Origin of the sequence: Paraburkholderia sp. DHOC27 (assembly GCF_003429005.1) — a bacterium.
Taxonomy (GTDB): Bacteria; Pseudomonadota; Gammaproteobacteria; order Burkholderiales; family Burkholderiaceae; genus Paraburkholderia.
In genome coordinates, this window is the sequence record NZ_QVQV01000003.1 from 572,358 (window position 1) to 629,846 (window position 57,489).

General features: G+C 60.3%; 54 protein-coding genes (2 of these 54 running past the window's edge). 27 read left to right on the plus strand and 27 right to left on the minus strand.

Features of this window, described 5'->3' with window-relative positions; genetic code table 11:
- The 3 genes from D0B32_RS14610 to D0B32_RS14625 all read left to right on the plus strand — a co-directional run.
- A protein-coding gene (locus tag D0B32_RS14610; protein ID WP_117334662.1) for a helix-turn-helix domain-containing protein crosses the window boundary here: on the plus strand, window positions 1-213 show its 3' portion. The gene continues 135 nt to the left of window position 1, outside the view; the window shows 213 of its 348 coding nt (coding positions 136-348); its start codon lies beyond the left edge, outside the window; it ends in the stop codon at window positions 211-213.
- 209 nt (window positions 214-422) lie between these two features.
- Window positions 423-1,613, plus strand: coding sequence for an SH3 domain-containing protein (locus tag D0B32_RS14615; protein WP_117334663.1), 1,191 nt, complete (start codon window positions 423-425; stop codon window positions 1,611-1,613).
- A gap of 930 nt (window positions 1,614-2,543) precedes the next feature.
- A complete protein-coding gene (locus D0B32_RS14625; RefSeq protein WP_117334665.1) occupies window positions 2,544-3,698 on the plus strand; it encodes a hypothetical protein in 1,155 nt (384 codons plus the stop codon).
- Between the two features lie 423 nt (window positions 3,699-4,121).
- Here the strand turns inward: D0B32_RS14625 and D0B32_RS14630 are convergent, their stop codons facing one another.
- The 8 genes from D0B32_RS14630 to D0B32_RS14660 form a co-directional block, all read right to left on the minus strand.
- Entirely contained in the window at window positions 4,122-4,412 is a 291-nt protein-coding gene (locus D0B32_RS14630; protein WP_117334666.1) for a hypothetical protein, read from the minus strand.
- Window positions 4,409-4,792 carry a hypothetical protein gene (locus D0B32_RS14635; protein WP_117334667.1) on the minus strand — a complete coding sequence of 128 codons (384 nt, stop codon included), beginning with the start codon at window positions 4,790-4,792 and terminating at the stop codon, window positions 4,409-4,411. Before D0B32_RS14635 ends, D0B32_RS14630 begins: the two co-directional genes overlap by 4 nt.
- Window positions 4,793-4,899: 107 nt before the next feature.
- On the minus strand, window positions 4,900-5,187 hold the full coding sequence (locus D0B32_RS14640) for a hypothetical protein (RefSeq protein WP_147329528.1): 288 nt from the start codon (window positions 5,185-5,187) through the stop codon (window positions 4,900-4,902).
- A 72-nt stretch (window positions 5,188-5,259) separates the two neighbouring features.
- On the minus strand, window positions 5,260-6,231 hold the full coding sequence (locus tag D0B32_RS14645) for a hypothetical protein (protein WP_117334669.1): 972 nt from the start codon (window positions 6,229-6,231) through the stop codon (window positions 5,260-5,262).
- Window positions 6,232-6,406: 175 nt separating this feature from the next.
- Complete coding sequence (locus tag D0B32_RS14650) at window positions 6,407-7,369, minus strand: DUF932 domain-containing protein (protein WP_117334670.1); 963 nt, start codon at window positions 7,367-7,369, stop codon at window positions 6,407-6,409.
- A gap of 91 nt (window positions 7,370-7,460) precedes the next feature.
- Window positions 7,461-7,952: a hypothetical protein gene (locus tag D0B32_RS14655; RefSeq protein ID WP_117334671.1), complete on the minus strand. Its 492-nt coding sequence runs from the start codon at window positions 7,950-7,952 to the stop codon at window positions 7,461-7,463.
- Window positions 7,945-8,079 carry a hypothetical protein gene (locus D0B32_RS32925; protein ID WP_259295005.1) on the minus strand — a complete coding sequence of 45 codons (135 nt, stop codon included), beginning with the start codon at window positions 8,077-8,079 and terminating at the stop codon, window positions 7,945-7,947. Before D0B32_RS32925 ends, D0B32_RS14655 begins: the two co-directional genes overlap by 8 nt.
- 329 nt (window positions 8,080-8,408) lie before the next feature.
- A complete protein-coding gene (locus D0B32_RS14660; protein WP_117334672.1) occupies window positions 8,409-11,687 on the minus strand; it encodes a sacsin N-terminal ATP-binding-like domain-containing protein in 3,279 nt (1,092 codons plus the stop codon).
- A gap of 124 nt (window positions 11,688-11,811) precedes the next feature.
- On the opposite strand from D0B32_RS14660, the gene D0B32_RS14665 reads away from it, so the two are divergent.
- The 6 genes from D0B32_RS14665 to D0B32_RS14695 all read left to right on the plus strand — a co-directional run bounded on the left by D0B32_RS14665 (window position 11,812) and on the right by D0B32_RS14695 (window position 21,753).
- Complete coding sequence (locus tag D0B32_RS14665; protein WP_117334878.1) at window positions 11,812-12,024, plus strand: methylation-associated defense system helix-turn-helix domain-containing protein MAD1; 213 nt, start codon at window positions 11,812-11,814, stop codon at window positions 12,022-12,024.
- A complete protein-coding gene (locus D0B32_RS14670) occupies window positions 12,021-14,942 on the plus strand; it encodes an ATP-dependent DNA helicase (RefSeq protein ID WP_117334673.1) in 2,922 nt (973 codons plus the stop codon). The genes D0B32_RS14665 and D0B32_RS14670 overlap by 4 nt, the downstream gene beginning before the upstream one ends.
- The gene (locus D0B32_RS14675) at window positions 14,942-16,888 is read left to right on the plus strand and encodes a site-specific DNA-methyltransferase (protein WP_117334674.1); all 1,947 of its coding nucleotides are present in this window, start codon (window positions 14,942-14,944) and stop codon (window positions 16,886-16,888) included. Before D0B32_RS14670 ends, D0B32_RS14675 begins: the two co-directional genes overlap by 1 nt.
- Entirely contained in the window at window positions 16,881-19,562 is a 2,682-nt protein-coding gene (locus D0B32_RS14680) for a TnsA endonuclease N-terminal domain-containing protein (protein ID WP_117334675.1), read from the plus strand. Before D0B32_RS14675 ends, D0B32_RS14680 begins: the two co-directional genes overlap by 8 nt.
- Before the next feature lie 461 nt (window positions 19,563-20,023).
- Window positions 20,024-20,704, plus strand: coding sequence for a hypothetical protein (locus D0B32_RS14690; RefSeq protein ID WP_117334676.1), 681 nt, complete (start codon window positions 20,024-20,026; stop codon window positions 20,702-20,704).
- 887 nt (window positions 20,705-21,591) lie between these two features.
- A complete protein-coding gene (locus D0B32_RS14695) occupies window positions 21,592-21,753 on the plus strand; it encodes a type I toxin-antitoxin system SymE family toxin (protein ID WP_259295015.1) in 162 nt (53 codons plus the stop codon).
- 125 nt (window positions 21,754-21,878) lie between these two features.
- On the opposite strand, the gene gyrB is transcribed toward D0B32_RS14695, so the two are convergent.
- The 3 genes from gyrB to dnaA form a co-directional block, all read right to left on the minus strand.
- Window positions 21,879-24,350 (minus strand): DNA topoisomerase (ATP-hydrolyzing) subunit B, encoded by a 2,472-nt coding sequence (gyrB, locus tag D0B32_RS14700; protein WP_117334678.1) that lies wholly within the window; start codon window positions 24,348-24,350, stop codon window positions 21,879-21,881.
- 114 nt (window positions 24,351-24,464) lie between these two features.
- Complete coding sequence (dnaN, locus tag D0B32_RS14705) at window positions 24,465-25,568, minus strand: DNA polymerase III subunit beta (protein ID WP_117334679.1); 1,104 nt, start codon at window positions 25,566-25,568, stop codon at window positions 24,465-24,467.
- A 351-nt stretch (window positions 25,569-25,919) separates the two neighbouring features.
- The gene (gene dnaA, locus D0B32_RS14710) at window positions 25,920-27,536 is read right to left on the minus strand and encodes a chromosomal replication initiator protein DnaA (RefSeq protein WP_220444936.1); all 1,617 of its coding nucleotides are present in this window, start codon (window positions 27,534-27,536) and stop codon (window positions 25,920-25,922) included.
- A 380-nt stretch (window positions 27,537-27,916) separates the two neighbouring features.
- Between dnaA and rpmH the strand changes: the two genes are divergently transcribed.
- From rpmH to yidC, 4 genes are all read left to right on the plus strand, one after another.
- Complete coding sequence (rpmH, locus tag D0B32_RS14720; protein ID WP_004198824.1) at window positions 27,917-28,051, plus strand: 50S ribosomal protein L34; 135 nt, start codon at window positions 27,917-27,919, stop codon at window positions 28,049-28,051.
- A gap of 14 nt (window positions 28,052-28,065) precedes the next feature.
- Window positions 28,066-28,566 (plus strand): ribonuclease P protein component, encoded by a 501-nt coding sequence (gene rnpA / locus D0B32_RS14725; protein WP_117334680.1) that lies wholly within the window; start codon window positions 28,066-28,068, stop codon window positions 28,564-28,566.
- A gap of 97 nt (window positions 28,567-28,663) precedes the next feature.
- Entirely contained in the window at window positions 28,664-28,894 is a 231-nt protein-coding gene (gene yidD / locus D0B32_RS14730; protein ID WP_117334880.1) for a membrane protein insertion efficiency factor YidD, read from the plus strand.
- 30 nt (window positions 28,895-28,924) lie between these two features.
- Window positions 28,925-30,586 (plus strand): membrane protein insertase YidC, encoded by a 1,662-nt coding sequence (gene yidC / locus D0B32_RS14735; RefSeq protein WP_117334681.1) that lies wholly within the window; start codon window positions 28,925-28,927, stop codon window positions 30,584-30,586.
- 141 nt (window positions 30,587-30,727) lie between these two features.
- Here yidC and D0B32_RS14740 read toward each other — a convergent pair whose 3' ends face one another.
- A complete protein-coding gene (locus D0B32_RS14740) occupies window positions 30,728-31,132 on the minus strand; it encodes a helix-turn-helix transcriptional regulator (RefSeq protein WP_117334682.1) in 405 nt (134 codons plus the stop codon).
- Between the two features lie 350 nt (window positions 31,133-31,482).
- Between D0B32_RS14740 and mnmE the strand changes: the two genes are divergently transcribed.
- From mnmE to D0B32_RS32930, 3 genes are all read left to right on the plus strand, one after another.
- Window positions 31,483-32,883: a tRNA uridine-5-carboxymethylaminomethyl(34) synthesis GTPase MnmE gene (gene mnmE / locus D0B32_RS14745; RefSeq protein ID WP_117334881.1), complete on the plus strand. Its 1,401-nt coding sequence runs from the start codon at window positions 31,483-31,485 to the stop codon at window positions 32,881-32,883.
- A 167-nt stretch (window positions 32,884-33,050) separates the two neighbouring features.
- Window positions 33,051-34,253, plus strand: a complete 1,203-nt coding sequence (locus D0B32_RS14750; RefSeq protein ID WP_117334683.1) for a tyrosine-type recombinase/integrase — start codon at window positions 33,051-33,053, stop codon at window positions 34,251-34,253.
- Between the two features lie 671 nt (window positions 34,254-34,924).
- The gene (locus tag D0B32_RS32930) at window positions 34,925-35,050 is read left to right on the plus strand and encodes a hypothetical protein (protein ID WP_259295006.1); all 126 of its coding nucleotides are present in this window, start codon (window positions 34,925-34,927) and stop codon (window positions 35,048-35,050) included.
- Window positions 35,051-35,192: 142 nt separating this feature from the next.
- On the opposite strand, the gene D0B32_RS32550 is transcribed toward D0B32_RS32930, so the two are convergent.
- Window positions 35,193-35,351, minus strand: coding sequence for a hypothetical protein (locus tag D0B32_RS32550; RefSeq protein ID WP_181969807.1), 159 nt, complete (start codon window positions 35,349-35,351; stop codon window positions 35,193-35,195).
- A 396-nt stretch (window positions 35,352-35,747) separates the two neighbouring features.
- Between D0B32_RS32550 and D0B32_RS32555 the strand changes: the two genes are divergently transcribed.
- Complete coding sequence (locus tag D0B32_RS32555) at window positions 35,748-35,918, plus strand: hypothetical protein (protein WP_181969808.1); 171 nt, start codon at window positions 35,748-35,750, stop codon at window positions 35,916-35,918.
- Window positions 35,919-35,994: 76 nt separating this feature from the next.
- Here the strand turns inward: D0B32_RS32555 and D0B32_RS14760 are convergent, their stop codons facing one another.
- Window positions 35,995-36,195, minus strand: a complete 201-nt coding sequence (locus D0B32_RS14760; RefSeq protein WP_117334685.1) for a hypothetical protein — start codon at window positions 36,193-36,195, stop codon at window positions 35,995-35,997.
- A 173-nt stretch (window positions 36,196-36,368) separates the two neighbouring features.
- Here D0B32_RS14760 and D0B32_RS14765 point away from each other — a divergent pair, with 173 nt between their 5' ends.
- The gene (locus D0B32_RS14765; protein ID WP_117334686.1) at window positions 36,369-36,794 is read left to right on the plus strand and encodes an HIT family protein; all 426 of its coding nucleotides are present in this window, start codon (window positions 36,369-36,371) and stop codon (window positions 36,792-36,794) included.
- Window positions 36,795-36,842: 48 nt separating this feature from the next.
- On the opposite strand, the gene D0B32_RS14770 is transcribed toward D0B32_RS14765, so the two are convergent.
- A complete protein-coding gene (locus tag D0B32_RS14770) occupies window positions 36,843-37,007 on the minus strand; it encodes a hypothetical protein (protein ID WP_259295007.1) in 165 nt (54 codons plus the stop codon).
- Between the two features lie 372 nt (window positions 37,008-37,379).
- Window positions 37,380-38,015, minus strand: a complete 636-nt coding sequence (locus D0B32_RS14775; protein ID WP_117334688.1) for a LysE family translocator — start codon at window positions 38,013-38,015, stop codon at window positions 37,380-37,382.
- 495 nt (window positions 38,016-38,510) lie between these two features.
- Here D0B32_RS14775 and sap1 point away from each other — a divergent pair, with 495 nt between their 5' ends.
- From sap1 to D0B32_RS14790, 3 genes are all read left to right on the plus strand, one after another.
- Complete coding sequence (gene sap1, locus D0B32_RS14780) at window positions 38,511-38,852, plus strand: surface attachment protein Sap1 (protein ID WP_117334689.1); 342 nt, start codon at window positions 38,511-38,513, stop codon at window positions 38,850-38,852.
- Window positions 38,853-39,239: 387 nt separating this feature from the next.
- Window positions 39,240-40,217, plus strand: a complete 978-nt coding sequence (locus tag D0B32_RS14785; protein WP_117334690.1) for a LysR family transcriptional regulator — start codon at window positions 39,240-39,242, stop codon at window positions 40,215-40,217.
- Window positions 40,218-40,448: 231 nt separating this feature from the next.
- Complete coding sequence (locus D0B32_RS14790; RefSeq protein WP_117334882.1) at window positions 40,449-41,003, plus strand: YaeQ family protein; 555 nt, start codon at window positions 40,449-40,451, stop codon at window positions 41,001-41,003.
- Between the two features lie 79 nt (window positions 41,004-41,082).
- Here the strand turns inward: D0B32_RS14790 and D0B32_RS14795 are convergent, their stop codons facing one another.
- Window positions 41,083-41,508, minus strand: coding sequence for a VOC family protein (locus tag D0B32_RS14795; RefSeq protein WP_117334691.1), 426 nt, complete (start codon window positions 41,506-41,508; stop codon window positions 41,083-41,085).
- 479 nt (window positions 41,509-41,987) lie between these two features.
- On the opposite strand from D0B32_RS14795, the gene ada reads away from it, so the two are divergent.
- The 5 genes from ada to D0B32_RS14820 all read left to right on the plus strand — a co-directional run bounded on the left by ada (window position 41,988) and on the right by D0B32_RS14820 (window position 48,638).
- Entirely contained in the window at window positions 41,988-43,175 is a 1,188-nt protein-coding gene (ada, locus tag D0B32_RS14800) for a bifunctional DNA-binding transcriptional regulator/O6-methylguanine-DNA methyltransferase Ada (RefSeq protein ID WP_117334692.1), read from the plus strand.
- A gap of 329 nt (window positions 43,176-43,504) precedes the next feature.
- Window positions 43,505-45,121 (plus strand): glutamate--cysteine ligase, encoded by a 1,617-nt coding sequence (gshA, locus tag D0B32_RS14805; RefSeq protein ID WP_117334693.1) that lies wholly within the window; start codon window positions 43,505-43,507, stop codon window positions 45,119-45,121.
- 221 nt (window positions 45,122-45,342) lie between these two features.
- Window positions 45,343-45,849: a hypothetical protein gene (locus tag D0B32_RS14810; RefSeq protein WP_117334694.1), complete on the plus strand. Its 507-nt coding sequence runs from the start codon at window positions 45,343-45,345 to the stop codon at window positions 45,847-45,849.
- Between the two features lie 487 nt (window positions 45,850-46,336).
- Entirely contained in the window at window positions 46,337-46,750 is a 414-nt protein-coding gene (locus D0B32_RS14815) for a hypothetical protein (RefSeq protein WP_117334695.1), read from the plus strand.
- Between the two features lie 289 nt (window positions 46,751-47,039).
- On the plus strand, window positions 47,040-48,638 hold the full coding sequence (locus tag D0B32_RS14820) for an efflux transporter outer membrane subunit (RefSeq protein ID WP_117334696.1): 1,599 nt from the start codon (window positions 47,040-47,042) through the stop codon (window positions 48,636-48,638).
- Between the two features lie 101 nt (window positions 48,639-48,739).
- On the opposite strand, the gene D0B32_RS14825 is transcribed toward D0B32_RS14820, so the two are convergent.
- The 8 genes from D0B32_RS14825 to gspG all read right to left on the minus strand — a co-directional run bounded on the left by D0B32_RS14825 (window position 48,740) and on the right by gspG (window position 55,460).
- Complete coding sequence (locus D0B32_RS14825; protein WP_117334697.1) at window positions 48,740-49,519, minus strand: type II secretion system protein N; 780 nt, start codon at window positions 49,517-49,519, stop codon at window positions 48,740-48,742.
- 22 nt (window positions 49,520-49,541) lie between these two features.
- Window positions 49,542-50,045, minus strand: a complete 504-nt coding sequence (locus D0B32_RS14830; protein ID WP_117334698.1) for a type II secretion system protein M — start codon at window positions 50,043-50,045, stop codon at window positions 49,542-49,544.
- Window positions 50,042-51,433 (minus strand): type II secretion system protein GspL, encoded by a 1,392-nt coding sequence (gene gspL, locus D0B32_RS14835; protein ID WP_117334699.1) that lies wholly within the window; start codon window positions 51,431-51,433, stop codon window positions 50,042-50,044. Before gspL ends, D0B32_RS14830 begins: the two co-directional genes overlap by 4 nt.
- 28 nt (window positions 51,434-51,461) lie before the next feature.
- A complete protein-coding gene (gene gspK / locus D0B32_RS14840) occupies window positions 51,462-52,556 on the minus strand; it encodes a type II secretion system minor pseudopilin GspK (RefSeq protein ID WP_259295016.1) in 1,095 nt (364 codons plus the stop codon).
- Window positions 52,557-53,279: 723 nt separating this feature from the next.
- The gene (locus D0B32_RS14845) at window positions 53,280-53,957 is read right to left on the minus strand and encodes a type II secretion system protein J (RefSeq protein ID WP_117334700.1); all 678 of its coding nucleotides are present in this window, start codon (window positions 53,955-53,957) and stop codon (window positions 53,280-53,282) included.
- A complete protein-coding gene (gspI, locus tag D0B32_RS14850) occupies window positions 53,935-54,357 on the minus strand; it encodes a type II secretion system minor pseudopilin GspI (RefSeq protein ID WP_117334701.1) in 423 nt (140 codons plus the stop codon). Before gspI ends, D0B32_RS14845 begins: the two co-directional genes overlap by 23 nt.
- A gap of 1 nt (window position 54,358) precedes the next feature.
- The gene (locus D0B32_RS14855; protein ID WP_117334702.1) at window positions 54,359-54,907 is read right to left on the minus strand and encodes a GspH/FimT family pseudopilin; all 549 of its coding nucleotides are present in this window, start codon (window positions 54,905-54,907) and stop codon (window positions 54,359-54,361) included.
- An 88-nt stretch (window positions 54,908-54,995) separates the two neighbouring features.
- Window positions 54,996-55,460, minus strand: coding sequence for a type II secretion system major pseudopilin GspG (gspG, locus tag D0B32_RS14860; protein WP_117334703.1), 465 nt, complete (start codon window positions 55,458-55,460; stop codon window positions 54,996-54,998).
- A gap of 237 nt (window positions 55,461-55,697) precedes the next feature.
- On the opposite strand from gspG, the gene D0B32_RS14865 reads away from it, so the two are divergent.
- A complete protein-coding gene (locus D0B32_RS14865) occupies window positions 55,698-56,111 on the plus strand; it encodes a type II secretion system protein N (protein ID WP_117334704.1) in 414 nt (137 codons plus the stop codon).
- A gap of 44 nt (window positions 56,112-56,155) precedes the next feature.
- Here D0B32_RS14865 and gspF read toward each other — a convergent pair whose 3' ends face one another.
- Window positions 56,156-57,373, minus strand: a complete 1,218-nt coding sequence (gene gspF / locus D0B32_RS14870) for a type II secretion system inner membrane protein GspF (RefSeq protein ID WP_117334705.1) — start codon at window positions 57,371-57,373, stop codon at window positions 56,156-56,158.
- Window positions 57,374-57,377: 4 nt separating this feature from the next.
- On the minus strand, window positions 57,378-57,489 hold the 3' portion of the coding sequence (gene gspE / locus D0B32_RS14875) for a type II secretion system ATPase GspE (RefSeq protein WP_117334706.1). It continues 1,445 nt past the right edge of the window; only the last 112 of its 1,557 coding nucleotides appear in the window; its start codon lies beyond the right edge, outside the window; it ends in the stop codon at window positions 57,378-57,380.

A 57,489-nucleotide genomic window follows, 5' to 3' on the forward strand; every position in this document is an offset into this window, starting at 1 on the left:
GAGCGCGGCCTCGTGATGCCGACCGTTGCGCGGCTGGTGGAGCTAGCTGAAATCTTCGGCTGTGACGCGGCGGATCTGCTGACTGGAGCCAGCACGCGCAGTAGTGATCAGGGGAAGTACGTTGGCCAGCTCTTAATGAAGCTCAGCGGGAATGACCGAGCGATGGTCGTCGAGATTGTCGAGCGTCTGGCTGGTCGCCTTGCGCGCCGCTGAGAAAGGGAACCGGTTGCTGCCGCGGGTGCAGCCGATATCAGTGGGGAACATCAGGCAGAGGTCGACCAGAAGCGATCCCTCATCGTCATTGCCGGGTCCGTCAACAATTTGACATGTATGGACGGACAAGACTCTGAGGGTCCGACTTGGGCGGCTTTGGTGATATCGAGCACGGTAGAGGTTGCTGTCTAGCCGAGAGCGATGCGAACATGGACGACGAGAAATTACAAGAACTGTTGAATGGACTTCACGGAGACGCCGCTGAGACGCGGGCGCTGAGTGAGTTTGGCCAAGTGAAACTGGATCCGGCGCTAACACGGCCCTTTGGTGTTGTGGACGCGGCGTTAAGGCTTGAAACGCAGTGGGCGAAGCATCTCAAGCAGATCGACCCGATCGGACAAAACTCGGCACTGATGCGATCCTTCAAGGCGCTCGACGCGTTCAACTTCGACAGCGGCATTGGACGGCAGCTGAAAGTAATCCAGGATGGGATGCCCGCGTTCGCGCTCGACCAGGTGGCCAAGATTCCGGAATTCGAAAAGCTGACCCGATTGAACGAGCAATTCAAATGGCTCAGCGCAGTGAACGTAGACTCCGACGTTACGCGAACCTTCAGGCTACTCACATCTCAGCGCGATTCAAAGCTGATGAGGTCTCTCAATGCATTCAACACCGTTGTTCCTGACCCCGCCTTCACTCAGCTGTTCGATAACGTCAAGTTAGGAAAACTCGGTGACTTGGTAAAAACGTGGCAGTCGATCCCTCTCGCCGATGAGCTTAACGACATCGCGGCGATGAATTTCGACAACCTCGTGGATTCCATGTCTCACGTAGCCGAGACTAGCCGCTCCATCGCGGTGTCGGCGACGCCAGCAGAAATCGCTGACGTTCAAGCGTTTATCGATAGAGCTGTTGATCGGGTTGCTGAGCAACATGAAGCGCAGTTGACCGCTTTCGTGAAGGAAATAACAGCGCAGGTAGCGGCGCTGCAGGGGACGAGGCTGCATGCGATCATCACCACGTACCTCGCCCCGCTTCTGCTTGGGATAATTCTACTCATCCTCGCGCCAATCGCGGACTTCTACGAAAAGCGGGGACTCGAAAACATGCAGCACACGACGTCGCCGCGTGAAATCAAGCAAAACGTTCGCAAAAATGGCTTTATGTATGCAGCAGCCCGCAACGAGCTGCGCCCGTTCCGCTTCGTTTCGAAGGTGGGACTTGAAGCGCACACACATCCTTCGAGTAGGTCGCCTAAGCTAGGCAACCTTGCGCTCGGACAGGTAGTGGTGGTCTTGGAGAAGAGAAAAGCGTGGACATCCATCGCGTGGACCATCGATGAGGAGTCGCCGGCAGTCCACGGTTGGGTGTATTCACGCTATGTGACGAAGATAGTCTAGCGTTAAGCACTAGCGGATTCTGTCGATGCTGGGCGTGGCGGCAACCGGAGTCGCGGCGGCGTCCATTCCATCTCGGCCAATACCGGCCAAGAAGAGTCGCTTTCCACGGCGTTAAACGGGACATTCGAACGACGGTTCGTCGACAGAGGCGGCCATATGCCGTCCTCGGAGAGTTCAGGCGCATGTAGGTGATAGCGACATCGCGTCGCGTTATGGCCAACACGATTCCAACGATCTCCGCGTCTTGCGGACAACAGTTTGACGTTTCTTCTATTCGAGTGTCACCGCGCCAACGGCTAGAAACGATGAGTTGAACCCATGCAGCACCAAGCGTCCGGGGACTTGACATGTAGCCGAGCGATTCGATCCCAAAAGGCCACCTTATCATCGAGGGTGACGTCTGGTAGCCGCCGCGCTATTCTGCCCGTGCTCTTGATCGAGCATGAACTTGTCCACAGATCAGACAGACGGCGCATCTAGGTAAGCTAGGGATCTCGGATTGAGCGGACAAGCCTTTCACCTTCCGATCCAAAACGGCAGCGACGAGTGGAGAAAAAAATGTGGCTTGAAAATGTCGTAAGATATTTCGACTTACAGTCTGAGAATCGACGCGTCAGTGCAACCGGGCATAAAAGCAAGGACCACTTGCCCGTGCTCCCGCAGTATCTAGCCCTATGTCTGGGGGTGATGATTGAGCCGTATATCAACTCCTACGTGGCGACCGGAGCGTTCAACTGGGGCTGGTCCGCCGCGGCGACAAGGGCGGTATTCGCGTTGCTAATCGGTATCGTGATTCTTCCCGGTGTCTACAGGTCATCTTTTGACACGAAGCGGCCAAGCCTCATACAGCTTGCGGCGCTAGTGCCAATGGGCATGGGTTGGCAGACGCTTTTTGCAGCTGCTACGAAGCATGTTTCGTGAGAACTTACCATGCTGATTGACTACTTGCGTTACGTGGCTTTTGCGGGCAGGCTGCGCTCGTTCTTTACCGAGCGGTACCTCGAGTTCGTCGACGAGCCCAGCGATGTCACAGGCCAGCATCTTCGATTTTCCTTCGATACGAGTGAAAGGTCGCTGTGGCCCGAGTACACGCGCTACGATCATCAATATGTTGCTCTGGGCTTCGGTGTGAAGCAATACCCCGCACATGTGCAGCGATCCGGGTTCAAACTAGGGTCCCCGCCTCCGACTTTTCCATATACGGGCCAATCGCCGACCAAATGGGGGGTCGAAGTCCTCATCGATATTGTTCCCGATCGGTGGCGTGGCTATTCACAAAGGGAAGAGGTCAGCTACGAAGGGTTTCCCATAAGGTTCCGGCCGGCCGGATTTGCGCGTGGACAAGTTGGGTCGGGTGAGAAGCTATACACAGGAGCAAGCGACAAGTCCAAGTTCGGTACGCTATGTGGTTTCTTTTCGAGCGTCGAAAGCGGTTCATTCGGGCTTACTTGCGGACATGTGGCCGGGAACAAAAAAGTCTCCCTTCTTGCGGATAGGCGCCGCAAGTTCTGGAAGTTTGACCTTGGGTCGGCGATGGAGCCCATTGGCCACACTGCATATATCGCCGATCTGTCGGAATTCCGTACCGCAAGTGCTCGCCAGCCGAGGAGCCTTGTGACATCCCGACTCGACGCCGCTCTAATCGCTCTTGATCCTCAGATTAGCGCCGAAATCCGCACGCGTCGCGAAGCATCCGGCGCTATCGGTTTTCCCCCGTGCGTGTCCGTGCTTGAGATGCTGCAAGAGACTAAAGTCGGATTTCGAGGCGCAGGTCGCCCTTCACCTACAGCCGCGCGAATTTCAGGCGTCACTGTCTGGAAGTCGATTGATTTGTATGGTGACGGCGTGATGCATGAGATTGGCGATGTCCTGATGATCGGGCATCCCCGAAAAACGTACTTGTCGCGATCGGTCAGTCGGCCCGGCGATTCGGGTTCTGCCATTATGGGGTGGGAAAACGACGCGGATTGGTACGGTATGCTGCTTGGAGCAGACGAGGAAGCTACATACGCTTCATACGCAGAGCAGATATGGGATTGGGCAGCAATACAAATTTCCGATCAATATCTCGACTTCTACATCTGAAGTCAGGTGCTAGTGTTCTTGCCGCATTCGTGCTTCACTGCACTAGGCTTTCGAGTTATTTGGTTTGATTGTGCTGTTTCTGGCTCCGCACTATTTCACCACCCAGGGGATGACTGTTTGCCCTTCGGGGCCTGCCATCGCTACTACGTCTTGAAGGACATCGCAACTCCGCATCCGCTCAAAGTGATTGCTGAAATTCTTCGCCGCCGAGAAGTACATACTGGGAAAGCAAACTGTAACGGTGTCATCGATGCTCGTACAGGGACGTCGGATTTGGCCGAGAAATCGCCTGCGAGGTCGTCCGGCGGATGGCTGCTTTACGCCGGAATGCGCCGCGCGGGTTGTCAGATGGTGACCGGCAGAAACGGGTCGAACCCAGCCGAATGCGGCATGCTAGGTTCGCCCAAACACCCGGGTGTTCGATCAATACTCTTCCGGCAACAAAATCGTAGTCACGGAACGATCTGCTTCAGTAATGATCCAGACTTTGCTTCGTCCGTCCGGCAGGTTGTAGCTCGACAGCAACCGCTTGCCTGTCAGTAATGCCAACGCGTTCGCGGCAAGATCCTCTATGCTCAGATTACCCCAGTCACCGTGAATGTGCCGCGCGAGTAGCAGCACACCTTCGATGCCCGCTGCATCGAGCGCGGCCTGAGCGGCGGGGGTGATGACGGGCCGCCCCATCGGAAAACGCGGGCTATTCGAGTAGCTCATGCGCGGCCTTCCTGTGCGTAGTCGGCTTTTGGCCAGGCAGGATAGCGATGGTTCGCCGGTTGAGGCGGGCGCACGTCGCTACCAGGCACGATGTCATTGAGGCGTTCGAGGGTCGTGTTCGAGCGATCCCATTCCGTGATGACCATGATGCGCGTCTGATCCGGCAGGCGGTAGATCGAGATCAGCCGCAGGCCTGTCGAGATCGACACGTCGTTCTGTCGCTTGTCGTCCTCGGACACAACGCCCCAATCACCGGCAATGTGGCGGAGCACTACGCTAATGACGGGCACGCCATTCGTACGCAGTGTCGCGAGCGCTGCGTGCGAGACGAGCAGCTTGCCCGGATGGAACAAGGGTTTAAGGCGGGTAGGTTGGAACATCGAAGTCTCCTCAAAATGGACGAGCACGCCCCGCCGGTTCGAGCCGGACGCGTGCGGGAAATGAGAGGAAGCCCGGCGGCGTGCGCCGGGTCGAGCGGGCCTGGGAGTTACGGCCTGTGGTTGCTCGGCCTCAGCGGAACGCCGACACCGAAATGCCTGGGCACCATCTCCCCGTGCGCTCGGAGTGTCGGGAAGAGGCTGATGACACCGGGCATCGAGGCGAGGACGCGGACCAGCTCACGTTGGCGGTGCTGCTCGAAAGCCCAGGCGGCGGCGAAGCTGATGGCCGTGATACCGGCCACGACGCCGAGTCCCTTTGTCACGGGACAGAGGCGAGGCGGCAGATGGACGAATGTCGTTTCGTGCATGGATTGCTCCAGATAAAGGGCGAGCACGGGCCTCCGGATGAACCGGACGTTGTGATCGCGTGGTGATGTAAAAGAGATCGGGTGAAGGACGCGCCCGGTTTATGCCGTGAGGTCGGCGAGCTGCCGGCGCAATGCGGAAGCCTTGGCTTGGGAGCAACCGAGGTGCTGACGGATACCGGCGACGGTCGGTTTGATGGCCCCCGATTCGATGTCGCGCCGCAGCCTTGCGATGTCTGATTCGGGGAGCGGGCCGGTCGGCGTCACGACTGACGGAGCGGTTGACTGGACGGCTGCTGGCGCAGGCGACCGGGCGGGCGTCGTCACCGACGTCGTTCCGGCAGTCACGCCGTGCGCACCCCTATGCCGATCCGTAACGGATGACGTCTGGGCCTGAGGAATCAGCGCGACCCACCAGAGCAGACAGGCAACGCCTTCCAGAACAGCCGCGAACGCCAGTCCGGTGAACAGGTCGAGCCCGGCGTCTGCGATTCCGCAAAGCGACGCGAGTCGTGCTGTGACCGGATCGCCGCGCGCAGTCACGCGACGAGCGGCGTTACCGTCCTCGATGGCGTGATACCTGCGGACATCAGCCGCTTCGGCGTCGAGTGCATCGAGTCGGGCTGCGAGTGATGTTCTGCGCGTCTGCCATGCCGGGCAGTCACGAGTACAACGCCGTGCATCGGCCCGCGCCAGTTCCATCGCGAACGATGCCCGATCAGCCATCACGGTTGTCAGTTCCCGGTGAGTCGGGATTCTGGCGACCGGAACGGACGACACACGAAGTTCCCCTGCATGAAGCTGCGAGAGCAGAAAGAAGGTCGCATGCCCATACGACGCCGCTCCCATGCATCCAAGCCACAGCACTGCACCGACCACGCGCCCGGAGAGCGGGGCCGACCGGCACAGTGCGGGCAGCAGGTGCGCGCCAGTGACGAGCACTACGCCGATTGCCACCCACACCAACCGTTCGGCAAGCCATCCGCTGCGTTGCCAGCCAGCGATCACCGACATGCTGATGGCCGTTCCCGTCGCCATGATTGCAAGAAGCAGAGCAGGACGGACGCGAATCATGCCGCATTCCCACCGAGTAACGCGGCGCGCTGCTCGAGTTTCGTTTCCACGAGCCGCAGGGCCGGACGGTTTCTGCAGCCTCCAGCCGATTGAGCATGAGACATTGCTTCCTCCGAAAATGAAGAAGCCCGGCAGGGATCATCCCGGCCGGGCTGCTATGACGTTGAGAACATGGTCAGGCGATCAGTTTCATCGCTTCATCCCACGCCTTCTGTTTCAGTGTGGCACCTGTGCCAAACCAAGCGGCATCGCGCCGGTGATCCTCACTGCGTGCGCGGCGTTGATGATCTACGAACTCAGTTATCGAATTCACGAGACCCCAGGCCGCGGCGGATGCGGAGGGCAAAGTGGCCCCCAACCCCTTGCCGGCATAGAGGGACTGCACTACCTTGATTGCACGATCGTTCGTCGCCGGCATCGGCATGCTCGGTCCGCCGGTCGGGTAAGTGAGCACGCGCTGGAAGAACTTCTCGGCCACGCTATCGCTGACTTTGCGTTCGGCCAGCGCCTTCATGCGGACCATGAAGCCGTCCCATGAAGACAAGGAAATTCCTAGCTGACGCTTGACCGAATCAGAATCAAAGCGTGAGCGATGATTGATTTTGACTGCGCCAGAAGAATCACCAAGAGCGATCTGGAGAGTGTTGTTGCATACCACCCTGATCGATGTCGGGGTGGCCGTAGTCGCGAGCGTGCCGTCACAGGCCGTCGCCAGCAACAAGTAGCCGTTGACCGTGTCCTTGCCTTTGAGCGAAACAGACTGGCCGGTGCGCGCGAGCGCCCAGAGTTTCTTGCCATCTTTCAGCACGCCCGCCGTCTCCAGTTCGAAGCCGCCGACTTCGGTGAGGTCGCGATAAAACTCTAGGATTTCGCGAGGTTGAACCACCTGATACCGTGATGACACAACCGACAGCGGGGCTTTCGTATCCGAGCGATACAGCACACGCTGTTCGGGGAACGCGTGAATCGAGCCGAGATTACCGCTACCGGCGACGAACCGGACATCGGCAGATTCGATCTGCCAGTCCATTCCCGATTGCTTCATCCATACCTCGATCGGCTGACGTGGGGAGAGGTGATTCCCGAGGCCATGCCACGGTGCGGACCCGGTGTAGGCCATTGATTGAACGAGATGCATGAAGAGCTCCTTGTAAGCGGCATAAAGCCCGGCGCGCGGCCGAGAAGATGCGAGAAAATGAAGGGGATACTGCGGGAGGGAAAACTACGGATTAGGTGGATGCTTTGTAGCGACTGAAGGTATGTCCGCAGGCGTGACAGACAGCCCCGTCTAAGACATTCGCGTCAACGATGTCACCGAACGTTGAGCCGGTCGCGCAGCCTGCCGTGCCGCCGATGAGAGCGGCGATCACGGCCCCGGCGATGGCTCCGCACACGGCACCGGCAGGCCCGGCCAGCATACCCACTGCTGTGCCGGTTTCCGCACCGGACAGGGCAAACGCTGCACCGCTTGCCGCGCCGGCAACTGCACCAATGGCTCCGCCGGTCTTGCGTGCGCGATGGCGAGGTTCGACACGATCGGACTGGCACTTCGGGCACGATGGAATCGAGTCTGATTGCACGGTGGCTTGGGTGTGGTTTGGCCGTGCGTGTGGCGGGACGAAACCTTGCTCGAACGGTTCGTCATCGTCGTGCTCGTGCAGGTACGCTTCGTCCGGGTCATATGGATCGAGGCGATGGGGAGAGACGCGCGGATCAGGCATGGGTGACCGCAGCCTCCCGCCGGATCTTGTCGGTGTACCGGCGCAGGCCGATCGACGTTAGCACGCCGGCTGCGAAAACCAGGCCGAACGCGAGCAGGTATTCAAAAGGCGAAGGATAGGTAGGCATCACGACTCCCGGGGAAGTTCGCCAGCACGGGATCGTGCGGGCGGAGCGGGCAGGGGGCTGCCTTGCTCATGGGAGTGATATATGTCTCAGATTTATTTGATTGTGGTCAGGGATGGATGCGATCGGCGGACCCTAGCATGTCGCGCTTGCGAAGGCACGGCGTGGAATTCGTGCCGAAATTAGGAGTGCGGACGAAAAAGCCAATCAAGAGTGATCCTTTCGATAACTGGTCGGAGCCGGAATCGAACTCGCGTCCGTTTGCTGGACCAAATGGTAACGCTGCAGCCCTTGAGGACGTGGTTTCGTTTGCTGGGCCGCGCACCTACCGCTCAGAGTGGGAGCTCCGTTTGAGCAATCTCACGCCAGCCCCGGTCAAAAGTAAACGTCTGGGCGAGGCCAACCGGATTCTGAATCCTGAGCACTCGGGCCTTTGTCGGGTCAGTCGCATGCTCGACCACGTACAGCCAGTAGGCACTGCCTTTCTCACGGGCGTGGTCGAATTGCGTGTGTGAGAGCGCTACAGGTCGATCTTCCAGACTACCCGTCATCGACTTTACTTCGACCCATCGAAGCTGCTTGCCACCGGGGTCGGCTTCATAGAGGTCGAAGCCACGATTGCCTTCAGGTGTGCGGCGAAGTGCTGGCTCAAGCTTAATGATCAGGTCGATGGCATGCCTTTCGATCTGCATGCGTGTCGCTTGATCGAGACCATCGGGATCGGCCCCATCGTCATCCGGATGTGTGCCGACGTAGGAGATGAAGGGGCGCCCCCCCGTTTGGCCGGGTGTCCTATTTCGATGACTATTTCCATTGCCTTTGCCGCCAGAAGCACCGTGAGCATTTGAGGTGCCGGGCGTGCCTCCGTTTCCCAGACCACCGCCGCGTGAAGCTCCAGTGCCGGAGCGGCCTTGGTCACCACGTCCAGCACCACCGCCCACGCCGTCCCCACCATCGGGATCAGGTGTGCCGGGCGGGATATCCGGCATGTCGTCGCCGTATAGGTCTTTCGCATCGTCGTACACATCACCGTCGGATGGCTCGTCGGCCTCCGGCTCGGAGGCTGTCGATGGCTCGGGTTCGAATGGTGGATTGGTGATGCCTAGCCGGGAAGTTAGGTCGGCCACATTGGTGATACCGAGCTTGCGCAGCAGATCGAGCGCCGCTGGATCGATGCCCGCCTCTTTGGCCAACTGATCGATGATCGGAGGCTTGAAGGCGATCTTGGTCTGCAGGAATGGGTTGGGCTTCCAGCCAAGGGTGTCGAACACTACGAGACTCGGAGGCACGAGCTCGCCATCGGCGTTCGGCACCCAGGCGACCTGATTGAGCGTCCGGACGAAGGTGGCGTCGAATCGGGCGGTCTTTGTCTCATGGGAATAGCCCCATTTGTAGGCGCCGTAGAAAGCGGCAGTTCCACGCCCCTCGAGGTCCGCCAACGCCTCCCATAGCACCTTCACTCTGCCCGCAGCCTCCTCGGGTTTCAGTGTGGGCAAGAACTCCAACAGCTGCTTCAGCCCACGAAGACTGAAGTCTTCTGGCGAGCTTTCCCAGCTCGCACGCTCAAGGCCTGCTTCTCTGCGAATCTGTGCCTTCTCGGTATTTCCCAGCCCCGACGGTGATGCATGCGGCATGAGGTAGCGGCTTGCGCCACACGACACCAACAGGTCACGGATTTCCTCACCACGCAGGCAGTCGTATTCGTTGTCGACGATCAAGATGTCGGGCACGCCCGCGAAGAGCTGCTGCAGGCGGTCGGTCGCGATGTAGACGTCACCGGGCTTGGCGGCGTAGGCTTTGCCATCGCCGGTGTCGACTACCATCACAAAGGTGGTATTGCGTAGGGCTGAACGGAGCTTTTCTTTCTGCGCTGTTGAGTCGGTGCTGAAGGCAGCACTGATGCGCTCGATGTCGGCAGCGTAGGCATCGTCGCCCACATCCACTTCTTCCTGCTGGTACTTCGGGAGGAGGTTCCAGATCACGTCATCTACCGGATCGGGTTCGGTGATGCCCAGCGAACTCAAGAACTGGCGCGCCTCGGGTGTCGCGCACACTGCGCGGCGCATTGTGGGGAAACTCGTGGCAATGGCGCTAGGCAGGAAGGCCTTGGCTTTTCCGTTCTCGCGCGCGACGACGTGGGTGCCATCATCAAGGCGGATGAGCGGAACAGTGTCGAGGTGGCGCCGCAGAGCCTTCTCTTGGCCACTTAGGAATTCGTACAGACGCAACACCCACTCGTCTGATTGTGTCTCAAGGAATGACTTGGTTAGGCTCGGCACTAGCTTTGTTGGCGTGATCTCGTCGATGTCGAGTTCGCGCATCAGGTACTGGCGAATCTCGGGTGCCTTGTCCTGAGTGATGTCGCCAGATAACCAAGCGGCGACGTCCGGACCGAACAGCGCCGCAACCTGTTCCGGGCTGAACAGCTCACGCAACTCTTGCGTGCGAGCCAGCTTAGCCTGATGGGCGGTGACATGCCTGCCGTCGAAGGTCGGAAGCAGCGCCTCTTCCCGAAATGCCTGCCGGACGGCATCGAACATCGGAGCGAACCGAGAATTTTCGGGGAACTTCTCGCCGTCAAGCGGCAGGCAGCGCAGCGCCGAGACATCCAGCATCTCCTTGTCCCGCATCCAGCGCATCGCTTCCACCAGCAGGTTAGATGTTTCCTTGACCAGATGTTGGTTCCACGGCTCGCCGGGTGGGATGTTGTCGCGGCTGGGCGTGGTGCGATACGGCCCTTGCACAAGAAAGCCAAGGTGACTCTCAACCACTGTCGGGAAGAACACCACTAGCGGCGATTTGGCTAATGGCTGCACAGTCCAGCGACCCGGGGAGTCCTTCACCGCCGCGACCAGCGCGAAGGCGATTTCCACCCGCCCGACCTTCTTCTGCTCGGCAGAGAACACATCGCGGTGGAAAACTAGCCAGTTCTGGTCGACTTCAGGCCGATCATCCTCTTTGCCGATCACCGTAATGCGCTGGACATTCGGTCCGAGCGGTTCGGGGTTATTGCGTAGGTAGAACCCGGACGCACCGCCCTCGACGCTCCAGTTGATTTCGTCAATGTGGCGCAGGAACAGCAGCGCGCCTGGCCCCAAGTTGCGGAACCCCGTCGTGATGTCCTGCGCTGCGCTCCTGTCCTCCGGCTTAAAGGGGAGGATGATTCGCGTCTCGTCCGCCGCGCGCGCCGAGCGTTCCAACCGTTGGGGAAAGACGTAACTCTCAATGGCGAAGTCCTCGTCGCCAGAGTGGATTTCCGGAAGATCGGTGACGGTGTAGACGGACTTGAAGCCGAGGCCGAAGCGGCCGATGGAAAACTCGTTCTTGGTGCTCTCGGCGATGTCGCAGACGCTTCGGACGTCAGCCTCGTCGAACGGCTTGCCGAAGTGGGAGAGCGTCAGGCGGGTCGGGTTCAGAGTGAACGAAACCTTACGCGATCCGTGCCAGTCGCCCCGCCTACCGAGGGCGTCCTCGGCGTTTTGCATCAGTTCGAAGATGAAGTGCGTGCGGTCGTCGTACAGCCCGGCTGCCAACTTCCCGGACTTCTGGGCGCCTTTGGTGCCGTAGCTCTCCCGATTTCCCTCGCAGATTTCCTCATAATTAGATGCCACCGCCGCTCCCTCTCAGTCAGGCATCCATTTGATGCCAAGTTTGCTCAAGTCTGCCCAATCACGAAATATCATGACAAAATATGCCAGCAAAACCAAGCTCGGTGCAAATGACATGGGAAAGCCAATGAGCGACCAGCCGGACGAAATCCTCACTATTGACGAGGTTGCCGCCTACCTGAAGGCAGGCAAGCGCACGGTCTATCGTCTTGCGGCAAGCGGCAAGCTCCCAGCATTCAAGCTCGGCGGCACTTGGCGTTTCCGTCGCGGTGAACTGGATCAGTGGATCGCCAGCCGCATCGGTAAGGTGATTGTGGACGACGAAGAGGGGGTGGAATGACCTCCAGCGCTACCGTCCTGCAGTCCAAGGCGAACCCCCAGCAGCTCGAAGCCATCCTTGCCACCGACGGCCCGGTGCTCATCATCGCCGGGCCGGGCTCGGGCAAGACATTCACGCTGGTCGAGCGCATCGTTTACCTAATCACGCAGAAGAGCGTCGCCCCGGAGTCCCTTTTCGCCGTCACCTTCACCGACAAGGCGGCGCGCGAACTCACAACTCGTATCTCCAACCGACTAGCAGAGTTGGGCATCCCGTTCAATCTGAATGAGATGTACTTGGGAACGTTCCATTCGATCTGCCTGCGGCTGCTGGAAGACTTCCGCGAATTCACGCGTCTCAAGCGCAGCTTCACGCTATTCGACCAGTTTGATCAACAATACTTTCTGTACCAGCACATCAAGGATTTCCGCGAATTACCAGACGCACAGCTTGTCATGGGCGACGACCAATCCGGCCGCTGGGCACAGTCGGAGAACTTGATCAAGTGGCTTAACAAGGTCAGCGAGGAAGCGCTCGACTTGGCCACGCTCGCGGCGGCCCCCGAAGTGGAAATCCGCGCGCTGGCCGCATGCTTCGCCAAGTATCAGGAGCTGCTGCACGAGAACAACTCGCTCGACTTCTCAGGTATTCAGTACGAGGCGCTGCAACTCCTCGAGCAACATCCCGAGCTGCTGGCGCAACTGCACGAAAAACTGACCCACCTGATGGTGGACGAGTACCAGGACACCAATACCATTCAGGAGCGCATCCTTCTGCTGCTGGCGGGCGAACGGCGTAATTTGTGCGTCGTCGGCGACGACGATCAGGGCTTGTACCGCTTTCGCGGGGCCACTATCCGCAACATTCTGGAGTTTCCCGCGCTATTTCCAGAAGGGCAGTGCAAGCGTGTCACGCTCTCGGTCAACTACCGCTCGCATCCAGACATCATCCGCTTCTACAACGAGTGGATGCGGGAGCAGACATGGGACGACGGGACGCGCGTGTTCCGCTTCGCCAAGCAAATTTTGCCGCGTGAGGACGAGTTTCCAGAGGTGCCTACTGCTGTGCGGCTGGCCGCCACCGACAACAAGGACGAAACCACCAACTGGCACGCCGAAGTGCTGGCTTTCCTCAATGGTCTGAAGGGATCGGACCGGTTGTCGGATTGGAATCAGGTTGCTTTCCTGTTCCGTTCGGTCAAGAACGACAAGGTGGTCGCTCTGGCGCGCTTCCTCGAAACCGAGGGCGTGCCCGTATTCTCACCCCGCTCCAACATGTTCTTCGAGCGGGAGGAAATCCGCTTGATGATCGGTGCACTGATCTTCTTGTTTCCGCAATTTCCAAAGGTTCGGGCGTGGGCCGAAGGCGTCACGTTGGACATCTGGGACTACTACGACCACCAGTGCTTCGCGGCCTTCGCCGCCGAGTTGCGCAAGCCGGAGAACAAGCCTCTGCTGGATTGGGCGCGCCCGCTGGCCAAGCGTCACGCCGTGCTCACGCAGAACACAGACTACGCCTTCTCCGGATTGTTCTACCAGCTGCTCCAGTTCCCGTTGTTCTCGCGTTTCCTCACGGGGGAAGCTGTGCAAGGCGTGGACAAGGGTCGTGCGGCGCGCAACCTTGGGACTTTCTCCAAGCTGCTCACCAAGTTCGAGTACCTGCATTACGTCAGCGTGTTGAACCCCGAGTGGCTGGAAAAGAACATCCGCGACCTGTTCAACCAGTTCCTGCGCTTTCTGGTGGACGGCGGCATCGGAGAGTACGAGGACGAAGCCGAGTACGCGCCCAAGGGCTGCGTGTCGTTCCTCACCATCCACCAGTCGAAGGGGCTGGAGTTTCCGGTCGTCGTTTGTGGCTCGCTGGAGGCGGTACCGCGGAAGCAGTATGGCGAACTCGACGTGCTGCTGGAAGACGGCGGGTACCTTTCCAAGGAGCGCTTCGAGCCGCTCGATCACATCAAGAATTTTGACTTTTGGCGGTTGTTCTACACAGCGTTTTCCCGTGCCCAGAATCTGCTGGTGCTGGCCGCGCAGGAGCGGCAGGGCCGGGGCTTGGGCAAGTCGCCTTCAAAGTACTTCGAGCGCCTGTTCTACGAGCTACCGAGTTGGCGCGACATTGGCCTCTCGGCGCTGACTTTCGAGGCGGTCAAGCAGATCAATCTCAAACGCGAGTACTCCTTCACCTCGCACATCACGGTGTTCGAGAACTGCGCCGAGCAGTACCGCTTCTTCAAAGAACTGGAGTTCGCACCCATCCGCGAAAGCCCAATGCTGTTCGGTACGCTAGTGCATCAAACCATCGAGGACATCCACAAGACGGTACTTCGCGGCGAGGAGGGTGCCCTCAACCGTGAAGTCATCGAAGGCTGGTTCTCGGCCAACTACGCCATGCTGTCGAAGAAGGAGCGCGTGTATCTCGCACCGTCCTCGCAGCAGGCAGCGCTGCTGCATGTGCTGCGCTACTACCAGCGCGAGAATGGCAATTGGGATCGCATCAAGGAAGCAGAGGTTGAGATTTCCTTGGTCAAGGATCAGTACATTCTGAAGGGTAGCGTTGACCTTATTCGTGGCAAACACGAAACGGTCGAGATCATCGATTTCAAGTCCGAAAAGAAACCCGACATGGAGAAGGATCGAGACCGGCTGCGGCAGTACCAACACCAGTTGGAGGTATACGCCCACCTGGTCGAGGAACGCACCGGACAGAAGGTTAGCCGGATGCACCTGTATTACACCGGCGAGGACGGCGGCAATCCTTATGTTTCCTTCGATAAGGACAACCGCGCCATCGGTAAAACCATCGCTCGCTTTGATGACATTGTGGCTCGCATTGAGCGGCAGGACTACGGCATCGCCGCGCGACCGGCCAAGCTATGCCAAAACTGCGACATGCGCGCCTACTGCGACAACAAGAACTGGAAATTCAGGAACAGCGACTAATGACGAAGATGACCAAGCTCGCGCAGGAAAGCCTGCAGTTGGCTGCGGCCGATGCCGGTGCAACCAACGTCGAGAAGTATGAGTTCGAGCCGATTAAGGGCTATCCGATGTTGAACTGGCGCGGCAAGCGCCCGTTCACCTCGACGCAGTACTACCCTGCGCAGCTGAAGGAAGTCCACGGTGAGGAGGTGGACGGGTGGCGCAACAAGATATTTTGGGGTGATAACCTCCAGGTAATGAGCCACCTGCTGAAGCAGTTCAGGGGCAGAGTTGATCTGATCTACATTGACCCACCATTTGATTCGGGCGCGGACTACCGAAGGAAGGTGGTTGTGAAGGGTGCCTCGGCGTCCGCTGGTTATGCTGGTTTTGAGGAAAAGCAATACGGCGACATCTGGAACAACGACGAATACCTACAATTCATGTACGAGCGCTTGGTGCTTCTGCGCGAACTACTGACGGCGAAAGGGACGATCTATCTGCACTGCGACCATCGCCGCGGCCACCACTTAAAATGCATTTTGGATGAGATCTTCGGAGCAGAGAATTGCTTGACGACGATCACTTGGAAGCGATCCACTGCCCATAGCGACTCGAAGCAGGGCAGATTGGCGTACGGCGACATCAGTGACGTCATTCATGTGTATTCGAAGACCAGCGACTACAAATTTAATACGCAATACATGCCGTATTCTCAGGAATATGTCGACAAGTACTATCGCTACAAAGACGAAGATGGGCGCCGATACTGGCTGGACAATCTTCAAGCTCCGGGTGGAGCTGCGAAGGGAAATCCTTATTACGAAGTAATGGGTGTGTCCCGGTTTTGGCGCTATAGCAAGGAAAGAATGGCGAAGCTTATTGAAGCTGGGCGAGTCATTCAAACCGCTCCCGGACGTGTACCTCAATTCAAACGTTATCTGGATGAGATGCCAGGCGTTCCGTTGCAGAACATCTGGGATGATATCAACCGGATCAACCCGGTTGGAAATGAGCGACTGGGGTACCCGACGCAGAAACCCGAGGGGCTGCTTCGACGGATTATTGACGTTTCATCGAACCCTGGTGACATCGTGTTCGATTGCTTCATGGGCTCTGGAACTACCCAGGCAGCCGCGCTGAAGTCGGGCCGGAAGTTTATTGGTGCCGATATCAACTTAGGCGCGGTTCAGATGACCACGAAGCGTCTAGTGCAAGACTTCGATAAGCTTCGGCAGGCTGCCCTCGATGGTGGCAATGGTGCCTTCCCGGGACTTGAGGTGTACAACGTCAACCATTACGACGTATTCCGCAATCCTGTTCAAGCCAAAGAATTGCTAATCGAAGCGTTGGAGGTGCAGAAGCTGGAGTTCAGTACAGTATTCGACGGCGAGAAAGACGGACGCATGGTCAAGATCATGCCCGTTAACCGCATAGCTACGCGCGCAGACCTGAGCGAGCTGATTCACAATTTCGACCAAAAAGCGTGGCAGCACCGTCATAACGAACACCCGAATCGCCCGGTTGAGAAAATTGCCCTCGTCTGCATGGGGCACGAGCCGGATTTGGCCGCGCAACTGGAACTTGCCGCTAAGCCATTCAAGATCGATGTGGAAGTGGTGGACATCCTGCGCGATAAGGCTGATCTCGAGTTCAAACGCGACTCGCAGGCCAAGCTCGCCATCAAAAAAGGAGAGCTGCTCATCGAGAAGTTCTACCCGATGAACTTGCTGCAAAAGCTCTCGCTCCAGAAAGAGTCGGTGGAGGACTGGAAAGAGTTGGTCGAATCGGTGCTGATCGACTGGAACTATGACGGCGCGGTACTGCAACCGGCGATCGTGGACATTCCCGACAAGGACGGTCTTGTCAAGGGCGCGTACAGGGTGCCAGAGGACGCGGGCACTGTCCGCGTGAAGATCACGGACCTGCTCTCGGAATCGTGGGAAGGGAGCATTAGCAATGGCTAAACGCGCCGCCAAGGCAGTGAGCGCGTCGCTCGACTTTGCCTTCTTCCAGTTCCTTTGGCAGTTCTACCAGTCCAACCGGGGCACAATCCGCAGTCACTACAAGGAGCTGACCCGTAAGTTTCTCGACTTCAACAACCCGGAGAAGAACCCTAAAGCCTTCCTGCGTCAGCCGCAGTTCGAGGCGCTGGAAACTTATGTTTTCCTGAAAGAGTTTCTTGGTAACGCCAAGGTCGAGGAGATATTCCAGCAGTGGTTCGAGAAGCAAGGCCGGTTTGCTGGGCGCACTGAGGGCGGCGTTGTTTCCGGGAATGCGGGCCAAGTCGGCCTGTTCGACAAGATCACGCAGGATCAATACAAGGCCGTGTTTGCGGCGATGCGCAAGAACTCTCGCGCCTATCCGAACTACATCTTTGCTCTGACGATGGGCACCGGCAAAACCATTCTGATGGCAACCTGCATCTTCTACGAGTTTCTGCTGGGCAACAAGTTTGAGAAGGACGCGCGCTATTGCCACAACGCGCTAGTGTTCGCACCAGACAAGACGGTGCTGCAATCGCTAAAGGAGATCGAGGCGTTCGATCTCACTCGCGTGGTGCCGCCGGAGTACGGCAACTTCCTAACCGCGCACCTGCGTTTCCACTACCTTGAAGAAGCAGGCACTTCGCTGGACACGCTGGATCGCTCGCGTTTCAACATCATCGTCTCCAACACGCAGAAGATCATCCTCAAGCGCCAGCACAAGGAAAAGTCTTCCGTTGACAAGCTATTTGGCGCTACTGCCGAGACGCTTGCGGCCACTGGCGTCTACGCCGATGCCGCCGACCTCTACAACTTCGATCAGCCGGAAGAAGAGGGCGAACTGACCACCAACCAGCGGTTCGAGAAGCTGCGCCGTTTGGAGCAGTTGGGCATCTACGTGGACGAGGCCCATCACGCCTTTGGCAAGTCGCTCGCCAAGGATATGGGCGTCGGTGCAAAGGAAACGGACACCAGCCTGCGCACAACAATTGACGTCCTCGCCGCCAGCCTCAACGCGGCGGGCACGCGTGTGGTGGCTTGCTACAACTACACGGGTACGCCCTATGTCGGGCGCGAGGTGCTGCCGGAGGTGGTGTATGCCTACGGCTTGAAGGAAGCCATCGACAAGGGCTACTTGAAGAGGGTGCTGCTGCATGGTTACAGCAACACCCGCACTGAGGAGTTCGTGGACATCGCCATCGAAGCCTTTCTAAAGGAGGCCGGTACACAGCGGCCGGAAGGTATGCTGCCCAAGCTGGCCTTCTTCGCAGCCACCATCGAAGAGCTGACCAGCGAGCTGAAGCCGGCGGTTGAGCGCGCGCTTATCAAGCACGGCATCCCCACCTCGCGCATTCTGGTCAACGTGGGTGACGACAAGCTCACCACCAACGACGACATCCGCGAGTTCAATCGGCTTGACACCGAAGGTTCGGAAAAGCAGTTCGTCTTGCTAGTCAACAAGGGGCGGGAAGGCTGGAACTGCCGCTCTCTGTTCGGCGTTGGCCTGTTCCGCGAGCCGAAGTCCAAGGTATTCGTGCTGCAAGCCACGATGCGCTGCCTGCGCGCCATCGGTGAGGCCCAGCACACTGGCCATGTGTTCCTCTCGCATGACAACCTCGATACCCTGAACGACGAGTTACAGCAGAATTTCCGCATCAGTGCGGACGAGTTGCAAAAGACGGGCAGCGACAAGGAGCGTGTGGTAATACGCGTAGCGGAGCCGCCGGTTAAGATCAAGCTCGTGCGCGTACGCAAACAATACCAGATACGCGAAAAGCAGCTTATTCCTGGGCAGGAATTGGTTCCTGAACGCTCTAGCCGTGAGAAGTGGGCGGAGTTGGTTGAGAAGTACCGGCTAATCGAAACGCAGCAGGAGGGTTTGACCGCCGCCGACGCAGCACGCGCGTCGGGCAGTCGCACCTTCGACCTGACAGAACGCCGCGAAAAGCGCATCTTCTCTCGGATGACGCTGGTGGCGGAGGCGTCCCGCTACCTCAATCTACGCCCACTCGACATTGAGGAGCTGCTGGACTCAACGAAGGAAGGCGCCGACGAGCTAGTGGCGATAATCAACGAGTTCAACGAGCTGCTGTATGACGCGATTATCCCGCGCCTGTTTCGCCAGCTCTACGACCTCGACGAGTCGCAGCAAACCGAGGAGCATGAAGTCGATCTGATTAAGATGCCCCCAAACGGTTATTACGAGGTATCGGCAGCCAAGGACAAGATTGTCCGGATGAGCGACTCGCAGATCAAAAGCGAGGAGCGCACGAAGAGCTTCCACCTCGACACTTACTGCTTTGACTCCGGCTCGGAGAACTGGCTGTTCTGGGATCTGCTGCGCGAGCAACGGGTGAAGAAAATCTACTTTACTGGAATGCTGACCCACGGCCAGTCCGACTTTTTCATCCAGTACATCGATCCGGATTCGCACACCGTGCGTAGCTACTACCCCGACTTCATCTTCCAGCGTGAGGAGCAGGATGGCAGCCTGAAGTACGTGATCGTCGAAGTGAAGGCCGACAACCAGATCGAGGACGCGGTGGTGCAGGCCAAGATGGACTTCGCTCAGCAGATCGCGGTGGCCAGCGGCATGGAGTACCGCATCCTCAAGTCCTCCGACGCGGACAAGCGTCACTTCCGAGTGCTGCTATAGCTGGCGTGGCACATGGAGAGCATCCAGTTGACATTCGAGACTAGCCGGGCGAGGTACTGGTTGTGGTGAAGACATTCAAGCAATGCGTGGGGACAATGTGCGTCAGCTCGGCTGAGGCGAGAACGGATAGGGGAAGAACAATGGCAAAGCCAAAAAAAACGACAGACACAACCACGGCGTCGCTCTTTGAAGAGGACTATCTGGTGCGCACTCTTGGGCGAATCGCGCACAATCCCGATGTTGGCAGAGGGAACGTTGCTCGACTATCGAGCGATTGGTCGCACGCGCGAGACGGCCGAGGAAAGCCGCAACACGTTTGTGGCGGTGACGCGATCCAAGCGCCTACTGTACCTGATCTATCCCGGCGTCAAGCTCATGCCGTGGGGTGACTATAGGACCCAGCAGGCGTCACGATTTCTATGTATGTCTGGAATCGGTGGATCTGGGAGGCTAGCAGGGGTATGACCGCGAAGACCATCACAAGCAGACTTCCTAACCCAGACATTTTGAGTGACCCTGATTGGACTCTATGGAACGAGTTCATTGAGAGTCAGGGCATTCCGACCTGTAGCGAAGAGGTTGTGCGTCGGTATCAAAACATTGAGCAAGACTCGTGGCGGTACTTGGAAGCCCGCGTACTTAATCATTTCCTCAATCTTCGACATTTTGGCCGTGACAGCTACTATGCCGAACTAGCGGAAGACTACTTCGACTTAGAAGAGGAAGAGTACCCGGTCGACGCAAGCGTGGCAGGGCTAGAAGCGGTGTTCGCTTTCAAGGCATGCCGATTTACCTCAGACTCGGTTGTGTTTAAGGGGGTGTCCTCTGAGCCTTTCTATAAGATCCACGCCTTCGAGGATGTTCAGCCGGGGCAAATGCTACAGTTCCACGGCTTTGTGAGCACGTCTGTTTGCCGTGACAAGGCACTCGATTTCGTTCATAAGACAGGAAGTCTTTTGGTTATTCGAGGCTTGGATCTCGTCGATTGCGTTGTCCTTGAGAACTTGACGGTGCAGACTACGGCGAACGCTCATGTCCCCGAACATGAGGTGCTTCTATGGCGTAGCGTGATGATGGAGGTGCTACAAGTGGTACCTGCAACCGGTCACTCACCAAGAGAAGTTCACCTTAAAGCGGTATGAGCTCGGAAGCGAGTTCGTCTGCATGTTTTCGCTGACGACCGTTGGTTTTCGAGTGCGCGCAGTGGCGCTTGGCACGCCGCCTCGCTCCGGGGCTTTCCGACGACGCCGGCGGTCAGGCGCGGGGTGCTTCGTCGTACCCCATGCTGTTCGCCGAGAAGCCCCATCGCCTTACGGATAGCCATGGATGCGCGGGTGGCATTGATGCTAATCTTGTCGCATCTACGACACAGCTGAGCATCAAAGTCTGGACTTTCGATGGGCTGCCCAGAAAGAGCTATGTCCGCCAGAGATTAGCGTCTACTTGGCGGGGGCAACTTTGGGGGCATCTTGGTCGCTCCAAATGTTGAATCCCCTTTTCTGGCGGTGAATTGGCGAATTAGTTTTGTTGTCCTCCTCACCCTTCTTTAAAGCCGACGACTTGCGTCGGTCTTTTTGCTTCTTCGTCCACTGCGCTGGTCCTAGGAACGCAAGGCCTGATTCAGGTCGGCGTGCCTCAGGCATATCAAACTCCAGAGTTCCATGATCAAGTACGGTGTCGCGGGTGCACGGCAGGTAAATAGACGTCGTTGCGCAACGTCCGATAATGCGAGAAAATACATCGGACACCTAACAACGTGGCTGCGGTTTCAACGCACTGTCTTTGCGGCGCGCTGAACTGAAAGATCGCCTCGCTATCCGTCTACAGAACGACAGAACCACACAAAACCCAGCATCAAGAACACCGACTGAAGGAGACAAAGCGCGGAACGCAAGGGCTGCCACCCAAGCGTCCCGCTAACCACAACCAACTCTCAGAGGAGTTGATCATGGCTGACGCCAATCATAAATCAGTTGCACCCGTTACCCAACGCGTCTTGACCATTTCGTCACAAAGACGTCCGCGGCCGATGAAAATACTTGCCCCTGCGCGTCTTGAGTTTTACGAGGACTTGCCTCCTGCGCCTTGGATTCGACTTTCGGGAAGGTGGTTGAAGGAGGCGGGGTTTGAGATTAGCGGGCGCATCTGCGTAGCGGTAGAGAAAGGCCGGCTAACAATCACGCCGCTCTAAGAATCGCAGCGACCATAAAAAATGCCCGGACAAGCCGGGCATTTTTTCGCTCAAAATCAATCGGATCTTCCCACCGCTCGTGTCAGTTTTGACTAGCAGCAGTAACCGACGCCATCAACAACCCATCAAACATCAATATTCCCAGCCCGCAACGCATTCGACTCAATGAAAGCCCGACGCGGCTCCACATCATCACCCATCAGCGTCGTGAAAATCCCATCCGCCGCAATCGCGTCCTCGATCTGTACACGCAACAACCGACGCACACCAGGATCCATCGTCGTTTCCCAAAGCTGCTCAGGATTCATCTCACCGAGCCCCTTATAACGCTGCTTGGAAACATTGCGCTCAGCATCGGCAATCAGCCACTTCATGGCACTCTTGAAGTCATTCACGGCCATACTACGTTCACCGCGCTTGATCACCGCACCCGCACCAATGAGCCCCTTGAAAGTCAGCGCGGTATTCACCAGCTGCTGGTAATCAGCGGTGAGCTGGAACTCCTCATCCAGCACGGAAATCTTCTGATTCCCATGATGCGTGCGCGAGACGCGCAACGACCGAAGCTCGCGCACCTGGTCATACATCGTCGTGACCCGCACTTCAGGCTTCAACGGATCGTCGCGCAACTTGGCCTCGAGCGCCTTCGCTGACGCTTCCGCTGCCTCTTCCGAAGAGAGATCGATCACCACGCCATCCATCACCGCCTCGAGCGCGCCAGCGTCGTACAGACGGCTCAACCGGTCCACCACCGCCTGCGCGAGCAGATACGAACGCGCCAGTTCGCCCAACGCATCCCCAGCGATCGGCGTCAGGTTCTCGCCCGGCACCAGCTCGGAACCGTTCAACGCCAGCTTCAGCATATGCGCGTTCAGTTCGGCCGCATCCTTCAGATACCGCTCGTCCTTGCCCGCCTTGATCTTGTACAACGGCGGCTGCGCGATATAAATAAAGCCACGCTCGATCATCTCCGGCATTTGACGGTAGAAGAACGTCAGCAGCAGCGTACGAATGTGCGCACCGTCTACGTCAGCATCGGTCATGATGATGATGCGGTGATAGCGCAGCTTGTCCAGGTTGTAATCGTCCTTGCCGATCCCGCAACCCAACGCCGTAATCAGCGTAACGATCTGCTCCGACGACAACAGCTTGTCGTAGCGCGCCTTCTCGACGTTCAGCACCTTGCCGCGCAGCGGCAAGATGGCCTGGAACTTCCGGTCCCGTCCCTGCTTCGCCGATCCGCCTGCCGAGTCACCCTCGACGATATAGATTTCCGACTTCGCCGGATCCTTCTCCTGGCAGTCCGCCAGCTTGCCGGGCAGGCCCACGCCGTCCAGCACACCCTTGCGTCGCGTCATCTCGCGCGCCTTGCGTGCCGCGTCCCGTGCCCGCGCGGCATCCACGATCTTGCTGCAGATGATCTTCGCGTCGTTCGGCGTTTCCAGCAGAAACTCTTCCAGCGCCTTGGCCACCACGTCTTCCACCGGCGCCCGCACTTCGGACGACACCAGCTTGTCCTTGGTCTGCGCGCTGAACTTCGGCTCCGGCACCTTCACGGACAACACGCACGACAAGCCCTCGCGCATGTCGTCGCCCGAGGTCTCGACCTTCGCTTTCTTCGCGACTTCGTGATCGTTGATGTACTTGTTCAGCACGCGCGTCATCGCCGCGCGCAAGCCGGTCAAGTGCGTGCCGCCGTCGCGCTGCGGAATGTTGTTCGTGAAACACAGCACGTTTTCGTTGTAGCTGTCGTTCCACTGCATGGCCACTTCCACGCCCACGCCGTCTTTCTCGCCGCTGATGTGGAAAATGTTCGGATGCAGCACGGCCTTGTTCTTGTTGATGTACTCAACAAAGCCCTTCACGCCGCCCACGAACGCGAAATCTTCTTCCTTGCCGGTGCGCTGATCCAGCAGGCGAATCCGCACGCCGTTATTCAGGAACGACAGTTCGCGAATGCGCTTGGCCAGAATGTCGTAGTGATATTCGATGTTGCCGAAGATCGATTCGTCAGCAAGGAAGTGCACTTCGGTGCCGCGGTTTTCGGTGTCGCCGGTAATCTGGATCGGCGAGATGGCCACGCCATTCACCTCTTCAATGATGCGGTTCTGCGGCACGCCACGGTGAAACTCCATGAAGTGCTTTTTGCCGTCGCGGCGAATGGTGAGGCGCAGCCACGCAGAGAGCGCGTTCACGCACGACACGCCCACGCCGTGCAGGCCGCCGGACACCTTGTAGCTGTTCTGGTCGAACTTGCCGCCGGCGTGCAGCTCGGTCATCACGATTTCAGCGGCGCTGCGCTTCGGGTCGTGCTTGTCGTCCATCTTCACGCCGGTCGGCACACCACGGCCGTTGTCGGTGATGGAGATGGAGTTATCCGCGTGGATGATCACCTGAATATCGTTGCAATGCCCCGCCAACGCTTCGTCGATCGAGTTGTCCAGCACTTCGAATACGAGGTGGTGCAAACCGGTGCCGTCCGATGTATCCCCGATGTACATACCCGGCCGCTTCCGTACTGCCTCCAGACCTTCGAGGATCTGAATCGAGGAGGCGCCGTAGCTGTTATCGGGTTGCGAATTGTTCGTGTCAGTCATGGATTTTTTCCGGTTCTGCGTTGCTGCTGGGTTACTGCTCGGGACTTTTCAAAACACCATAAAAACGCCAAAGGGGCGCTGCGCCCCTTGGTGTTCTTCTCGATGTTGGACGCTTTAGATGCGCATCGGCATCACCACGTACTTGAATTCGTCGTTCTCGGGAATCGTGATCAACGCGCTGGAGCTGGCATCACCCAGGCTCACCTGCAAGTTGTCGACCTTCAGGTTTGCCAGCACGTCGAGCAGATACGTGACGTTAAACCCGATATCGACGCTGTCGCCGGTGTACGCAATTTCCAGTTCTTCTTGCGCTTCTTCCTGGTCCGCGTTGGTGGACATGATCTTCAACTGGCCCGGCTCGATAATGCAGCGCACGCCTTTGAATTTGTCCGAGGTCAGAATGGCCGCGCGTTGCAGCGAACGCTGCAGTTCTTCGCGGCCAATCAGGAACTGGTTCTTGTGCGACTTCGGAATGACGCGCTGGAAGTCGGGGAATTTGCCTTCCACCAGCTTCGACACCAGTTCGACCTGACCGAAGGTGAACTTCACCTGAGTCGGCGCAATGTCGATCTTCAGCGTGTCGTCGATATCTTCCAGCAGGCGCTGCAATTCCAGAATCGTCTTGCGCGGGATGATCACTTCCTGGCGCGGGAACGAACCTTCAATCTTCATGGACGAGAACGCCAGACGGTGACCGTCCGTGGCGACTGCCATCAACTGGTCGCCGTCTACCACCAGCAGCATGCCGTTCAGGTAGTAGCGAATATCCTGCTGGGCCATCGAAAAATGGACCATGCCGAGCAACTGGCGGAACGTTTTCTGGGGAACCACCAGGTTCGCGCCGAAGTCTTTAGCTTGTGCGACCGTGGGGAACTCGTCCGCGGCGAGCGTCTGCAAGGCAAAGCGGCTCTTGCCGGATTGCACGGTGAGGCGCTTGTCGTTGAGCGTCAGCGTGACCTGGCCGTCGGGCATGGCACGCAGGATGTCCAGCAGCTTACGCGCCGCTACCGTTGTCGCGACCGAATCGCTGCCCACGCCGAAATCGCCATGCGTGGTGATCTGAAGCTCGAGGTCGGTGGACAGGAACGACACGTCGGGGCCGTTCTTGGTAATCAGCAAGTTGGCGAGGATCGGCAACGTGTGGCGGCGTTCGACGATGCCGCTCACGGTTTGCAGCGGCCTAAGGAGGTTATCGCGTTCGGTCTTGACCAGTTGCATAGAGTTCCTTCGTTGATGTGACGGCCTGCGCGCTCCGTTCGGCAAATCCTACGCGCGGGCCCCGGCCCCCCGCCGGCGCTACGCTGCGCCAGTCACGGCGTGATTTCCGCCCCAAACCGCCGGGCGGTTAAACCTGTATTGTGCCTGAAAACAGCGTCGCCCCACTAAAATGGGGGCGAGTTTGGAAATAAACAGGTCGATTTTTCCTGCTTTTTGCCCAGTTTTTAGGCAGCTGACTCGGCGCCGTGTTTCTGCCCCGCCGTTGCCTCGCCGCTACCCCGCTGTTGACGTTCCCACACCGCTCGAACCGCTCGGGATAAACCCTCGCTCAACCCCTCGTTTAACCCGGGGTTAGCCCTTCAAGGTCTGTTCGAGCACGTGCAGTTCATGGTTCAACTGGGCATCCTTGCTGCGCTCGTCGGCGATCTTGCGCACGGCGTGCAGCACGGTCGTGTGATCGCGTCCTCCGAACAGCTCGCCGATCTCCGGCAAACTCTTCTGCGTCAATTCCTTGGCCAGATACATCGCAATCTGGCGCGGACGCGCAATGTTCGCCGGCCGCTTCTTCGAATACATGTCGGCGACCTTGATGCTGTAAAAGTCGGCGACGGTCTTCTGGATGTTTTCCACCGAAATCTGCCGGTTCTGCACCGTCAGCAGATCTTTCAGCGCTTCCTTTGTCAGCTCGATGGAAATCTCGCGGCCGTGGAACTTCGAATACGCGAGGATCTTGCGCAACGCGCCTTCCAGTTCACGCACGTTGGAACGCAGATGCTTCGCGACGAAGAACGCCACGTCCTCGTTCAGGCTCACGCCTTCGGATTGCGCCTTGCGCATCAAAATGGCCACACGCATTTCCAGTTCGGGCGGCTCGATGGCAACGGTGAGGCCGGAGTCGAAGCGCGAGATCAGCCGGTCGTCGATGCCCGAAATTTCCTTCGGGTACGTATCGCTCGTGATGATCACCTGCGCCTTGTTCGCCACCAGCGCTTCGAACGCGTAGAAGAACTCTTCCTGCGTGCGCGACTTGCCAGAGAAGAACTGAATATCGTCGATCAGCAGCAGGTCGAGCGAGTGGTAATAGCGCTTGAAGTCGTCGAACGCCTTGCGCTGGTACGCCTTCACCACATCGGACACATATTGTTCCGCGTGGATGTAGCGGATACGCGCGCCGGCCTTGTCCATCAGAAGCTGATTGCCGATAGCGTGAATCAGGTGAGTCTTGCCGAGGCCCACGCCGCCATACAGAAACAGCGGGTTGTACGAGATGCCGGGGTTGTCCGCCACCTGAATCGCGGCGGCGCGCGCCAGCTGATTCGCCTTACCGGTCACGAAGTTGTCGAAGGTCAGCACGGGGTTGAGCTTCGAACGCTCGTACATGGAGTCGCTTTCGGCGTTGCCCTGCTGGGCGGCGCTCTGACCCGGCCGCCACGTACGACGTGCCGCCGCGGCTTCATTCGCGTCGAGGCTCGGCAGATCGAGATCGCCGCTGTCGTCGTTGCCATGTTGGCCGGCGTTGCCGTTGGGGTGCGCTGCGTTCGTGCCACCGCTTGTGCCGCCATTTGCACCGCTGCCCGCGCCACCATAGGCGCCATTGGTACGCCCGGCCTGGGCCGCCTGCACCGCATTGACAGCCGCATCCACGGCAGCCGTGCCGGCATTGCCGGCAAACTGCGACGGACGTTGCGGCGGCGCCGACGCCACTGCGCCACGCATACCTGCCTTGGGATCGAGGACGAACTGCACATCCACGGGGGCGTGCCAAAAATCGCGCGCCATGTCGGAAATGCGGCCGGAAAACTGGCTTTTGACCCAGTCAAGCTTGAAGCGGTTGGGCGCAGCGATGCTCAACGTGTTCGCTGCTGCATCGAACGCAACCGGGGCCAACGGTTTGATCCACGTCACGTACTGCTGGGGCGTCAGTTCACGCTCCAGCAGTGCAGAACAGTGTTGCCAGAAATCGTTCATCGAGTTGCTATCGTTATGTGCACGACGGCCCGCCGCCGCCCCTGTTGCACTTATGCAACAAGGCCCTGAGCGGCCGTGCGGGACTGCTCCAGGCGCTTGCCCCACAAGGGATTGCGGGCCGAGCGAGCCGGAGCGGCGTGCAGGATTTTTGGGAAGTAGGACGAGATTCTAACGCCAAAACAATCGGGAAAGGGAGTTATCCACAGGGCCGGATCAATCATCCGGCGACGTCCCAGCCTGTGGAATACCGGCCTAAAGTATTGACGACCAAGAGAAAACCAGTTTAAATAGCGGGTTCCGCGAAAACCAATCTTTGAACCACCGGCCATTGCACTTTCCGCGATGCTCGCGCGGTTAATTCTCTGCCAAGTGAGAGCAACATGAAACGTACTTACCAACCTTCCGTTACCCGTCGCAAGCGTACCCACGGCTTCCGCGTTCGCATGAAGACCGCTGGCGGCCGCAAGGTCATCAACGCACGTCGCGCGAAGGGCCGCAAGCGCCTCGCCATCTAAGGCTGGCGAGCGGATTGCGCGCTCCGTCTGTGCAACGCGAAGACCGCGGTAGTGCGGGAACGGCTGGAGCAGCGCAGCAACAGGGCTCGGTTCCGTTGCGAGCGCAAGCCGCCTTCCCCAAAGCCGCAAGGCTGCTAAAAACGGATGAATTCTCATCCGTTTTTCGTTTGCGCCCGTGGCGCCGCACCGCGCACTTCGTTGTATATGCCCGCCCCACCGGCAAGGACGCACGTCTTGGTCTCGTGATCGGCAAGAAGTATGCACCGCGTGCGGTCACGCGTAATCTGGTACGTCGGCTCGCGCGTGAAGCCTTCCGGCTGCGCCGCGCGGATTTTGGCGGTTGGGATGTGCTGCTGCGTCTGCATACGCGCTTCGACAAGAAGGCTATGCCGGGCGCCTCGTCGCCGCCGTTAAAGGCGCTGTGCCGTAGCGAGATAGAGGCGCTGCTCGACAAGGCAGCGCGCGAAATTGCCCGTCGTGAGGCGCCTTCCGCGGAGGCACCGGCGGCGCAATGACGCAGTGGGAGACGCTCATGCAACAGGTTCGACTGTTTGACTGCGTGAGTGTCGTCCGATGTTCCTCCTTGCGCGGCGTCAGTCGGCCGCATTAGTCATGCAAACGGTACTTTTCGCTTTATTGCGTTTCTACAAGGTTGCCGTGAGCCCACTGCTCGGCAGCCGGTGCCGTTTTTACCCTTCCTGCTCTGATTACGCGCGCGAAGCAATCCAGTATCATGGCGCCGCGCGCGGTAGTTACCTCGCCGTCAGGCGCTTGTGCCGCTGTCACCCGTTTTCGGCGGGCGGCATCGATCTTGTCCCGCCTCCCACTTCTGAAAAGCGCTGACGCGCCGTTCCATCGACACTGAGACAACGCATGGATATCAAACGCACCGTCCTATGGGTCATCTTCTTCATGTCAGCGGTCATGCTGTTCGACAACTGGCAGCGCGACCACGGACGCCCGTCGATGTTCTTCCCGAGCGCCACGCCCACGCAAACCACGGGCAGCGCAGCACCGGGAACGACCACGCCGGAAACCCAGCCTGCTGACCTGCCGGCCACCAACGCTTCGCCTGCCGGCAACGCACCGCCCGCCGCGCAAGCGCAGTTGATCCCGTTCAGCACCGACGTCTACAGCGGTGAAATCGACACGCGCGGCGGTACGCTGTCGAAGCTGTCGCTCATCAACAAGGGCAACGGCAAGCAGCCGGATCTGGTCATCACCCTGTTCGACCACACCGCCGATCACACGTATCTGGCGCGTACGGGTCTGCTGGGCGGCGACTTCCCGAACCACACGGACATCTACACGCCGGTGCCGAACCAGCCGCACGATCTGACGGGCGACGCCAAGTCGTTCTCGCTCAGCTTCGAGTCGCCGGTCAAGGGTGGCGTGAAGGTTATCAAGACGTACACGTTCACACGTGGCAGCTATGTGATCGGTGTGAGCACGAAGATCGACAACGTCGGCTCCACGCCGGTGACGCCGACCGTCTACATGGAACTCGTGCGTGACAGCCAGCCGGTGGAAACGCCGCGCTTCTCGCACACCTTCATCGGACCGGCCGTCTACACCGACCAGCATCACTTCCAGAAGATGACGTTTAGCGACGTCGACAAGAACAAGCAGGACTATGCGACCACGGCCGACAACGGCTGGATCGCCATGGTCCAGCACTACTTCGCGACGGCGTGGATTCCGCAGCAAGGCGTCAAGCGCGATATCTATGTCGAGAAGATCGATCCGGCGCTGTATCGCGTCGGCGTGAAGGAAGCGGTGCCGACCATCGCGCCGGGCCAATCGGCTGATGTGACCGCGCGTCTGTTTGCCGGTCCCGAAGAAGAGCGCATGCTCGAGGGCATCGCACCGGGTCTGGAACTGGTGAAGGATTATGGCTGGGTGACGATCATCGCCAAGCCGCTGTTCTGGCTGCTCGACAAGATTCACAGCTACGTGGGCAACTGGGGCTGGTCGATCGTGCTGCTGACGCTGCTGATCAAGGCCGTGTTCTTCCCGCTGTCGGCCGCGAGCTACAAGTCGATGGCGCGCATGAAGGCCATCACGCCGCGTATGCAGGCATTGCGTGAACGCTTCAAGGGCGATCCGCAGAAGATGAACGCCGCGCTCATGGAGTTGTACAAGACCGAGAAGGTGAATCCGTTCGGCGGCTGTCTGCCGGTCGTGATCCAGATTCCGGTGTTCATCTCGCTGTACTGGGTGCTGCTGTCGTCGGTCGAAATGCGCGGCGCGCCGTGGATTCTCTGGATTCACGATCTGTCGCAGCAAGACCCGTATTTCATCCTGCCGGTGCTGATGGCGGTCTCGATGTTCCTGCAGACGCGCCTGAACCCCACGCCGCCGGACCCGGTTCAAGCCAAGATGATGATGTTCATGCCCATCGCGTTCTCGGTCATGTTCTTCTTCTTCCCGGCCGGTCTGGTGCTGTACTACGTGGTGAACAACGTGCTGTCGATCGCCCAGCAGTACTACATCACGCGCATGATGGGCAAACCGAAGGCCAAAGCGACGGCGTAATAGCTGCCCGCATGTGACTGGGCAAAGGGGCGAACGCGCTGCGCGATTTGCCTCCCCAGAAAGCAGCAACGGATGCAAAAAAGGCCACCTGGTTCGAGACCAGGTGGCCTTTTTATTTGGCCTGCCGTTACACGGCGAATTTCACTTTTTGCCGACGTGGTAGTACATCTCGACCAGTTCTTCGACCACGTCGCGAAACTTCGGCTCCATGCCGCCAATCTTGGAGGCAAGCTCGATCAACTCGGGCGTCGGTTCCGGGTATTTCTCACCGGGTCCCAAACCCTTCGCCCTCGTATCGGGTGGCGGTCCGTAGTGCAACCAGTGCAGCGGTACATTCAGCCAATCGGCCAGCACCTGCAATTTGTCCGGTGTGGGAATAGTCCGTCCCGATAGCCACTTGTGAACGGTCTGCGCCGTAACCGGCGGTTCGTCCGGGCGCAGATCGTTAAACGCACTGGCGAGTTGGGTTGCGCCCTTGACGTTTTTCCGGGCGATCTCGGTTTCCAGCCTTTTGGAAAAGGCTTTCTTTTCTTGAGAGGTAGGCATAGGCCGAATTGTGCAACCACTGCCAACAATTTTGCGACAACTAGTTAGGCGATATTCTTACCTAGATAGGTTATTTTTAGCTTGAAATGACCGCCGGATAATGCGCGCCACGGTTTTGTGAAATTAGGTTGAGGCGCGGTCAGATTGACTTGCAGCCGGTTTGACGCGCGCTCGTCAATCTCAAAAGTAGCTTAGGATTTATCTTAGCGTGTACAAGATATTTCTTATTTGTCTGATGTGAACGATCTGCGCGCTCGTTGTTGTTGGCCGAAAGCGACGCCAGGCGCACGCGCTACAATGCCTCGCGCCTCCCGGCGCTCCATCCCCTCTGCTTTTTTGCTGATCACCTCATGCTCGCCACCGATTCCGATCCCATTGTTGCCATTGCCACCGCACCCGGCCGTGGAGGCATCGGCGTCGTGCGCATCTCCTTTGGACGCGCGGGCGGCACGGCCGCAGAGCCCTTGATGCAGGCCCTCACGGGCCAGGTGCTGGCAGCGCGTCATGCTAGTTACGTGCCCTTCCTCGACGCCGAGGGGAACGCGCTCGACCGCGGCATCGCGCTGTACTTTCCCGCGCCCCACTCTTACACCGGCGAGCACGTGCTCGAGTTGCAGGGGCATGGCGGTCCGATCGTGCTGCAACTGGTGCTGCAACGTTGCATTGATGCGGGCCGCACGATCGGCTTGCGCCTCGCCGAACCCGGCGAGTTCACGCGCCGCTCGTTCCTCAACGACAAGCTCGACCTGGCGCAGGCCGAAGCCGTCGCCGATCTGATCGAGGCGAGTACCGAAGCGGCGGCGCGATCGGCGGGACGCTCGCTGGAAGGCGCGTTCTCGCGTGACATCCACGCCATGGTGGAAAACGTCGTCACGCTGCGGATGCTGGTCGAAGCGACGCTCGACTTTCCAGAAGAGGAAATCGACTTCCTCGAAGCCGCGGATGCGCGCGGCAAGCTCACGCGTATTCGCGAGCAGCTCGCGCACGTGCTCGATGAGGCGCGTCAGGGCGCGTTGCTGCGCGAGGGCCTTTCGGTAGTGCTGGCCGGACAACCGAATGTCGGCAAGTCGTCGTTGCTCAACGCGCTCGCCGGGGCGGAACTCGCCATCGTCACGCCCATCGCGGGAACGACGCGGGACAAGGTCGCGCAGACTATCCAGATCGAAGGCATTCCGCTGCATGTGATCGACACCGCCGGCCTGCGCGAGACGGAAGACGAAGTCGAGAAAATCGGCATTGCCCGCACATGGAGCGAGATCGAACGGGCTGACGTCGTGCTGCATCTGCTCGACGCCCGCACCGGCATGAACGACGAAGACGTCACGATCGCCGCACGCTTTCCGGCCGGCGTTCCGGTGCTGCGCGTGCTGAACAAGACCGACCTCACAGGCATGGCTGCGGCCGTGAATACACTGGATGACGCTGCGGGCGACGATCTGCGCGAGGTGCGCCTGTCCGCGAAACAGGGGGACGGCATCGCGCTGCTGCGAGCGGAGTTGTTGCGCATTGCTGGCTGGCAGGCGGGCGCGGAAAGCGTGTACCTCGCGCGCGAGCGGCATTTGATCGCGTTGCGCGCGGCCCAGGAGCACCTCGCGATCGCCGCACAGCAGGCGGACCAGAACGCTCAGGCGTTGGATCTGTTCGCCGAGGAACTGCGGCTCGCTCAGGAGCAACTGAACTCGATCACTGGCGAATTCACTTCGGACGACCTGCTTGGAGTGATTTTCAGTCGTTTTTGTATTGGAAAGTAGAGCGGCGCTGTTGCCCGCCCGGATGAATCCAGTCTAAGCCTTTAGTTAAGGCATAAACCCGCTTGGCACCCTAGACTAAGCAAACAAAAAATCTACGATTTGTTGGTACACAAAAGCGCACTCTTCTGAATTATGATGCCGTGTGTACCAAAAAATGCCATGAACGCATGCCCAAGACCGCCACGCCTCTCAGCGAAACACAGATCCGCGCCATGCAGCCTCGCGAGACCCGATACAGCGTCGCGGACGGCAATGGTCTGATCCTCGAAGTCATGCCGTCCGGCACGAAAGTCTGGCGGTTTCGCTATACGCTCGATGGCAAGCGGCAACCGCTCGCGACCATCGGTGACTATCGCAAGATCTCGCTGCGGGTCGCACGCGAGCGAGCGCGCAAATACGCCGGCATGGTGGCGACCGGCACGTCTCCTGCGGCGACTGCGCGGCGCGACCGGGGAGCGGAAAAGCGCATTGAACTGTTGCGCGACGCGGCTGAGCTTTATATGGCCACGGCAATGAGCGCGAAGTCCGAGGAATATCAGCGCACGACGCGGCGGGCGCTCGACAAGGACGTGCTGAAGGCCGTCGGCGGTAAGCCCATCGGCGCCGTCACCAGCGAGGACATCGCCGCGATATGCGAACGCATCAAGAAACGCGGCTCGCCAAAGATGGCGCTGCATACCCGTAACGTGGTGAAGCGTCTCTACGAATTTCTGATTGCGCGGCAACTCGCCACCAGTAATCCCGCGCTGGCCGTGCCGGCGCGCTTCCTCGCCACACCGGAGAGTCGCATTCGCGTGCTGAGCGGTGACGAGATCGGCCGCATGCTGCGTGCCGTTGATGCCTCGAGCATTCGACGGCCGTTGAAACTGGCATTGCATCTGCTCGTTCTGACCACGGTGCGCAAGTCCGAGCTAATCGAAGCGACGTGGGCCGAGTTCGATCTGAACGCCGGTCTATGGCGAATTCCGGCTGCCCGCGTCAAAGAGGGGCGCGAGTACTGCATCTATCTCCCGCATCAGGCCGTGACGATGCTACGCGAACTGCGTGAGACGAAGACTCGCCGGCAATACGTGTTTCCAACGGTTCGTGGCGACCAGGACCAGCCAATCGCCAAAAGCACCTTGAACCAGGCGGTCAAGGCGCTTGGACTCGATGTCGAACACTTTGTGTTGCACGACTTCCGGCGTTCGGCGGCGTCGCATTTGCGCGAGCTGGGCCAGCCGGATGGGGCAATCGAAAAGGCGCTCGCGCGTTCTGATGCTGCAACCGATCCTGCCACGCAAAACAACCTGGCGGATCAGGCACGTGAGGCGTTGCAGCAGTGGGCGGATTTTGTTGACGCGCAGATCGCCGGAGGCGAACGCCGTTAAGTGGAAGCTAACGCGGGGCGAAGTGCAGAGGGGAAAACAAAGCGCCGCTCATTCACACGAGCGAAGACGTCGCGACCCGAGCAAAAGCGACGTTTTTGGTACACAGAACAAAACTAATTCTTTATATCGACCCGACTAATAACCGTCTCAGCCAATTTCGCTTGGTTATGCCACGAAAAAGCGGCCGAAACACCGATCAACCGCTGGGGATATGGTTCGTCAACCAGTAAGAACTCAAAAATGTGGGACCAACGCGATCGCCTTCGGCCGAATCCATCTGAAGCCCTTTAAGCCGCTCTCCGAAAGCCTCGCCCACACACACATCCCACACTGGCTTTCAACTCAAAAACCCGCAAACGGCGAACCGATCACGCTCAGCGCAAGCGTTTCACAATGGTTTGCGAACCGGTTCCTCCGACAATTGCAGAATTTCAGTCCGATTCCGACAAATCCAAGGTCGCTAGCGCATTTCAATCGCGCCCCTCAAATAGGATGGCTTAGAGTCTGTCCCGTGCGTGATCCCCCGCGCATGTTGTACCATTTTCGGCCGCCGACTTGGCGGCCTCTTTGTTCCTGCGGAGCGTACGCGTACACCTGTCAAACTCTTAACGGACCAAATACATCAGGAGGACTAAACTGAAAGCAAAATGGCGTGCTTGAAGGGGGCGGCGATGACCGAGTCCATGCTGGCAATTTCCATGGCGACGATCCTGATCGTCTTTGGCACCGCTATCCGGGCCACGCACGTGAACCGCGACCGGCTGATTAAATGGTTCGAGAAACACAACATCCGTTAATCAAGCGCATGCTAAACGTCACGCACACGTGGCGGCGTTAAATACTGCAATCCCACTGCAATTCGCGCTCGAGACTGTCGCGCAGCGGCCGTGCGCAAGATGCACTCGTAACCAACCTCAACAAGCGTCAAGGCAGTGCCGATCAGTGCCTGTGACGCGTGAAATCGTATAACCGGTGCCCATGCATATGGTCGATCATGCGGCGCCTCAGATTCTCGCGCCGGTAGTGTCCGACGACGAACAACGTTGCGAACATCATCACGGAGAAACCAATCGCTACACCCACCATTGTCTCGTCCATGTGGCTACCTCTCGCCCTCGGGCCCATGACATCGAACTCAGCTTGCCGTCCGCTCCCTGGACCAGATTACATCCAGAGCCGGGACGGCGCGCCCCATCGTTTGCGCGAGACCATGCCTCGCGCCGCCTCGAAAAGAAAGCCCGCACAGGGCGGGCCAGAAGTCCTGCGTACTTCGCACACGCACTATCCGCGGATCGGCTAGCGCACACGTATGCTGTAGGAGGCCAAACGATCGGAATGTGCGGAGTCTAACGAAACGCGAAATTAATTTGCCTGCTGATCGGCGAGCGACAAATGGATACAAAAATGGATCGCACGACGCTGCGGATATCCCTCATGCATCGCCTAAACTACAAAGCACGAGTCTTCGCAGTCGCGACCTCGAAGGAGGGTGTCATGACGCAAACCGAATTGGCTTACTTGCTGGGGCCGCTCGTAATGGCGGTCGTGGGTGTGGCGCTATGGGCCGTATCGCATTACCACCGCGACGACGGTCGCCACGGCGGCGCGCGGCGCGAGCGCTGGCTGGATACGCATCCGGTTGACTGGATGCGCCATCGACATTGACGGATTGCGCAGGACCTCCCTCAGGTTTTTCCGCCTGCATCACCGTTCACATCAACTTCTATCGCACATCTGGCGCTTATTCGCCGCCCAGGGCGCGTAGCAGGTCGCGCGCAAACTCTTCGTCTCCCGCCTCCCAGTTGGGCGAACCGACCGCGTAATCGGCCGGATTCCGCTTGCCTTGCGCCTTCCGGATGGCAGCCACACTCAGCGCAAGCGCCCGAGCTTCGAGATACCGCGGATGCCACGGACCGAAGGGGATGGATTGTTCGTTATTCATGAGACGAATGACGGCCTGCCAGGCTGAAACTTTAGTGTTTTAAACGTGATCCTCGGGCAATCCCGTAGCAGGATTCAGACGGCCATCCATCCCCGGAAACGTTGTAGACGAAGGTGACTGCCCGCATGATACGGCAGTTCTTAAACACCCTCTTGCCCCATAACCGAGACGCCATGACATACGACGACAGCAACCCTTTCGCGCGAATCCTGCGCGGCGAACTGCCCTGCATCAAGGTCGCGGAAACCGACACCACCCTCGCCTTCATGGACCTGATGCCGCAGGCCGACGGACACGTGCTGGTGGTGCCGAAGGAATCCGCTGCGGAGATTTTTGAGCTGTCCGACGCAGCCATCGTGGCGAGCATTCGCATGACGCAACGAATCGCCACCGCCGTTCGGGCGGCGCTAAATCCAGACGGCGTGTTTATCGGTCAGTTCAATGGTGCCGCGGCGGGCCAAACGGTCCCGCACGTGCATTTCCACGTCATACCGCGTTGGGAAGGCGTCGCGCTGCGCCTGCACGCGCGCGAGATCGCGGCGCAGGCCACGCTGGAAAATTTAGCTCGGCGCATCATAGAGCACTTAAGCAGCACTTAGGCAGCACTTAAGCGAGTAACGCGCGAGTGAGGCGCGCGACGGCTCAAGTCAGTGTCGATGGAGCAGACTTCGAACAGGATGATGCCAGTCGATATGCCACGCGTCCTCTTTCTCCGCGCGCTGGCGATGCTCCTGCCACAGCTCGTCAGAAAACAGGAAGGCGACGATCAGCAGCGGCACGATCAGAAACGCGCCTAGTATCAGGTGCTCCATGACAGCATCTCCTGTAGCCCAGTCCTTTGCGTGCATTGTAGACGCACTCTGCGTGCCAGATGTGTGGTCGTGCTCACACACATCGGGCCCCATCTTTACCCATACAACGCGCTTCTTCGGCAAAACCGCATCACGCCGGGCGCCAGCGGGCGCCGATGCGCCGTGTGCGTGAATCTGGCCTGCTGCCCGACGTACTTGCGCCGAAAAACACGCAAGGCGCCCTTGAGCCGTTTCCTCACGGGGGAACGTAAAACCGTTCAACAACGGCTGTAATTTTGTCCCGCGAGCGTGCGTGGGTGTTTTAACGAAACCAACTTCGTGCTCGCCGCCATGCCCCAACTGCCCTTCGCGCAACGTTGCCGGAGCAATGGCTCAGGTCGATGCCTTCTTCCACGTTGCAGCGAAAATTCCCGCGCCGATCAGCAGCGTCCCGCCGGTGCGATTGATGATCCGTTGCACACGCGCACTGCGGATAGCCCGCCGCGCCGCCGACGCCAGCATCGCGTAGCCGAACGCGTTCAGGGTGCCGAGCAGCACGAAGGTCGCTTCGAACACGATGATCTGCGGCGTTGCAGCCGCGTGCGCGTCGATGAACTGCGGCACGAAGGCGACGAAAAAAATGATGCTCTTCGGATTGAGCGCCGTCACGGCAAACGCGTGCGCAAAGATGCGGCTAGTGCGCGTCTCTGCGGTGTCCATCTGATCGGCGCCCTCCGCGACCTGCACCGGCGCACGCCATAGCTTGACGCCAAGATAGATCAGGTAAGCCGCGCCCACCCACTTGAGCGCCGTGAATAAAGCCGCGGACGCGGCCAGGATCACACCCAGACCGAGCATCGACGCAGTCATCGAGGTCAGATCGCCAAGCGCCACGCCGGCGGTGGTGACCAGCGCGAAACGTCGTCCATGACCCAGCGCATAAGAAATAACCAGCAGCACGGTTGGACCGGGAATGGCGACGAGTATCGCCGAAGCAATTGCAAAGGGAAGCCAGTGGGCCAGCGTCATGTGTCGTCTCCGAAAGTGGCTGATTTATCCACGAACTTTCGCTGTGTGCAAGCGCCTTTTTGCGACCATTCATCCGCGTCGCGCGAGCGCCGCCTGAGACCTGGCACCGTTTTTATTCTGCAACTAACCCGTTATTTCCCGATTTTCGATTTATCCGCCGAATGACTTTGTGTGCGCCGCATCAAGCCACCAATAAGTTCGTATTAAATCACTTAATTGGAGATGCTCGTTTACTCGCATGCATGGCGCAAAGCTTTATCCATTAACGCGCGGACGATCAATCGACCTTAAGGAATCCGTTCTAAATCTGCGTTTAACTGTGACGCCGCGCGCTATCGGGCAGGATCGCTGCGGGTGCGACAATTCGCCACTGTTGCGAGTGCACACAAGATGTGCTTGTAGCCGGCGCTGTTTCTTCTAAAGTGCAAGATGCGGGTGACACCTAGAAGTTAAATACATAGCTAACCTGAGTAATAACCCGCATGGAGGCAAAATATGAAATCGCGCATCGCTCTTCTTTTCGCCACGGCGGGATTGCTGGCCGTTTCAGCGGCACAGGCTCAAGACTCAGTTGTCCGGCCCGAGCAAACCATTCAGTTCAAGGCGAACGCTTATGGCTGCTTGTCGAAGGATAAGCTCGATGCAGCCGATCAGCACGCGCAGGCGGGCGAACAACAGCAAATGCAGGAATTCTTCTCTGGCTATCAGTGCCTCTCGACTCCAGAGAATTCGAGTTTCCGCGTTGTGCGCGTAGTCGGACATGACGTCGAATTCGTCAATGCCGGCAATAGCGATACGCAAGGCCTCTGGGCAAACGACCGCTTCATCAAGCAATAATCCGAATTCGCTCTGGTTTTGAACCGGAGCGTTTTTCGAATGGCGCCGACCTTTTGAGCAGGTCGAGATGGGCGCGTGCGGGTTTAGTCCTGCGCTTTAAGAAACGTTGAATAAGGCGGCTGAGCATTTGCTCGGCCGTTTTGTTTCTGTGCGCCCGAGAATCCATAAAACGACCACCGCGAATTGGTTGTCCTAAGCACGTGCCTGCGAATCGACATTCATTTTGAGCAGCGTCACGTTGCGTCAAACTTCCGCGAAGCGCGCCAAGCCATTCGACGCGATATCCTTTCCGTCCCTGTCACGGCTCTCGGAATATCAAATCCGGTATGGCATGATCGAAGCTCGCGCCATCCAGACGGCCACGAGCCGCGATATCGAGACAACGACATGACACGCAGCTCTTCAAACTGGTTCGTGCGCGCGCGGCTCAAGACACGCCAGTTGCAGTTGCTGGCGGCGATGGAGGAGGAAGGCAACGTCCGGCGCGCCGCCGATGTGCTCGGCATGACGCAGCCGGCTGCATCGCGTCTGCTCAAGGAGCTGGAGGACATGCTGGGCGTGAGCCTGTTCGACCGCACGCCGCACGGCATGCACGCCACGCTGTACGGCGAAGTGATGATCCGCCACGCGCGCATGGTGTTGTCAAACCTGAGTCACGCGCATGATGAAATATCGGCCTTGCGCGCCGGACTGACAGGGCAGGTGAGGATTGGTGTGATTGCCGCGGCGGCGGCGTCGATGGTGCCGCAGGCCATCGCCAGCGTGAAGCAGCGCTTCCCGCAGTTGCAGATCTGGGTGCAGGTGGAAACCTCCGATGTCATGCTGCCGCGTGTCGCCGAAGGTGAGCTGGACATCATGATCGGCCGCGTGCTGGAACGGCAGGATCAGTTCAAAACCGCGGTGCACTACGAGCCGCTCGCCGATGAGCCACTCTGCGTCGTCGCGCGGCCCGGTCATCCTCTCGAAAATGAGACAGGCTTGACGCTGCGGGGCGTGGTCAATGCGAGCTGGGTTTTGCATCCGCCGGGCAGCGTCTTGCGACATCGTTTTGATCTGATGTTTTCGCAGATTGGATTGAATCCGCCGCAAAACGTCGTCAATACGAACAATTTTTTGGCCATTTCAAGTTTGCTGTTGCAAAGCGACATGTTGGCGGTTTTGCCGGACGAAGTGGCGCGGCAATACCAACACTACGGCGTGATGAAGCAGATTCCGTTGGATCTACCGTACAGAATGGATACGTTCGGTATCATCACGCGGCAGTCGCACCTGCTGTCGCCGGCGGCCTCCGTCGTACTGAAAGCCTTGCGTAGTGCGGCTGCGGACGTGTATGGTGCGGCCTTCGCCCCGGCGGTGGCACGCTAAATGCTCAACGATGGTTGCATATAAGCAGCCACGGCAGCGTCCCTAGTGCATCATTCGAGCGCGCCTTCACGGCTGCATCCTGGCTGGCTCCGTTTCGCCGTTCTACCCGACGGCTCGGCCCGCCCCGCAGACGAGAGGAGGCTGGCGATGTACAAACAACATGGCAAGCGGCAGCGCGCCGCCATTGATTCCTTTTCTGTCCGGTCCGCAAGCGCGGGCTCCTGGTGTGGCATGGCTCTCAAATCGACGATATACAAAGCGGAACTGCAGATCGCAGACATGGATCGGCACTACTACGGCGATCACCAACTGACCATCGCGCGTCATCCGTCCGAAACCGACGAACGCATGATGGTGCGGGTGGCGGCGTTTGCGATGTTCGCGCAGGAACGGCTGGAGTTCTGCAAAGGTTTGTCGGATACCGACGAACCGGACCTCTGGCAAAAGGATCTGACGGGTGCGATCGAAACATGGATCGAAGTCGGGCAGCCGGATGAACGGCGTATCGCCAAGGCGAGCGGGCGCTCGAACGAAGTGGTGGTGATCGCCTACGGCGGCCGCACGTCCGATATCTGGTGGCAAGGCGTGCGCAACAAGGTGGAGCGGCTCCGCAACGTGACGGTGTGGTCACTGGGCGACGGCGTCGCCGAGGCACTTAGCGGTCTCGCCGAACGAACCATGCGGCTGCAATGCACGGTACAGGATGGCGCCGCGTGGCTTGGTAGCGCTGACTCCGATCCGGTGCCGATTGAATGGACCGTTTTGAAGGCGCCAGTGAATGCTTAAGGGCGGTTGATGGAGCCGGCTTGAGCGGCCAGCGTGGCCGCGTGGCCACTTCTGGAACCACCCTGTGACCCCATCACCGCTACAAGGACGTAGCCCGCGCCGCTTCCGGCGGCCCCTTCAGTTCGACCATGTTGCCCTCCGGGTCGAACAGATAGAGTGACGGCCCGAAGCCATCCGCGCCGTACCGCACCCCCAGTTCGCCAATCCGCGCCCCGCACGCCTGCAAATGCGCCGCTAGCGCCTCGCCATCGAACGCTTCCACCCGCAGACAAACGTGGTCCATGTTGCGGCCCGCATCAAGCGAGCCGCTCTCAGGCCGGTCGATTTTCGCGCCAACGCGCAACAGATCGATCAGCGAGCGTCCGGCGCGTAGCTGGACGAGCCCGAGATCGCGCTGCTCCTTTTCGAGGCTGCAACCGAGTACGTCGCAATAGAAGTGGGTCATGGCATCGAGATCGGCCGCCCGGATGACGACGTGGTCGATCTCGCGAATATGGATCTTCATGGGGCGCCTTTTGCCCGGTCGCCCTGGCCGCAAGCCTGGCGGAGCCGTTCACGTGGGAATCAATCGGAGTGTAGGAGAAAGGCGGCAGGGCGGGCAGACAGAAAGTGCATGCCTGTCCGGCGTAGCTGCATCTCCCGTGGGATCACACTCCGCGCCACGCCAGACGGCGGGATGCCAAAAATAGGGGCGCCATCAGCAGCAAACAGGCAAAAAAAAGCCCGCTCTCAGGGAGCAGGCTGAATCCATATCAGGAGGAGACATGGAGGAGACAGGAACTACTATACACACGGGGTTGGTGCGACGCAATAACTTTTTAAGGGAAAACCCGATAGGGTGGCGTTTTGTCGCAACTCGACGCTTGATGGCGGCGAAATGCTAGTTCCACCTGGGCCGGGCAATGACAGAGCAAGAACCGGAGCGTACTGTGACGGGGTGCAAACTACATTGGTGACCATCGAAACGTTCTTTTCGAGGACATCATGAATTCCACCGTGACATCGACCTGGTCTACCGACGCGCAACGCTGGCAAGCCCTCTCGCAGCGCGATCCCGACGCCGACGGCGCCTTCTTCTATGGCGTCAAAACCACCGGCGTGTTTTGCCGCCCTTCGTGCGCGTCGCGCCAGCCGCGTCGTGAGAATGTCGATTTCTTCGCCAGTGCCGACGCCGCGCGCGCCGCCGGGTTCCGCGACTGCAAGCGCTGTCAGCCCGGCCGGCTGCCGCGCGAGATCGAGATCGTCAACCGGGCCTGCGCAGCGCTCGACGCCGATCCGCAGCAACGGCTGACGCTCGCGCAGCTGAGCGACGCCGTCCACGTCAGCCCGTTCCATCTGCAACGCCTGTTCAAGCGGGTGGTGGGCGTATCGCCGCGCCAGTATCAGGCTGCGCAACGTGGCGCAGCGCTGCGCGAAGCCTTGCAGCGCGGCTCCGACGTGACCCGCGCCGCTGTGGACGCCGGCTTCGGCTCGCCCTCGCGCATGTATGAGACCACCTCCACCGAACTGGGCATGGCGCCGTCCGCGTATCGCCGCAAAGGTGCGGGTCTGACCGTGCGTTTCGCCTGTGCGCCCACGGCACTCGGTCTGGTGCTGGTGGCGGCGACGAGCAAGGGCATCTGCAAGATCGGCTTCTCGGACGACGCGGATACGCTCATCGACGAGTTGCGCGACGAGTTCACCAATGCCGAGCTGATCGAGGACACCACCCAGCTCGCGCCATTCATCGGCCAGGTGCAAGCCTATCTGCACGGCACCCAACACCGCCTCGAACTGCCGCTCGATATTGCCACCACGGCATTCCGGCAGCGCGTCTGGGATGCGTTGCGGCGCATCCCGTACGGCGAGACCCGCAGCTATTCGGAGATCGCCAGCGCAGTCGGGTCGCCGCGCGCCGTGCGCGCCGTCGCCAGCGCGTGTGCGTCGAATCCGGTTGCGCTCGCGATCCCATGCCATCGCGTCGTGCAAAAGGGTGGGGCGCTCGCAGGTTATCGCTGGGGATTGCCGCGCAAGGCTGCGTTGCTCGATGCCGAAGCGCAGCAAACCGGCATTGAGTCGGCTGCAAGCCCGGCCAGCGTCGATGCCACGGCGAAACCTTCCGCTAACGACGTAACGCGCTCGGGCAAAGTCCCGCACACGGACGCTTCGAGCAAACTCGATCACGCTGCGTGAGGGCCCCTCATGCAACGCGACCCACAGCACCACCCACACGCATACGCCAACAATCAGCGAATCGGGACACTACGCATCGCGCGCGAAGGGCAGGCCGCGTAGAGTGAACAGCATGCCCTGGCGGCCCGAAGTCCTTCCGCAGAGCTCACGTGGGAAGCCGCGTGGGAGGGCTTCAGCGCGGCTCCAAGGTAGCCTCAAGCAGGGGTCGTGACGAGATGTTAAAGTGCCCGCTACTGAAAATTCCGCCGAATGTCGTCGACCGCCCACACCCGCTCTAATGCGTTGTGCGAGAGCGGCACCGGGCGGCCGGTAACGTCCGACTCGCATCAATGCCAAACAAAACATCTTCGCGCACGACCGACCCGCTGTTGCACCGTCTGTCCGTGCTGACCTCCGGCCCGCAGCGCGACGCGCTGACCACGGGCCTGCGCGGCATCGAACGGGAGACCCTGCGCGTCACACACGACGGCCGTCTGGCAATGACCGCGCACCCGCGCGCGCTCGGCTCGGCGCTGACGCATCCTTCGCTGACCACCGATTACTCGGAAGCGTTGCTCGAACTGATCACGCCCGCCGAGCACGACGCGGCGATCACGCTCGACAAGCTCGACGAACTGCATCGCTTCGTCTACTCGGTGCTCGACGACGAAATCCTGTGGAACAACTCGATGCCCGCGTTGCTGCCCGCCACTGACGACGGCATCCCCATTGCGCAGTACGGCTCATCGAACATCGGCAAACTGAAGTACGTGTATCGCGTCGGTTTGTCGCTGCGCTATGGGCGCACCATGCAGACCATCGCCGGCATCCACTACAACTATTCGCTGAACGAAGAAGTCTGGCGCCTGCTGCATGCAGACCAGCAATCCACTGCGAGTGCAGTGGACTTTCAATCCGAGCGCTATCTCGCGCTGATCCGCAATTTTCGCCGCACCAACTGGCTGCTGATGTATCTGTTCGGCGCGTCGCCGGCGCTGGATCGTCGGTTCCTCCGCGATCGCAAACACGCGCTCGAACAGTTCGATGCCGACACGCTGTACCGTCCTTACGCAACCAGTCTGCGCATGAGCGACCTCGGCTATTCGAACACCACAGCGCAAGCCGAACTGCACGCGGACTACGACACGCTGCCGGGTTATCTCGATGCGTTGGCCAAGGCGGTAAGCCAGCCGCATCCCGCGTATGAAGCCATTGGCACGCAGCGCGACGGCGAGTGGGTGCAGATCAACACCAACGTCCTGCAGATCGAAAACGAGTTCTACTCGACCATTCGGCCCAAGCGCGTCACGTATCCGGGTGAGCGTCCGTTGCATGCATTGGGCGCGCGCGGTGTGCAGTATGTTGAAGTGCGCTGCATGGATATCGACCCGTTCGAACCCACGGGTATTTCGCTCGACACCGCGCGCTTTCTCGACGCCTATCTGCTAGTGTGCGCGCTGGAGGACAGCCCCGCGTTGCCGCCGGCAGCCTATTGCGAAGCGAATCAGAACTTTGGCCGCGTAACGCTGGAAGGGCGCAAGCCCGGCCTCGAATTGACGCGTGACGGTCAAGCCGTGCCCATGCTTCGATGGGCAGAAGAGTTGATGGCGCGCATCGAAATCGCCGCACACGCACTCGACGCGCTGCACGGTGACGATGTGCATACGCGTGCCGTCGTGGCGCAACGCGCGAAGCTGGCCGACGCGTCGCTCACTCCCTCGGCGCGCGTGCTGCAAAAGATGCGCGATCAGCAGCAAGGCTTCCTCGCCTTCAACCTCGCACTCAGCGAGGAACATGCCGCGCATTTCCGCGCACGTCCGCTCGACGCGGCCGAAGAAAAAGCATTCGCGGATCTCGCCGTGCAATCGCTCGCGGAACAGGCGCAACTCGAGCGTGACGAGGTCGGCTCGTTCGACGCGTTCGTTGCCGCGTATCGCGCTTACACATTGAACCGCTTCAGCGTTTGATAGCACGCGCGGGTGAGCGTGAGCGCCTGCCCGTACCGGTAACGCCTACGTCCGCGCACGATGCTCGTAATCGGGCATCGGCAAGAAGTGCGGCGCGCCAAAGATTCGCCCGCGTGTATGAAACGCCGGCCCGTCGCAATGGTCCAACCCTTACACTGTATGACCATCCGCGCGCGGCCTGCGCGCGTCCGGTCTACTCCACGCAGGGAGGCATCAACGCGATGAAGAAAGCTCTGTTGGCCACGTTATGTGTGCTTGCTGCCGGTTGCTCGACACGTGGGCAGGTGAATCCCGATGTCATGCAGATCGCGACGACTCCGCTCACCTGTTCGAATCAGACGGAATGCGCGCTGTGGTGGCAACGCGCGCAAAGCTGGGTGTCGACCCATTCGAAGTATCAAGTGGAAGCCTCCACGGATACGCTGATCCAGACCGCGGGTCCGGACGGTGGCAAACGCGCGCTCGCGTACGAGATCACCAAGACGCCGAACAACGACGGCACGTCGACCATCGGCTTCTCCGCGCATTGCGACAGCTCGCTCGGCTGCAAACCTAATCCCTGGGAAGCGGGCGCCGATTTCAAGGAGTTCGTGCGCAGCGGCATAGGCGGCAACGGCCCGCAAAGCGGTGGCGTAAGTGCGCCGCCCGCGTCGGCCGCTCCGTCTTCGCTCGAAACCGCGCCGGCGCAGTCCGTGGGCGCGCCTGGTGGCGAGCCGGTGACGCAGTAGTCTTTTGCGCCCCCAGGCGTCCGTGGCCCGATGAGGGCGGGACGCCGGGGCTCTGCACAAATTTCCAACATTTGTCCGAATTTCGCAGAAGCTTGACGTGACATGGGTATAACGTACCGCCCGTGCACGTCCAGCTTCTCGCCTCAAGCTCCGCCTGTACCGATATTTCCTGCTGATGACGGCGCTCCTCTCTTGGAATTGCGCCGCTGGTCGCCATATTTGTTACTCACGTTCCAAGCCGGAATACCGGGAAAATTGCGGTGTTCGCCTTTGTGAGCACGGAACAGCAGGCAATCCCGGCAGAGTCGTTTCCCGCCTCATCTAAAAAACAACACCAGAGCACGGCCGGAGGCGATCTGTCTTGAAATTTAATTGCATAGTCAATATTATGATAGGCAACGAGTTACGCGCTACTGGCGCCACCCGAGACCATGTTCTGACCGCTTCGCCGCGCATCTCCTGAGTGAGGGCGCAGAGGACCCTCTTCATGCTGTACCTGAAAAATACCCTTGGCGGCCTGGGCCGCTCGCTACACGACTCCGCATTGAATACGTTTCAAGGCCCGAATCGCTGGTGGAAACTCGCCTTGTACGTGGTGATGTTCGTGTTGCCGGGGGGATCGCTCGGGGTCCTGTTCTTCGCGTGGCTCGATAACCGCCGTGCCCGGCGCGCCGCCGCGCAATCCGCCGCAACAAGCGCGGCGCCCATCGCGCTGTTGACCAGCGCGGTCACGGTGAAGGCTGCCAAGGCTGGTGCCTCGCTGGTGAAAGGCGCGATCGCGGCGTCGACCGCATCAGTGGCGACGGTCTCTGCCAGCTGCCAGTCGCGTGGCGATGCGCCCGCATGCCGCGCAGCCGCGGGCAAGCTTGCCCGTCAGATCAACGCCGATACACGCTGCTGACCAGGCCGGCGCCACGCGCCGCCTTGCTCTGTTTCACCCACGCCCCGCTTTGCCGTAACGCCGCGTAACCGTCAGGGATGCGGCCGTTACACACCCACGCTGCACTCCGCATTAACCTTACAGTCTTCTTCGCCAGCCGCGTCGCATACGCTACCATCCCGGAATCGTTGCGACGCCGCGTCTCGCCTTGCCTGGCCTGCTTTCCACCGGCATTCGGAGACGTTATAAGGTGAGCTTCCGCAGACCGGCGTCGGTCCGATCATCGGCCGAATCGACAGGAATCCAGTGCATGCAGTTTGACCGAACCTCGCGCGTGAGTAGCTTGACGCCGCGCGTCCTGACCATCGCAGTAACCGCGGCCCTCGCCACCCTGCTGGCCGCCTGCACGGTCGGCCCCAACTATCAGCGGCCGGCAGCGGAAGTCCCGGCGGCGTACAAGGAAGCGGCGCCCGGCTGGAAGGTCGCGCAGCCTGCGGACCAGCATGACCGCGGCGACTGGTGGACCATCTACAACGACACCGAGCTGAACGCGCTCGAAGACCAGCTGAACACCTCCAACCAGACCGTGGCGCAGTACGCAGCCGCGTACCGGCAGGCCCGCGCGCTGGTCGGCGAGGCGCGTGCGGCCTATTTCCCGGTCATTAGCGGATCGGCTGGCATGACACGCTCGGGTACCGGTTCATCCGGGTCGAGTTCGACAGTAAGCGCACGCTCCGGCGTCAACAACAGCTACAACCTGCAACTGGACGCGAGCTGGGAACCCGATCTGTGGGGCAAGGTGAGCCGCACGGTCAGCGCCCAGGAAGCGAGCCAGCAGGGCGCCGCCGCCACGCTCGCCAACGCGCGGCTCTCCGCGCAGGGCACGCTCGCGCAAACGTACTTCTCGCTGCGCTCGCTCGACGCCATGCAAAAGCTGCTGGACGATACCGTGGTCGCCTACGAGAAGTCGCTTCAGCTCACGAAGAATCAGTATGCGCAAGGCGTAGCGGGGCGGGCGGACGTGGTGCAGGCGCAGACACAACTGCAATCGGCGCAGGCGGCGGCCATCGACAACGGCATCGCGCGCGCCCAGGACGAACACGCTATCGCCGTGCTGGTCGGCGAACCGGCGTCCACCTTTTCGATCGCCCCGGCGCCGCTCACCGCCACACCTCCTGCCGTACCGGCGCAGATGCCGTCGGCGCTGCTCGAGCGGCGGCCTGATATCGCGGCGGCGGAACGTGCGGCGAAGGCCGCCAACGAGCAGATTGGCGTCGCCATCTCCGCGTTTTTCCCGTCGCTGACGCTGTCGGCGAGCGGCGGCTTCGAAAGCTCCGTGCTGTCGCAACTGCTCACGGCGCCGGCTCGTTTCTGGACCCTCGGCCCGCAACTGGCCGGCACGATCTTCGATGGCGGCCTGCGCGAAGCGCAGACCAATGCCGCACGCGCCGCCTACGATCAGGACGTCGCCGCGTATCGTCAAACGGTGCTGGCAGCGTTCCAGGACGTAGAGGACAACCTGGCATCGCAGCGCATTCTCTCGCAGGAAATCGTCGTGCAGCAGCAGGCGGTGGAGTCCGCGCAATCGGCGTTGAACATCGTGACGAACGAGTACAAGTCCGGCACCGTCGCCTATCTGAACGTGCTGACCGCGCAGACCACGGCCTTCGGCGCCGAGCAGAAGCTCTCGAGCATCGCCGGCCAGCGCATGGTGTCGTCGGTAGGGTTGGTGAAGGCGCTCGGCGGCGGCTGGGACGCCTCGCTGATGAATCAGGAAACCGGCACCATAGCGGCGCCAGTGGCCGCGTCGGCACCGGCGCCGGTGTCCGTTTCGGCGGCGACGGTGCCGGTCACGGCGGGCGGTGCGCAGCAGCCCGTAGCAGCCGCACGCCAAGGCCAGTCAGACTAGACCATCCTGGACTCTCGACGACGCCTCAGCGCGTCGAGCGAACGCTGTACCGCGTGGGCACATTGAACGGAGCCACTGCCACTACGCTAACGCGCCGCCCGTCAATGCACGAAGGTCAGCGCCACCGTATCCGGCCCGCTCGGACGCCCGAGCAGATTCAGCAAGCCAGCCAGATTCTCCCGCGCTTCCGGCGCCGCGCTGGCGGTGCCGTTGAAGATCGTCGAGCCTGCGCTCACCGCGCCGTGACCATTGAGCATCAACGGACCCTTGATGGTGGACAGATCGACCGTGGAGCGCGTGCCCTCCGCCTGGATCGCCACACGGTAGGAACCGAGCGGTTTGACGAGCGAGACCCGCGAACTTGCGTCGAGCAACGTGACGGTCAGTTGTCCGAACGCCTCGTTATCGAAGCTGCGCCAGTCGCTCCAGGCGAGTTGCACGTTGCCTTCCAGGTCCAGCGTATTGAAGGGCGCACCGAGCCCCGTGAGCAACGCCGCAGGTACGGCCATTGCACCCTGCGACAGGATCGCACCGCGCCGCGTGGCATCCACGGTGATCGGCGTGGGCATGGCGTCGCTTTGCAGCATGGTCATTCGCACCCGGCCCGTGAGCAGTGGCCAGAAAGCCGTATGCCACTCGATGCGTCCCGGCAGCAGCGTCGCGGTGCTCATGTCCGGACCCGCCGCCAGCATCAGCGCGGCTGAACCGTGCCAGAGCGAACCAGATGGATTGACGAGGTTGACGTGACCGCCGGATGCCTTGGCAAACTGCGGCGTGATCCACGCGGCCGGCAGCAACGCCAGCAGCACCGCGCAATTCGACAACACCGCCACCAGCACCCACGGCAGGGCAGCGCGCAGGCGCCGCGTCCAGTAATTCATGCGAAATCCTGTGGCTGCGCCGTCATTTGACGGTCGACGGCTGCAACGACGCCGTCAGGTCGACCTGGCCGTCGTCCTTCAGCGCGGTGATGTGGGCTTCGGCAACCTGCACCTTGAACTGCCGGCGCACGTCGTCGACCCACGTCGTCCACAACGGAAACGACGCATTCTTCAACTGGACCTGCACCGCATTGCCCATCAACTGCACCTGCAACGGCGTGATGCCGTGGTCGGTCAGCGAGGCCGTGAGCGCATCCTTCAACGCGCCGCCGGTGGGCGTTACGCCTTGAGCCGCCGCCGACAGGGTACGCGCTTCGTTGGCCTGCGCCGTCATCTGGGCGAGCTGGCGCTGCAAGGCCGGCAGCGTGTCACGCAAATGCGCGCGGCCTTCCTGTGCGGGGGCCCACAGCACCGACCACGCAATCACCACACCCACCACCGCGCCGCCCCACGAGAGGAGGGTCTTTTCGCGTTCGGAGCGTCCATCCCAGAAGCCGGCCCACGTTTGAGCAAGTTGAGTTCTCATTGTCCGCTCCTGATGGTCCACTTGCCGGTGTTGCTGTCGATCTCCCCACTCAAGCCGTTGCCCGCGAGCCGTTGCGGCAGGCCGGGGTCCACCTTGATCTGCGGCTTGAAGGTGACGTCGAGGCGGTGATCGTGATAGTCGAGCGCGGCAATTCCATTCACAGGCAGCGGTCCGAGCGAACGCGCAAAGGCTGCGGCAAGCGAGAGAAAATCGTCCGGCGAAAGCTGGCCCGCCGCCACGCGTAGCTGTTGCATCTGACGCGACATCTGATCAGGCGCGTCGAGCACGACGGTGGTTTTGGGGAAGGTGTTGAGCAGCAACTCAGTCATCTGCGCGTTGATAGCATCGCGCTGGCGCGACAGCATCAGCCATTGGACATTCGCGCCGATGATCGCGATGACGACAGCGGCCACCGCCAGCAGGATCGGCAAACGCAGACGCCGCAAGGTGGCGCGGTCGAGCCGCCACGGCTGGGTAGCGAATTCGAACTGGCACAGATCGAAGCGGCATTCGAGCGCGCGACGGGCGAGCTGCTCGAACGGCAGCGGCTGCGCGCCGCTCACGTGACCAGCAAGACCACCCTGAGCACTCATGCCCATGCCGGGTTCGCCGCCGGGCACATCGGTGAGCCGGTACAGCGACACCGGCGCCGCGCCGGCCAGCGCGTCGAGGGTGGCCTTGACGGCCGTAACCGGCACAGCCAGCCCTTCACCCTGCAGGCCACGTGCGATCGCCAGCTCGACGCGCGCTGCGGCCGGATGCGTGGCGACCTCGGCCAGCAAGGCGGGTGCGGTGGAGATGACATTGCCGAGCACGGCGGCAACGACTGGCGTCAACGGCTCCGTGGCGAGCGTCGCCGCGCCTTTAGCGCCGACGCCGGACCTCGGCGCGGCCGCCGCGACAGTCGCCGTTTCCAGTTCTGGCTCGACGGATGGCGCCACGAACGGCACCACTGGCAGGCAGCGCGTGACAGGCACGGCGCGCACGCTCCGGTGACCGGCCGCAGCGAAGCCTTCGCAGATGAAGCGGAACCAGCCGCGATCAATGATGGCGAGCAGATGCCGGCCGCCGCCGAGCGCTTGCGGATCGACCGCGATGTGGCAGGTCTGCGGATCCTGGATCATTTGATCCTCGACCACGTTCGGCAACGCCATGCGCAGGCGCGGGCCTTTGAGCGGCGGCAGGGTGGCGGGCATCATCAGCAGGTCGCGGGCAGCCACCATCAGCACGGTGGACGAAGCACGCGGCAGCAGCGCGAGCGCCGAGCGGCCGGCGCGCTGCGTGCGGCCCGACTTGTCGAGCAACAGGAAGGGCAGATCCGGCAGATGCCATTCCTGCGACGGCACCGCCGGATCACGCGGCGGCAGAAGGACGATCAGCGTACTCAAAGGCCACTCTCTCGAGGAAAAGCGTTATTCATAGTTGATCCTGAACGCTCACGACGCGGGTCGTGTGGGTGAGCGCGTCGCGGTACACGAGGGTTGTGCGATCCACTTCCGCGCGTTCGTGGTCCACACGTCCGTGGATAAGAAAATAACTGCTGTTGACGTCAAGCGTACTCGGATCGATGGTCAATTGGGGGACACCGGCCCCCTGAAGCGCCAACTGTACGTCACCGACGTTGTGAAAGAACACCGTTTCGCGTCGCGACACGAAGGCCTGCGCGTTGGAGAGGCTCATGCCCGGCACAGCGGCGGCCACCACTTCAGCGGGCGCCGTATTCATATTGACGGCCGTTGTGGTGGGCAGCACGGTCACGAACGGCCGCAGACGGGCGACCATGTCGGCCGTGAAGCCGGGCACGTCGAGGAGCGAATCGACGCTGGTCATCTGCAGGGGACGCGGCGGCGCGTCGTCATCGTCTTCGATACCGGGCTTGTTGGTGAAATTGCCGCCGCCGATCGCGCCGCCCTGGATGGCCGTGTTACCGGCGCCGCTGCCGGTGAGCGACGAAGTGGTCTGAAAGCGCGTCGCGGAGAGCGCAAGGCCGTTGCGCATCTGCACCGCCGCGTTTTGCGCCAACTGACTGTTGAGGCTGAGCAGGGCCAGCAGGCGCTGGAATGCCTGGACTTGTTCGACGTTGATTTGCAGCACGCCGGGGGCGGGGCTGGAGACGAGATTACGCAGATTGAATTTGGATTGCGCGTCTTCGATGGAGCCGGACAGGTAGGTGTCGGCGCCTTCCTGGGCGCGGACCTCGCCGATCTGGCCGAGGAAATCCGACAGACGGGTGCGGGCGATGGGGACACCCCATACCCCGCCGAGATAGGTGATACCAGCGGAGGTGTCGCCCTCCGAGCGGAGGATCAGACGCGTCCAGTCGAGGGCGCCGCGGGAGATCCATTGCGCCTGGGAGAGGAGGCGTTGGTTTTCGATTCTTCTGATCTGGATTTGCTGGCGCCAGAGGATGCCGGAGACCAGGATGGCTGATAGCGCCACTACTAATAAGGCTGTGATTATGGCTACGCCGGTTTGGGTTTTTTGTTTTCTAGCTGTTGTTTTGGTTTTGATTGGTAGTGCTACTTTTTTTGCGTTGCCTTGCTTTTTGTTGGCCTTTCCTTGATTTGCTATCGGTCTATTCGCGTTGCCCCTGTGCGGGGCGGCACTCACTTTCTTTGCCGCCGCAAAGAAAGTAAGCAAAGAAAGCGGGCTCACACCGCCAGCTTGTAGGTGTCCACCACTGGCATCACTACGAAGTGGTCCGAAGACAAGACCGTCTCTCGCATTTCTCGCCTTCGTGACAAAGCACTCATTCATCCCGTCTACGCACTCCGTGCGTGACGGATCGGTCCACTCGGTGGTGTACCCACTGCGCTCGATACAGTCACCACCATCGCGGGCCATATGGCTCGCGAGAAGGGCGAGGCATGCGGGCCACTTTTGATGTACCGGACGGCGGGGCGCGAAGCGCGACGCTGGAGCGGATGACTGCTGTGTCACTGGGGATGAATGTGCGAGAGGAGGACTCGTTTTCGGACCACTCCGATAAAAGGCGAGAGGGGGACACCTAAAAGCTAGCGGTGTGAGCGGCTTTCTTTTGCCTACTTTTCTTTGCCGCTGCAAAGAAAAGTAGGTGCTGCCCCGCACAGGGGCGACGCAAATAGACCGAAAAGAAAACAAGGAAAGGCCAACAAAAGAAACCACCAACGCAAAGCCGCCGCCCGGCAAAAAACCAACCGCGCTGCGCAGCAAGAAACCAAAAAACCACGCCGTGAGCAAAAGCACCATACCAATTCACTCCCCGACGAGAAAAACCCGCGTTACAGGCCTGGCCAAAGACGTCGCCCCGACCACCACCTCCAACCCCGTCACCGATCGGGGCATCGGCGCAATCCCCAACTGCGGTACCTTCAGATTGTTCTGGTTCTCCGTGATCGCCGACTGCACATCTTTCATCTGCGTCGTCCAGCCAACCTTCGGCACGTACATCCGCGCGGAAATCGACCCCACGCCGCCCATCAACGGTACTGCGCTCCAGCCTTGTCCCTCGCCACTGCGCAACGCCCGCTGCAATTCATTCAGATTAGCCAGCGGCGGCGACGCATAGCGCGTCACACGTCCCTCTGCCACCCGATACCGCACCACCTGCAAACGCGGCGCGGCGCCCGGCAGATCGAGTTGACGCACGATCTGCAGCGTGTCGCCGCTCACGGAGACGGCCGCCTGGGTGGATTCGTCATCCGTTGCGACGCGGCGCACATCAATGCGCATCTGATCGAACAACTGCGCAAAGACCCGCTCGTCTTCCATCGCATTCGTGATGGTCTGCCGCCCTCGGATGATCTGGTCCAGCCCCCGCCATGACAACACGGCGATCACCGCCAGAATCGCAATCGCGACCAGCAGTTCGATCAGCGTAAAGCCACGCTGCGGCGCGCGGCCGCCCCGCTTACAGCGACCGGTTCGTTTCATTCGCTACCACCGTCACCATCTGGGCAAGATTGCCGGCGCGGCCCGGTGTCGTCACCAACACTTCGACGCGACGAAACACGGGATTCGGCGTTGCCGTCACGCGCTCCGTACAGATCATCTGCAAATTGCCCTGCGAGCAGTCGACACTGCTCGACCCCACATCGGGCCAGCTATGCTCGAGCTTCAATCGCGCGAGCGCATTGTCGGCACTCCAGCCCGCCAGCAAGCGCTGATGCAGCTCCAGTTCGCTGCTCGCGAGACTCCCCACGGCACGCAGCGACGCCGCCAGCGCCACCGCGATGATCGCCAGCGCGACCAGCACTTCGATCATCGTGAAGCCACGCTGCGTCGTGCCTAGACCGCCCGGCGCGCGGTGCGTGAATCTGCTCTGGCTGGCCATCTCAATGCACCTCGTAACGGCCATTGCCCGTCCCGACAATCGTTGCCTGGCCTGCGGCAGAAAAGAGCGTGACCTGCACCGGCACGTCGATGCTTTCCGTGCCGAACACCACCCGCGACGGATGCTGGTCCGAGCCCGGATAGCTGATCGCCACGCTCGTCACGCCGCCTTCCCAACGGCGCGGTCCCAGCAGATCGTCGCGTAGCGGACGCCAGCCATCGTCGGTATGCATGTCGAAACGAAAGCCCGAGTCGACCGGTTGCCATGCGATAGGCCGCGCGCGCACCTGTGCTTCATCACCGGCCGATTCGAACAGCAGCGCCAACCGCTGTGCTTCCTCGTTAAGATCCGTACGCGGATTGCGCGTCAACGCCAGCGAAGCCACCGACACCAGAATCCCCACGATCACCAGCACCACCAGCATTTCCAGCAGCGTAAAGCCGCGCGCGGGTCGCCCCCGCGTCGACAATCTCGCGCCGTCGTCCGACGCGCACGTCGACAACACCGTACGCGGAGCGGAAACACGAGACTGCCAATCGGACATGCGCATGGTGCGAGTGACGAAGCGGGCGGCGAAGTTAGACGCGGGAATCGAGGCTGGAATCAAGTTTGTCGCCGGCTAACGCTCAATGAACCCGTCAATCCCACGAGCCTATGTCGGCGTCGTTGCCTTCGCCGCCTGGTTTGCCGTCGGCGCCGTAGCTGAACACGTCGATCTCGCCGTGCACACCCGGATTCAGATACTGATACGCGTTACCCCACGGATCGTTCGGCAGGCGTTCGAGGTAGCCGCCGTCTTTCCAGTTGCTCGGCACCGGGTCCGTAGTCGGCTTTTCGACGAGCGCGCGCAACCCCTGGTCTTGCGTCGGATAGCGGCCATTGTCGAGCCGGTAGAGTTTGAGGGCCTGCATCACCGTGCCAATGTCCTGCTTGGCGGCAACGCGCCGCGCTTCGTCTGGACGGCTCATGATCTTCGGCACGATCAGCGCGGCCAGAATGCCGAGAATCGCAATCACCACCATCACTTCGATCAGCGTGAAACCGCGTTGACGACGACTGCGCAGACCCGCGATTTCAGTGCGGCGAGTGGTCCACATTTGCATAGCTTGCTACCTCTTTTCAGAAAGATTTCGTGTCCGGCGGGTGCCGCGCTGGCGATGATCCTGCGCGATTTAACACGCCCGACCGGTCATTTTAATGTCATGCACTTGAAGGGTTGCGAGAAAACGCCGGGCTCTGCCAGCTTCCTCGCCGCCCCTCGGGGAAACCCGGCGCGGCGCGTCAGGTGCGGGGCACTTTCCCCCAACGCAAATTTCACAATAGTCCGTACAATGATGTGCATGAACGCCATCCAAATCCGTCTTCTGTCGCTCGCGCTGTTTGCCGTGTTCTGCGCGACGCTCACTTACTGGATCGTCACGCTCACGTCCATGTCGGGCGGACCGTTGCCGGCCGCCGCCGTGCGCGCGCCGGTCTCGGTCGACCAGGCTGCCGTGCTGTTCGGCGGCCAGTTGCAGCGCAGCGCGAATCAGGACGTGCATCTGTTCGGCATCCTCTCGTTGCAGGAAGGCGGCGCTGCCATCATCAGCACCGGCGGTGAGCCGCCTCATGCAGTGTCGCTCGGCAGCAGCATCATGCAGGGCGCGAAGCTCTACGAAATCCGTCCCCGCTCCATCATCGTCGACCGCAACGGCGCCCGCTCCGAAATCTTCCTGCCCGCCAACGCCGCCGGCCCGACCATCTACGTGCGCTGAGCCCCGCGCCACTGCGCGGCTCGCTGCATCAGCCAGTGCAGGCGTCACTGCACCAGGTTGTTCAGCTCGATAATCGGCATCATCACCGCCAGCACGATCACCAGCACCACGCCGCCCATCGCGAGAATCAACAGCGGTTCGAGCAGGCTGGTGAGGAACATCGTGCGACGCTCCAGTTCGTTGGCTTCACCTTCAGCCGCGCGGTCGAGCATGGTGGTCACATCGCCGGTCGCTTCGCCTGAACGGATCAGGTGCACCAGCACCGGCGGAAACGTCTTCGTATTGCCGAGCGCGCGTGACAGCGACGTCCCTTCACGCACGCGCACGATCGCATCGTCGATGTTGTCGCGCATCGCGCGGTTGCTGAGCGTCTCGCTCGCGGCCTGCAGGGCGCGCAGGATCGGCACACCCGCCGCCGTCAGAATGCCGAGCGTGCTGGCAAAGCGCACGGTGTTATAGCCGCGCACGAGTTTGCCAAGCAGGGGCGCGGTGAGCAGCCACCGGTCGAACGCGAGCCGCGGCCCCGGCTGCGCCAGAATCGAGCGGATCAGCCATGCCAGCAACACCACCCCGATCAGCACCGCCCACCACCACTTCCGCACGAACCCGGAGAGCGCCATCATCATGATGGTGAGGAAGGGCAGTTGCTGTTTGGACGTGGCGAACACGTTCACCACTTGCGGCACCACATAACTCAGCAGGAACGTGACGATGCCGAACGCGATGATCGTGACGATGGTCGGATACGTGAACGCCAGCACGATCTTCTGCTTGAGCGCGTTGCGTTGCTCGATGTAATCAGCGAGGCGCGACAACACGAGGCCGAGCTTACCGGTATGTTCACCGGCCGCGACCAGCGCGCGGTAGATCTCCGGGAAATCGCGTGGATGCTGCTGCAGCGCATTGGCCAGCGAGTGGCCGCCGAGCACTTCCGCGCGAATCGACGCCATCAGTTCGCGGATGTAGTCGCGCTCCGATTGTTCCGTCAGCACCGCGAGCGCTTCGTCGAGCGGCAAGCCGGCGATCAGCAGACTGGCCAGTTGGCGCGTGAGAATGGCTTGCTCGCGCTGCGACAGACGGCGCCCCAGCGACAGGCGCTGGTTGCGCTCGCCGCGCATGCGCGTCGAAGCCGGCTCGACCAGCAGCGGCGTGAGCCCCTGGCCGCGCAGATTGGTGCGCGCACCGCGGGCACTGTCCGCATCGAGCACGCCTTTTTGCGCCTTGCCCGCGGCATCGATCGCTTCGAAACGAAAGGCTGGCATGCGCTTACACTCCGCCCGTCACGCGGATCACTTCTTCGAGCGATGTGAGCCCCGAGTCGAGCCAACGGTCGGCATCTTCGCGCAACGTGCGCATGCCTTGCGCGCGGCCCGCCGCG

Coding starts and splice junctions, on each gene's coding strand:
- D0B32_RS14740 (WP_117334682.1), bottom strand. CDS start 31,132: ATGCCTACCTCTCAAGAAAAGAAAGCCTTTTCCAAAAGGCTGGAAACC.
- D0B32_RS14810 (WP_117334694.1), top strand. CDS start 45,343: ATGAAGAAAGCTCTGTTGGCCACGTTATGTGTGCTTGCTGCCGGTTGC.
- D0B32_RS32555 (WP_181969808.1), top strand. CDS start 35,748: ATGACGCAAACCGAATTGGCTTACTTGCTGGGGCCGCTCGTAATGGCG.
- D0B32_RS14655 (WP_117334671.1), bottom strand. CDS start 7,952: ATGCCTGATCCGCGCGTCTCTCCCCATCGCCTCGATCCATATGACCCG.
- yidC (WP_117334681.1), top strand. CDS start 28,925: ATGGATATCAAACGCACCGTCCTATGGGTCATCTTCTTCATGTCAGCG.
- D0B32_RS14825 (WP_117334697.1), bottom strand. CDS start 49,519: ATGAATTACTGGACGCGGCGCCTGCGCGCTGCCCTGCCGTGGGTGCTG.
- D0B32_RS14830 (WP_117334698.1), bottom strand. CDS start 50,045: ATGAGAACTCAACTTGCTCAAACGTGGGCCGGCTTCTGGGATGGACGC.
- D0B32_RS14845 (WP_117334700.1), bottom strand. CDS start 53,957: ATGAAACGAACCGGTCGCTGTAAGCGGGGCGGCCGCGCGCCGCAGCGT.
- gshA (WP_117334693.1), top strand. CDS start 43,505: ATGCCAAACAAAACATCTTCGCGCACGACCGACCCGCTGTTGCACCGT.
- D0B32_RS14795 (WP_117334691.1), bottom strand. CDS start 41,508: ATGAAGATCCATATTCGCGAGATCGACCACGTCGTCATCCGGGCGGCC.
- D0B32_RS14770 (WP_259295007.1), bottom strand. CDS start 37,007: ATGGAGCACCTGATACTAGGCGCGTTTCTGATCGTGCCGCTGCTGATC.
- D0B32_RS32930 (WP_259295006.1), top strand. CDS start 34,925: ATGACCGAGTCCATGCTGGCAATTTCCATGGCGACGATCCTGATCGTC.
- rpmH (WP_004198824.1), top strand. CDS start 27,917: ATGAAACGTACTTACCAACCTTCCGTTACCCGTCGCAAGCGTACCCAC.
- D0B32_RS14625 (WP_117334665.1), top strand. CDS start 2,544: ATGCTGATTGACTACTTGCGTTACGTGGCTTTTGCGGGCAGGCTGCGC.
- D0B32_RS14775 (WP_117334688.1), bottom strand. CDS start 38,015: ATGACGCTGGCCCACTGGCTTCCCTTTGCAATTGCTTCGGCGATACTC.
- gyrB (WP_117334678.1), bottom strand. CDS start 24,350: ATGACTGACACGAACAATTCGCAACCCGATAACAGCTACGGCGCCTCC.
- sap1 (WP_117334689.1), top strand. CDS start 38,511: ATGAAATCGCGCATCGCTCTTCTTTTCGCCACGGCGGGATTGCTGGCC.
- D0B32_RS32550 (WP_181969807.1), bottom strand. CDS start 35,351: ATGGACGAGACAATGGTGGGTGTAGCGATTGGTTTCTCCGTGATGATG.
- D0B32_RS14680 (WP_117334675.1), top strand. CDS start 16,881: ATGGCTAAACGCGCCGCCAAGGCAGTGAGCGCGTCGCTCGACTTTGCC.
- gspG (WP_117334703.1), bottom strand. CDS start 55,460: ATGCAAATGTGGACCACTCGCCGCACTGAAATCGCGGGTCTGCGCAGT.
- ada (WP_117334692.1), top strand. CDS start 41,988: ATGAATTCCACCGTGACATCGACCTGGTCTACCGACGCGCAACGCTGG.
- dnaA (WP_220444936.1), bottom strand. CDS start 27,536: ATGAACGATTTCTGGCAACACTGTTCTGCACTGCTGGAGCGTGAACTG.
- D0B32_RS14690 (WP_117334676.1), top strand. CDS start 20,024: ATGACCGCGAAGACCATCACAAGCAGACTTCCTAACCCAGACATTTTG.
- D0B32_RS14865 (WP_117334704.1), top strand. CDS start 55,698: ATGAACGCCATCCAAATCCGTCTTCTGTCGCTCGCGCTGTTTGCCGTG.
- D0B32_RS14635 (WP_117334667.1), bottom strand. CDS start 4,792: ATGTTCCAACCTACCCGCCTTAAACCCTTGTTCCATCCGGGCAAGCTG.
- D0B32_RS14645 (WP_117334669.1), bottom strand. CDS start 6,231: ATGATTCGCGTCCGTCCTGCTCTGCTTCTTGCAATCATGGCGACGGGA.
- D0B32_RS32925 (WP_259295005.1), bottom strand. CDS start 8,079: ATGCCTACCTATCCTTCGCCTTTTGAATACCTGCTCGCGTTCGGCCTG.
- D0B32_RS14630 (WP_117334666.1), bottom strand. CDS start 4,412: ATGAGCTACTCGAATAGCCCGCGTTTTCCGATGGGGCGGCCCGTCATC.
- mnmE (WP_117334881.1), top strand. CDS start 31,483: ATGCTCGCCACCGATTCCGATCCCATTGTTGCCATTGCCACCGCACCC.
- D0B32_RS14695 (WP_259295015.1), top strand. CDS start 21,592: ATGAAAATACTTGCCCCTGCGCGTCTTGAGTTTTACGAGGACTTGCCT.
- D0B32_RS14665 (WP_117334878.1), top strand. CDS start 11,812: ATGAGCGACCAGCCGGACGAAATCCTCACTATTGACGAGGTTGCCGCC.
- D0B32_RS14750 (WP_117334683.1), top strand. CDS start 33,051: ATGCCCAAGACCGCCACGCCTCTCAGCGAAACACAGATCCGCGCCATG.
- D0B32_RS14855 (WP_117334702.1), bottom strand. CDS start 54,907: ATGCGCATGTCCGATTGGCAGTCTCGTGTTTCCGCTCCGCGTACGGTG.
- D0B32_RS14820 (WP_117334696.1), top strand. CDS start 47,040: ATGCAGTTTGACCGAACCTCGCGCGTGAGTAGCTTGACGCCGCGCGTC.
- D0B32_RS14650 (WP_117334670.1), bottom strand. CDS start 7,369: ATGCATCTCGTTCAATCAATGGCCTACACCGGGTCCGCACCGTGGCAT.
- D0B32_RS14790 (WP_117334882.1), top strand. CDS start 40,449: ATGGCTCTCAAATCGACGATATACAAAGCGGAACTGCAGATCGCAGAC.
- gspF (WP_117334705.1), bottom strand. CDS start 57,373: ATGCCAGCCTTTCGTTTCGAAGCGATCGATGCCGCGGGCAAGGCGCAA.
- dnaN (WP_117334679.1), bottom strand. CDS start 25,568: ATGCAACTGGTCAAGACCGAACGCGATAACCTCCTTAGGCCGCTGCAA.
- D0B32_RS14815 (WP_117334695.1), top strand. CDS start 46,337: ATGCTGTACCTGAAAAATACCCTTGGCGGCCTGGGCCGCTCGCTACAC.
- D0B32_RS14670 (WP_117334673.1), top strand. CDS start 12,021: ATGACCTCCAGCGCTACCGTCCTGCAGTCCAAGGCGAACCCCCAGCAG.
- yidD (WP_117334880.1), top strand. CDS start 28,664: ATGCAAACGGTACTTTTCGCTTTATTGCGTTTCTACAAGGTTGCCGTG.
- D0B32_RS14785 (WP_117334690.1), top strand. CDS start 39,240: ATGACACGCAGCTCTTCAAACTGGTTCGTGCGCGCGCGGCTCAAGACA.
- D0B32_RS14615 (WP_117334663.1), top strand. CDS start 423: ATGGACGACGAGAAATTACAAGAACTGTTGAATGGACTTCACGGAGAC.
- D0B32_RS14765 (WP_117334686.1), top strand. CDS start 36,369: ATGACATACGACGACAGCAACCCTTTCGCGCGAATCCTGCGCGGCGAA.
- D0B32_RS14760 (WP_117334685.1), bottom strand. CDS start 36,195: ATGAATAACGAACAATCCATCCCCTTCGGTCCGTGGCATCCGCGGTAT.
- gspI (WP_117334701.1), bottom strand. CDS start 54,357: ATGGCCAGCCAGAGCAGATTCACGCACCGCGCGCCGGGCGGTCTAGGC.
- D0B32_RS14675 (WP_117334674.1), top strand. CDS start 14,942: ATGACGAAGATGACCAAGCTCGCGCAGGAAAGCCTGCAGTTGGCTGCG.